We start from the raw sequence: 55,831 nt of genomic DNA, 5'->3' as shown, positions 1-55,831 counted from the left end.
ACCGGCGCGGCGGCCAGCTTGAACGTCCCGAGCGCCGGCATCGTCGCCCCCGCCGGCGAGGGACGCAGGTCCTTGGCCGTCACCATGGTCGGCGACGGGTAGGCGTCGAGGATCCGCTTCACCGCGTAGTCGGGGCTGGCGGGGTCCATACTCAGGTCGGTGAAGGTGGACACCTTGCTCTTGACAGGGTTGTTCACCTCCAGGGTGAACCTGCCGTCCGAGGTGCCCGCCCGTACGGTCGCCACCGCGTCGTTGACGTTGACGAGCGCGCTGCGCACCTCCAGGAGCGGCTGCCCCGACGCGTCGAGCAGGCTCACGCCGCCCGCGCTGTAGACGAGGCTGCGCCAGGCGGGCAACGACAGGCCGCGGTAGTCGGTGACGCCGCGCTCGGAGTCGCGGTTGCCCAGCACGAGGTCGGCGTTGTGGATGAGCCGGTCCAGGTAGGTGGTGTCGTGGTAGGCCTCGTACATCCTGATGTAGGCGGCCATCACGTAGGAGGCGCCCCAGCCGAGACCGCCCGCCTCGTTGGTGTCGGTGGGCTGGCCGGCGTTGCCGCTCTCGTGGAACACCTTGTCGAACAGGTCGAACGTCTCACGCGTGGTGTAGTCGTAGCCTGCCGCGGCGCGGGCCGTGCCGGGCAGTGCTGCCAGGGCGCCGAGGGAGAGCGCGCCCACGCCGAATTGGCGGCGAGTAAGCATGGATGACCCTTTCACAACGGGCGGCGTCAGCTCTTGACCGCGCCGCGCATGCCTTCGAGGACGTGTCGTTGCATGATCATGAAGAAGACGACCACGGGCAGGATCGAGATGATCGTGCCCGCCGCCAGGCTGCGGATGTCGGTGCCGGTGATTCCGGCCAGGTAGGCGATCCCCAGGGAGATGGGATACAGGGAGGAGTCCTTCAGCACGACCATCGGCCAGATGAAGCTGTTCCAGACCGAGATGAAGCCGAAGACGCCGAGGATCGCCAGGGTGGGGCGGGCGGCCGGCAGCATGACGTGCCAGAAGATGCGCAGTTCGTGGCAGCCGTCGGTCCTGGCGGCGTCCACCACCTCGCGTGGCACCCCGGCGAAGGTCTGCCGGAGCAGGAAGATCCCGAACGCCGACAGCAGGCCGGGCAGGATCACGCCCAGGTAGCCGTCGGCCATCCCGATCTGGGAGACCACCAGGAACCTCGGCAGCAGCATCACCTCGCCGGGCAGGAACATGGTGGCGAGGATCGCGAAGAAGATCAGGCTCCGGCCGCGGAAGACCATCTGCGCCAGCGGGTACGCGCACAGAGCCGACACCAGGATGTAGAGCGGCACCATCACGGCCACCAGGAACGCGGAGTTGAGCAGGTAGCGCGGGAACGGGATGGCCGTCCACGCCTCCTTGGCCCAGGTGAGCACCGGGGGCCGGGGGATGATGTCCGGCGGGAAGGAGAAGACGGCCTGGCCGGCCGGTTTCAACGCCGCCGACAGCAGGATGAGAAAGGGGCCGACGAACGCCAGGGCGATCGCGGTGAGCAGCACGTACATGCCCGCGCGGCGCACCCACCAGCCGAGCCTCCGAGTCACCGCTCGTCCTTCCTTCCGCTGGTGAGCCGATAGTTGAGCAGGGCCATCACGATCAGCAGGACCCACAGGACGAGGCCGACGGCGCTGGCGTAGCCCATGTCGTACTTCTCGAACGCCTCGGCCCAGATGTAGTAGCCGAGCATCAGGGTGGCGTCCTGCGGGCCGCCCTTGGTCATCACGAAGACGGTCGTGAACGCCTGCATCGCGTCGAGCATGGCCATCGTGACGGTGACCGCGATGTAGGGGACCATCAGCGGGACGGTGATGCGCCGCATCCGGTGCCAGCCGTTGGCGCCGTCTATCTTGGCGGCCTCGTAGAGCTCCGACGGGATCGTCTGGAGGCCCGCGAGGTAGACCATCATGTAGACGCCCATGTTCTTCCAGCCCTCGACCAGGATCAGCGCGGGCAGCGCCCAGACGGGGTCGAGGAGGTACTGGATGGGCTCGTCCAGGATGCCCAGGCCGGTGAGCAGCCAGTTGACCACGCCCTGCTGGTGGAAGACGTAGTTCCAGGCCACCGCGACCGCGACCATCGAGGTCACGACCGGCAGGTAGTAGAGCATCCGGAACGTCCTGATGCCGGGCAGCTTCTGGTTCACCAGCACGGCCAGCGGCAGCGGGAGCACGACGAGCAGCGGGAACAGGCCCACAAGGAACACCAGCGAGTTGCGCAGGGCGGTCCAGAACCTGGCGTCCCCGAGGATCTTGACGAAGTTGTCCAACCCGGTGAAGACGGGCGGGCTGACGCCGTCGTAGTCGGTGAAGGAGAGCTGGACGGCGGTGACGGCCGGCCAGGCGAAGAACACCCCGAACAGCACCAGGGCCGGTAAGGGGAAGAGGTACGGCGTGTACCAGCGCTGCCCTGGGATCCGGCTGGCGGCCACCGGCCTCACATCCTTCGGTCTTTAATAGTGACGCCCAAAGCCTCGATAAGAGTTGGCCAGAATTTGGACGCAGACTATAGATGGCCGATCTCGACCGTCAAGGGCCGATCTGAGCAGGGACCCTTGACGACTCGGGCGCTGGAGTGTCATTGTGCCGAAAGAATTATTAAGGACGGCCATAATTCTCAGGAGGTCCCCCGATGTCGAGGAGAAGAGCGTTGGGGGCAGGCGCGCTCGCGCTGGCTCTCATGTCGTCCGGCTGCGTGGCCGGAACGTCGGGCAGCACGTCGGGGGGGCAGGCGGACGACCAGCCGTTCGAGGGGGAGGTCGAGTTCTGGACGATCAACCTGAAGAAGAACTTCGGCTCCTACATCGACGGGCTGATCGCCCAGTACCAGAAGGAGCACCCCAAGGTCACCGTCAAGTGGGTCGACGTGCCCGGACAGGACATCGCGACCAAGCTGCTCGCCGCGGTCGCCAGCGGCGACGTCCCCGACGCGGTCAACATCGCCTCGTCCGACCTCGGCCGGTTCACCCCGTCGCTGGCCCCTCTCGACGAGCTGCTCAAGCCCGCCGACCTCGCCGACTTCCAGCCGAACCTGGTCGACTCGCTGCGCGTGGCGGGCAAGCTGTACGCCGTGCCCTGGTACAACGGCGGCACTCCCGTGGGCATCTACCGCAAGTCCGTCGTCGGCAAGGCGGGCTTCGACGAGAAGGCCCCGCCCAAGTCCTACGCCGAGGCCCTCGCCCTGGCCGACAAGGTCTATGCCGAGACCAAGGTCTACGGCAGCAACGACATCCCCGGCGTCAACGCCGCCTCGGTGCTGCGCTACTACGGCATCGAGCTGCTGAGCGCCGACAAGAAGAAGGCGACGTTCAACACGCCCGAGGTCGCCAAGCTGCTGGACACGTTCAAGGCGAGCTACGACAAGCACGGCATCGCGCCGGGATCGATCTCCAAGGACGTCCGGAACTACCCGCAGACCCTGGAGAACGGCCAGATCGCGATGGCGGCGAGCGCGTCCGCGGCGACGCTGGTCAACGTCGAGAAGAACGCCCCCGACGTCTACAAGGACCTGCTCGTCACCGAGCCCGTCCAGACCGGGACCGGCGGATACCTGCTGCTCGCCCAGCAGACCGTGGCCATCCCCAAGGCGTCCAAGCACCAGCGGGCGGCGGCCGAGTTCGTCAAGTTCTTCACCAACGGCGCCAACCAGCTCGCGTTCTGCAAGCTGGTGCCGATCTACCCCTCGACGATCTCCTCCACCAAGGACGCCTTCTTCTCGGACATCACCGGCGACTCCCCGATGGACGTCGCCCGCCGGGTGATCGTCAAGGGCCTGCCGAAGCTGGAGTACGTCCCGCTGGGCACGGCCAAGGACGCCGAGCTCGGAGAGTCGCTGTCCGAGGAGATCAGGGCCTTCCTCCAGGGATCCAAGAGCGCCAAGGAGGCGCTCGACGCCGCAGAGAAGCAATGGAATGACGCACTTGCCTAAGCTCAGAGTCGGGATCGTCGGCGCCGGGATCATGGGCCGCGGCCACGCCGAGGTCCTGTCCGCCCACCCGGACGCCGAGGTCACCGCCATGGCGCGCCGTCCTCTCGACGCCGCCCCGCAGGCGGCCGTCTACCCGGGCTACCGGGAGCTGATCGACTCCGGCACCGTCGACGCCGTGTCGATCACCACCCCCGACCACCTGCACGCGGACGTGATGGTGGCGGCCGCGGAGGCAGGGCTGCACATCCTGGTCGAGAAGCCGTTCACGACCACGGTCGAGGACGCCGACCGCTCCGTGGCCGCGATCCGGCAGGCGGGCGTCACCGCGATGTGCCTGTTCAACCACCGCTGGGTGCCCGCGTACGCGCAGGCCAAGCAGCAGATGGAGCTGATCGGCGAGCCGGTCGTGGGCTACGCCCGCAAGGACGACACGATCCACGTGCCCACCGAGATGATCGGCTGGGCCGATCGGACGACCTGCGCCTGGTTCCTGTCGAGCCACGACATCGACCTGGTCACCTGGCTCTACGACGACCACGTCGTGGAGGTCTTCGCCACCGCCCGCCACGGCAAGCTGCGCGGGATGGGCATCGACACCCCTGACGCGATGCAGATCCAGGCCCGTTTCAGCCGGGGCGCCGTGGCCACGTTCGAGTCGGCCTGGATCTACCCGAACACCTTCCCGACCATGGTCGACAGCTACATCACCGTGGCCGGCGAGTCGGGCGTCATCCAGCTCGACCGGCAGAAGGAGAACATCCAGCTCGCCACCGAGAAGTCCTACTCCTACCCGCGCAACATGCTCCAGCGGGTCGTGCACGGCATCCCTGCGGGCGCCTACCGCGACGCGATCCACCACTTCGTGGACTGCGCCCGTACCGGCGCCGAGCCGCTGGTCAGCGTGGAGAGCTCGCGGCACGTCACCGCCGTGCTCGCCGCCGCGCACGAGTCCGCCCGCACCGGCCGGCCGGTGAAGCTGTGATGTTCGTCGAGAAGGCGCCGCACGTGCATCCCACGCGCATGCGGCACATCGCCGACGAGGCGCTGCTGGAAACGCTCGGGGCGGGCGGCGTCGCCGAGGCCAGGGCCTGGCGCCGGCGGCGGCCGGTCCCGGCGGCCCTCGGCGCGGAGGGCGCGGACGCCCTGCTCGGGATCGAGGTCGACTTCCTGGACAAGGGCCACGGCCGCTCGCTGCTGTACGGCTTCCACTACCTGCGCTGGATGTCCCCGCTGATCACGGCCTACGCCGGGACCGGGGACCCCCGCTACGCGGCCGAGTGGGACCGCCTGTTCCGCCAGTGGTACGACGACCGCGACCGGGTGGAGGGCGACTGGCCGGGGCTCGACGTGGTCTGGTACTCGCTCGGCGTCCGCGCCCGCGCCATGTACGTCACCGAGGCGCTGGCCGTCTTCGCGGACGAGCCCGCGCTGAGCGACGGGTGCTGGCTGCGGATGATGAAGACGGTCATCGGCGGCGCCAGGTGGTCGGCCGAGGAGCACGACGAGTTCCGCCACGGCAACTGGCAGTTCGTCAACGCGTGCGAGCTGCTGCACACGGCCAGGGTGTTCGCGGACCTCCCCGAGGCGGAGCAGTGGGCCGAGGTCGCCATGGCCCGCATCCTGGAGCACCTCGAACAGGACGTGCGCGCCGACGGCGGCCACCACGAGCGCTCGCCCAGCTACCACCTCATGTGCCTGGACAACCTCGAACGGGCCGTGGCCGTCGAGCCCGCGCTCGCGCGGCACCCGCGCCGCCAGGCCATGTACCACTGGCTGAGCGTCCTGACGACGTCCGGCGGCTGGGTGCCCCATCTGCAGGACAGCGGCCTGATCTGGCCGCAGAACGTCGGGCCGGCCGAGGGCTCGCACAACCTGGAGGCCAGCGGCTACGCCACCTTCCGCCACGGCGACTTCCACACCGTCGTCAACTACGGCCCCTATGTCGGGCACGAGCTCGAACCGCACAGCCACCACGCGGCGCTCGACTTCGTGCTGTCGGGCTGGGGCGTGCCGCTGGCCTGGGAAGGGGGCGGCCCGCCGTCCTACGACGATCCCGGCTACTACGACTGGTACCAGGCGACCAGGGCGCACAACACGCTGCTCGTCCCGGGCGAGGGCTACACCGAGGACCGCCGCGCCGCCTGTGATCTGTTCTCCGTCTCCGCGCGGGCCGACGTCTTCGCGGGGCACCACCACGGCTACAGCGCGCGGCACGACCGGGAGATCGTCTTCGTCAAGGGCGACAACCCGTACTGGATCGTCACGGACCGGATCGACGCGGAGGCGATCTGGCAGATCCACGGCCTGTCACCGTGGGTCGAGCGCGACGGCGGGTTCGCGGGCACCCGTGGCCCGGGGATCCTGGTGGTGCCGCTGGAACCGCCCGACGAGGTGGTGTACGGGACGGGCCCGGCCAGGATCCCGGACCCCGCCACCAGGACCGCCGAGTACGGCGAGATCCACTCGCTCGGCCTGCGCCGCGCCGACGGCAGGTTCACCGTCGGCATCTTCCCCTACCGCGACCAACCCCCCTGTGTCCCCGAAGATTGGACGGTTCATGCTGATCGACGCTGACGCGATGCTCGGCCGCTATCCCCGCAGGGACGTGGGCACGGGCTCGATCACGGAGGCGCTGGACAGGATGGACCGCTTCGGCATCGCGGAGGCCGTGGTCAGCCACACCCTGTCGTGGCTGCACGACCCCGCGACGGGCAACAGGGAGCTGCTCGGCCTGGTCGCCGACCATTCCAGGCTGCGCCCCTGCTGGGTGATGCTGCCCGGCACCTGCGGCGAGACCGGCACGCCGGACGAGTTCGTGACCGGGGCGCTGGAAGGCGGGGTGTGCGCCGTCCGCGCCTACCCCGCCGACCACGGCTACGACCTCGCCGGCCGCGACTGCGCGGCCATGCTCGCCGCCGTCGCGGAGGCCGGGCTGCCGCTGCTCGTGGACGCGGCCCAGACCGGCTGGGCCGCAGTCGAGTCCGTCGCCGCCGCGCACCCGAAGCTGCGGGTCGTGGTCGGCGCGATCGGCTACCGCCAGCTCAGGCAGGCGGCCGGGGTGCTCTCCCGCACCGGCAACGTCTACCTGGGGCTGGCCAACCTGTCCTCGCACTGCGGCCTCGAATGGCTCGTCGAGCGGTACGGCGAGCGCCGCCTCGTCTTCGGCACGGGGGCGCCGCTCAGGGACCCCGCCGAGGCGGTCACCCGGCTGCTGTGGGCGGAGCTCGACGACGCGGCCGTGGCCGCCATCGGCGCCGGCACCCTGCTGGAACTGCTGCCCGTGGGGGCGATGTGAACGCGATCACCTCGGCGCTGTGGCAGCGCCGCCCGCAGACCAGCGTCCGGATCGTCGACGCGCACGCGCACGCCGGCCCCTATAGCCTGTTCTTCATCCCCGAGGCGTCTCCTGACGCGATGGCCCGGGTGATGGACAGGTGCGGCGTGGCGCACGCCGTCATCTCCAGCCACCTGGCGATCCAGCTCGACGCGGCGGCCGGGAACGCCGCGACCGCCGAGGCGGTGGAGCGCGCGCCGGACCGCTTCACCGGATACCTGACGATCAACCCCTGGCAGGACCCCGACGGCGAGCTGGCCAGGTGGAGCGCGGATCCGCGCTTCGGCGGCATCAAGCTCCACCCCGACCTGCACGACTACCCGCTCACCGGCAGGCGCTACGCCGGCGTGTGGGAGTTCGCGCAGCGTACCGGCTGCCCGGTGCTCACCCACACCTACGACGGCTCCCCCTACAACGACCTGGCCGCGGTGGACGCCGTCGCGTCGGAGCACCCCGACGTGGTGATCATCGCGGGACACGCGGGCGCGACCCCGCTGGGCATCGAACGGGCCATCGAGGTGGCGCACCGGCGCCCAGGGGTCATCCTGGAGGTGTGCGGGTCCTTCAACACCGGGCCCGACATCGCCAGGATGGTGCGGGAACTCGGTGCCGGCCGGGTCGTCTACGGGTCCGACTTCCCCTTCATCGATCTTCGGATCTCGCTGGGGAGGGTAATCTTCAGTGGCCTCGCAGAGGGGGACCAGGCCGCGGTGCTCGGTGCGACGATGACCCGCTTGCTGCAGTGGAGATCCGGACTGGGGTGATCAAGATCATGGACCGGCTGCGTTCGGAGTCGCGGCCCAGGGTGACGATCGGAGTCGTGGGACCGCACGATCTCGTCGAACAGATCATGATGATCGGCGCCGGCCTGCCGGCCGCGGCCGACTGGCGACTGCTCGGCGCGCCTCATGCCGAGGAGCAGGAGACCTACGACAAGTTCTCGCGGATCGCCGACAGCATCGACGTGGTGCTGTTCACCGGGCCACTCCAGCACGACCTGGCCAGGCAGGCGGGCGAGCTGACCGTCCCCGCCACGTTCGTGCCGATGAGCGGGGCCAGCCTGTACGCCAGCCTGCTGCGCGGGGTGCTCACCCACGGGATCGACCCGGCCAGGGTGAGCATCGACTCGCTGCCCGCCGCCGACGTGGACGAGGCGTACGGTGAGATCGGCGTGAGCACGGCCGGCGTGCACCTTTCCGAGTACGACCGGCCGGAGTCGGCGCGCGGCTTCGGCGCCTTCCACGAGGAGCTCTACCGCCAGGGCGAGACCACCGCGGCGCTCACCACGATAAGGAGCGTCGCCAACAAGCTGAGCGCCGCCGGCGTGCCCGTGCTGCGCCTGCTGCCGACCTCCCACACGTTGCGCCTCGCGCTCAACACCGCCGCCCTGCTCGGCACCGGCAGCAGGCTGGAGGACGCGCAGATCGCCATCGTGGTCGTCGAGCTCGCCGCCTCCGCCAAGCCCAGCTACTCCGGGCCGGGCAACTACTGGCAGCAGGAGCTGAAGCTGTCGCTGCACCGCTCGCTGCTCGCCGACGCGCGGCTGATGGGCGCCACCGTGGCGCCCCGCGACGAGAACGGCTACGTCGTCACCGCCACCGTGGGCGCGCTCGGCCAGGCCACCGAGGGGTTCAGGATGGCGCCGTTCATGGACCGGATCCGCTCCGACGTGGGGGTCGACGTCGAGGTCGGCGTCGGGCTCGGCAGCACGGCCCGCGACGCCGACGCCAACGCGATGGCGGCCGTCGAGAAGGCCCGCAACGCGGGGGCGACCGCCGCGTACCTGGTCGGGGGCGACGGCACCGTGCTGTCCCTGCCGGTACGCCGGCGCAAGCGGCAGGACAGCGAGCCGATCGTCGCCACCAAGGCGGCCAAGCTGCTCGAACGCCTGGTGGAGGGCCTGCACGACGGCGACTCGATGGTGGTCGACGCCGAGATCGTCGCGGAGGTGCTGTCGATCTCCCCGCGCAGCGCCCGCCGGGTGCTGCAGAGCCTCGCGGAGGAGGGCCTGGCCTGGCCCATGCCTCCGGTCAAGGGCACCCAGGCGGGCCGGCCACGGCAGCCGTACCGGCTCGTGCGGAGTTAGGCGTCGCCGAGGCGCACGCGCGGGCCGTACCTGTCCAGCAGCAGGGCGTTGTGCGCGTCGCCGCCCGGGGTGTTGGCCGACTTGAAGACGGGCGGCGGCTCGCCGGCCGCGAGGAAGCGGCCGACGACCTCGGCGACCAGGAGCTGCGCGATCAGCACGCCGGTGAGGGTCGAGACGCCGCAGGCGCTGCCGCCGCCCGGCAGCGGCAGCGTGGCGTCGCCGTACGGCGCCCCGTTGTCGATGACCACCTGGGCCAGGTCGGCCAGCCGCTCCTCGACGGCCACCGCGGCGGTGTGCGCGCGAGAGGTGATGGCGATCACGGGGTGCCCGTGCCGGACGGCGAGCTGGGCCATCTCGACGATCGCCGCGTTGCCGCCGGAGTTCGAGATGATCACGAAGACGTCGTCGGGCCGGATGTCGGCCAGCTCCCAGACGCGTGCGGCGAGGCCGGGCGCACGCTCGATCTTCGGGTCGAGGAGGTCGCGCGGCGAGGCGTCGCCGTAGTAGGCGAGGTCGCGGATGCCGAGCTGGTTGACCGGCACCAGGCCGCCCGCCCGGCCAGTGAGCTCCAGCGCGACGGACCTCGAATGGCCGGTGCCGAACGCCTGGAGCACCCCGCCCGCGCGCAACGAGGCGTAGACCAGCGCGCCTGCTTGTCGGATCGCGTCGCGTTCGGCGGTGAGCAGCCGGTCCACGGCCGATCCGGCGATCAGCGCGTACGAGCTCTGGTCCATCACAGATCCTCCAGCAGGTTTCGTGCGGTCTCGGCGATGAGTTCGGCGCTGCCTGGGGCCACCTGGCTGGCCAGGACCTCGTACTCGGCACGCCGGTAGGCGGCGGCCGTCGGCAGGTATCCGGGATAGCCGTTGACGTAGCCCAGGACCACGGTCGGCTCACCTGGCCGGTCGGCGACGCGCTCGGCGACGGCCAGGAACGGCTCGCCGGGCAGCCCGGCGAGGGAGAGCCCGCCGAGGCGGGCGACGTTCACGTCCACGCCGGTCCGGACGGGGGGTGCGGTGCGCGCCCGCAGCCCTTCGAGCCTGCTGCGGGCCAGGCGGGTGGCGACCGGGTCACCCGACGCCGCGGCCTGCTCGTACCCGGCGAGGAGGGCCGCCTCGTCGGCCGTCGTGGCGGCGGGTTCGAGCGTCAGCCGTCGCGTGGCCCAGGAGATGCCGGTGGGTCCGGCCCGCCAGAGCGGGGTGCCCGGACCCGCCAGCAGCTCGGCGCAGCGGTCCGCGACGAGCTCGCCCAGGCGTCGCAGCTCCGCCGCGTCCTGGCCGCGCCGGGTGTGGCGGGTGCTGATGTCGCCGGCCGCGCCGGTGGCGACCGCCACCCAGACGTCCTCGCCGAGCCGCCGCCGCAGGCTCGCGCGTACGGCTCCGACCAGGTCGGCGCTGACCAGGCGGTTGGCCGCGGGCAGCACGGTGGGGTGCACGGGAAGCACCGCCAGCACCCCGGCGAGCCCGCCGTCGCGCACGGCGATCAGGTCGAGCGGCACCACCGCCGGCGCCCCCGGCCTGCTCCGGTCGGCGCCGACCCCGTGCAACTCGCCGCGGTACGCCATGCCCTCGCACGGCCGCTCCGCCTCGATCGCCCGCCGCACGGCCGTGCGGACCGCCTCGGTGAGCCGGCCGAGCCACGGCTCGGGCGTCGGCCCGCCGCCCGGTACGCAGCCGGTCTCGGGCCCCGCGTGGGTGTGGCTCGCCGCCAGCCACAGCTCGCACCCGGCCGCCTGCCTGACCCGCGCGGCGAGGTCCTCGTTGACGCAGATGACGTCGGCGATCGCCAGCGCGAACCGTCTCCCGCCGTCCGACCAGGTCACCGCGCTGACCGACAGCGGGTCCGCCAGGCCCGTGGACGGCCCCGGCCGGTCGATGTAACCGCCCATCGGCGTGCCGTCCGGCACGGGCAGCTCGGCGGTGCCGTGTCCCACTCTCATCGTTCCGCCGTTCTGATCATCGTCTCGTAGCGGCTCGGCCCCGTGGAGGCGGCCAGCAGGGCGGCGCCCGCGAGGCTGTCGCCCGTGGGAGGCCGGAGGGTCGCTTGAGGGAGCAGCCGGGCCAGCTCCGCCTCGAACCCGGCGCGGAGTCCGGGGTCGCGCAGCAGGCGGCCGGTCCACGCGACGGGCACCGCCGCCTCCTTCGCGAGGCAGCGGGCCGCCGCCGCCACCGTGCCCGCCAGCTCGCGGGCCGCCTCCTCGGCGATGGCGCGGGCCGTGGGATCTGGGCGGCTGCGGTCTTCCGCCGGCTCCAGGACGCGGCCCGAGTCTCCTGCCGGCTCCAGGACGTGGCCCGAGTCTCCTGCCAGCTCCAGGACGTGGACGGCGAAGCGCGCGATCCGCGCCACCGCGTCGGGGGCCAGGTAGAGGCGCTCGGGCAGGCCGGCCAGATCGCCGAACACGGCCTGGGCGCGCTCGGTGAGCGGGCCGGGCTCCGCGCGCCCGTCGAAGCCCCGGAAGGCGGCGTCGAGGCCGCGGCGGCCGATCCAGAAGCCGCTGCCCGCGTCGCCGTAGAGGTAGCCCCAGCCGTCCACCTGCCGGATGCCGTCACCCACGCCCAGGGCGATCGCTCCGGTGCCCGCGGCCAGCACCACGCCGTCGCCGCCCGCGAACGCCCCCGCGTGCGAGGTGACCACGTCGGTCGTGATCAGCACGCGGCGGGCCATGGAGAGCAGCCGGGCGGCCAGCTTGCCGGGGTCGTCCAGGATGGTGGTCAGGCCGAGGCAGACGGTGCCGAGTGGCCCCCATCCCGTCCCGATCCGCTCCAGCACGGCCTCGGCCGGGGAGCCCTCCGCGTACGACAGGCCGGGCAGCTCGAGGATCTCCCGGATCCGCCCCGACTCGGCCAGGCCGATCCGCAGGCCCGTCTGCCCGCCGTCGATCGCCAGGTCCATGCGCGTCCTCCTGGTCACGATTCGGGCCGGAGCCCGGCCCTGCGGTATTCCGTGGGGGAGCAGCCGACGTACCGCCGGAACGCGCTGCGCAGGGCCTTCGCGGTCGGGTAGCCGGTGTGCGCGGCGACCACGTCCACCGGCAGCGCCGAGGTGGACAGCAACCGGCGGGCGTGCCGCAGCCGCAGCCCGGTCAGGTGCCGCAGGAACGTCGTCCGCCGCTCCTCCGCGAACAGGTGCGAGATGTAGTACGGGCTCGCGCTCACGGCCTCCGCCACGGTCGCCAGGCGCAGCCCGGGATCGGTGTAGTGCTCCGCCAGGTAGGCCTCGGCCAGCGTGAGCACGTCACGGCGGGGCGCGGCCGGCATGAGCCGGCCCAGCGTCTCCCGCAGCCAGAAGTGCAGGTAGGAGCGTTCGTGGATGTCTCCGACCATGATGATGTCCTCGATCGGCAGCCGGGCGCAGGCCTCCACCCAGTCCGTCGACCCGTCGGCCAGCCTGCTCCGGTTGGCCACGTCCACCACGAACAGCAGCTGGCCGATGAGCCAGTTGCGCAGCGTGCGCGGGTCGACCCCGGGCTCCCGGGCGCACCTGTCCACCCACCCGGCCAGCAGCCCCGCCGCGCCGTTGCGGTCACCGGCGCGGACCCGCCTGGTCAGCTCCTGCTCGATGCGCACCGGAGGCGCCGACGCGGCGCTCTCGTGCGCGGGTGGCGCGATCACCCGGTCGCCGCCGAGCACGAGCTTGTAGTCGTTGACCCGCCTGGCGTCCCGCTCCGCCGCGAGGTGTCCGAGGCTGGGCGCGCCCAGGCTGACCGTGGCCGTCCACGCCGTCTCGCGGACGATCCTGGCCCGCAGCTCCTCGGCCAGCTCCTCCGCGTCGGACATCAGCGCGCCCGGGTCGGCGCCCGACAACACGATCAGCCACTCCTCCGGGGGCCGGGGGTGGCAGGTCGCGTCGCGGCGGGCGCTCGCGGCGGCGCGCACCGCGTGGTCGGCGCGCTGGAGCTGGCGCAGCGCCCACGGTCGGCCACGGGTCTTCTCGGAAACCATGAAGTCGTCGATGTCCACCAGGGCAGCCACGGCGTAGGTCATGCCTCTACTTTAGGCGGACCGAAATTTGACCGTATTCACCAGCGTCCCGATTCCCTCCACCGTGGCCCGCATGGTGTCGCCGTCCTTGAGCGGGGCGATCCCGGCGATGGTGCCGGTCGCGACGATGTCCCCGGGCATCAGCGTCATCCCGTCGGACAGGTCGGCGATGAGCCGGGGCAGCCCGAAGACCATCTGCCGGGTGTTGGCCCGCTGCCTGACCTCGCCGTCCACCTCCAAGGTCAGCTCCAGCTCCTGCGGATCGGGCACCTCGTCCACCGTCGCCAGGTACGGGCCCACGGGCGCGAAGGTGTCGAACCCCTTCGACTGGTCCCACGGCACGTTGCGGGCTATGTTGGCCAGCTGGAGGTCGCGGGCCGTCATGTCGTTGATCACGGTGTATCCGGCGACGGCCTCGCGCCACCGCTCGGCCGGCAGGTCCCTGGTCACCTTGCCGATGACCACGGCCAGCTCCACCTCGTGCTCCAGGTGGCGGGTGCGGGCGGGGGCGACGACGGGGTGGCCGTGGCCCACGAGCGCGGACGGCGGCTTGAAGAACAGCACCGGCTCCGGCGGCACCTCCAGACCGCTCTCGTCCGCGTGCTCCTGGTAGTTCAGCGCCAGGCAGCAGATCTTCGTGCAGGTGGCCACGGGCGGCTCGAAGATCACCGCGCTCTCGTCCAAGGTGGGGCCGTCGTGGCCGGCCACCAGCTCGGTCAGGCGGTCGAGCCCGTACGAGTCCAGGGCCGCCACCGGGTCGGACCCGAGGTCGGCCAGGCTCACGAGCTCGCCGGGCGCGCGCCGGGCCACCAGCTCGACGGGACCGGAAGGGGTGCGCCGAATGCGTCCAAGAAACATGTCCGTAAGCCCATCAAGGCCCTGTGACCTCCACAAGCACCGAAATTTGCGCTTAGACCCGCTTCTTGCTCTCTTTCTTGTGGCCGGGCGAGGTGCCCCCGTTTGATGGTCGGCATGACCCGCACTCTGGACGTCAGCCGCGACCTCTACACCAATGCCCAGCGCTACATCGCGGGCGGCGTCTCCAGCGACGCCCGCCGCACCGCGGGCGTGCCGCTCTACGTGGACAGGGCATCGGGAGCCAGGCTCTGGGACGTCGACGGCAACGTCTACACCGACTACGTGCTCGGCCAGGGCCCGGCGCTGCTCGGCCACTGCCCGCCCGCCGTGGTGGAGGCCGTGGCCGCGCAGGTGGCCCGCGGCATCGTCTACTCCGCCCAGCACGCGGCGGAGGCCCGCGTCGCCGAGCGGCTGTGCGCGATGGTGCCCTCGGCGGACCGCGTCCGCTTCAACACCGTCGGCTCCGAGGCCGCGCACGCCGCCTGGCGCCTGGCGCGCGGCTTCACCGGACGGCCCAAGATCCTCAAGTTCGAGGGCCACTACCACGGCTGGCTCGACCCGGTCCTCTACAGCGTGCACCCGTCCCTGGACGACGCGGGACCGCAGGACCACCCGCGCCCCGTCCCCGGCACCGCGGGCCAGCCGCCCGCCGCCGACCTGGTGATCTGCCCCTGGAACGACCTGGACGCGCTCAGCCGTCTCATGGACGAGCACGCGGGACAGATCGCCGCCGTCGTCACGGAGCCGGTGCTCTGCAACACCGGCGCCATCGAGCCGGACCCCGGCTATCTCCAGGGGGTGCGCGCGCTGTGCGACCGCCACGGCAGCCTGCTGATCTTCGACGAGATCATCACCGGTTTCCGGCTCGCCCCCGGCGGCGCCCAGGAGTACCTCGGCGTCAGCCCCGACCTGTCGGTCTTCGGCAAGGCGATGGCGGGCGGCATGCAGGTGTCCGCGCTGGCGGGGCGGGCGGCCGTGATGGACGCCATCTCCTCGGGCAAGGTCGCGCACGCCGGGACGTTCAACTCCCAGCCCGTCGGCATCGCCGCCGCCGAGGCCACCCTGCGCATCCTGGACGAGGAGCGCGAGGAGGTCTACGGCACCCTCTACGCGCGGGGGCGGCAGCTCATGGCCGGCCTGCGCGAGGCCGCGGCCAAGGTGGGCGTCCCGATGCTGGTGGACGGGCCGGGGCCGGTCTTCCAGACGTACTTCACCGACGCGCCCGCGGTACGCGACTACCGCGACTTCGCCGGGACCGACCGCGCCATGATGACCCGCCTACACGCCGCGCTGCTCGACCGCGGGGTCAACATGGTGCCGCGCGGGCTGTGGTTCCTGTCCACCGCCCACACCGAGGCCGACGTCGCCGCCACCGTCGACGTCTTCGAGGACGCGCTTCGGTCGCTTCCGCTCGGTTGAGATCACCAGCGCCACGCCGGCCAGGATGACCAGGCCGCCGACGACCACCTGGGTCGTGATCGGCTCGTCCAGCATGAGCGCGCCGAGCGCGACGGCCACCGCCGGGTTGACGTAGGCGTAGGTGGACACCAGCGAGATGGGGGCGTTGCCGAGCAGCCAGGAGAACGCGGTGAACCCGATCAGGGACCCCACCAAGACCAGGTAGGCCAGCGCCACCCACGATCTGGTGGTGACGGCCGACACGTCGAGCCGCTCGCCGACCCCGGTCCCGAGCACCAGCAGCCCGGCGCCGCCCACGACCATCTCGACCGCGCTGGTGGCCAGCGCGTTGGCGGGCATCTGGATCCTGCTCGACAGGAACGAGCCCACGGCCCAGGACACCGAGCCGAGCAGGACCACCACGATCCCGACGCCGCTGCCGCCGTCGGCGCCGGTCAGCGACAGCGCCGCGACCCCGCCGAGCCCGACCAGCACGCCCGCGAGCGTGAGCGTCTTGGGACGGTCGCGCACGGCGAACCTGAACACGACCAGCCACAGCGGCACCGAGGCCACCAGGAGCGCCGCCAGGCCCGTGGAGATGTACTGCTCGGCCACCGCCAGCAGCCCGTTGCCGGTGGTCAGCAGGAGCACGCCCACAACGGCCGCGCCCAGGAACTGCCGGCGCGACATCCTGAAGGCCGACGGCCCCGACCGGATCAACAGGAAACCGGCGAGCAGGGCGGCGGCGGTGATGAACCGCAGGGCCCCGCTGAGCATCGGCGGGATCGACTCGATGGCGACGCCGATCCCCAGGTACGTCGAACCCCAGACCACGTAGACGACCGCCAGGGCGCCCCAGACGAGGACGGTGGGCCGGCTGTCAGTGGTGTCCGTACGCATGGCTCATGACTGTACCGGGCGACCCCGACAGAACTCTCGCAGGTATCAGACATCGCACTCTGGCGGGATATTAGCGATCAGCGGCATTCACGCCACTGTCCTCCTACCTGCGGAAAGTGACACGATCCTTCGCAGTCACCCGCTACGAAGGGAACGATCTCCCGATGTCCGACAACGCCGCCGCGCTCGCCCACTTCGCCGCCCGCCTCGCCTTCGAGACCGACGTCTCGGACGTGGCCGCGGACCTGGCCGCCGGGGTCCCCGGCGTCGTGGTCGTCGACTCGCGCAGCCGGGAGAGCTGGGACCAGGGCCACATCGAGGGCGCCGTGCACCTCCCGACCGCCGAGATCGCCACGAGGGCGCCCGGCCTGGTCCCGGGTGAGGCCATGGTCGTGACGTACTGCTGGGGCCCGGGGTGCAACGGCGCCACCAGGGCGGCCCTGGAGTTCGCGAAGCTGGGCTACCGGGTCAAGGAGATGATCGGCGGCTTCGAGTACTGGGCGAGGGAGGGCTTCCCCGTGGAGACCGCCTCGGGCGTCACCCGGCGCCCCGTGGACCCCCTCACGGCGCCCGTGTCCGGCGCCGCCTGCGCCTGCTGACGGCGCACGGCCCGCAACACCGGACGAATCAGCCCGAAACCGGCCGCTTCCCTACCACGACTTCTGGCCTCCGACCTGCGGAAACGCGTCGAGCCACGTGGTGTTGGACGAAACCGCGACGCCTCGGCCAGAAACACACAGCCAGAACGCTCGCGAGGGCGGAAGATCGACGCCTGAAAGAATTGGCGCCCCCGTCCGAATCCCGTCGATCGGGGGCACTGGAGAACATACCCGGATCTACACGGGTCAACCAATGAGTTCACAAGAGTCAATGCGTGAGTTCGCAAAGATGACATCGATTGTCAATGCCATCCTGTTCCCCAGGTCATACGAAAGCCCACAACAGTCACACACGACTCCGTAATGCACACAGAGGGGCGGCGGCTCCCCGTCGGGCATCAGACCAGCCCCGGGAGCGTTTCCAGCCTCAAAAGACGCCTCAGGCCCGTACGGCGGGCAGCAAGAAGTGCCCGCGGGCGCGGACCCCGCCCGTGACGCTCGGTGCCGAGAGGCGGCCCGGCACCGAAACGCTCAGTCCCGGACCCTCATCGGGGCCCGAGCTTCTCCACGATCAGCCGGTACAGCTGGCGCGGACGGCCAGGCTGCGGTGTGCGGTTCGGCGGTAGCGGCCACGCGAGTCCCTCGTCAACCAACGTGCGCAGCAACCGCCGAGCCGTACGCGGCGTCACTCCCAGCATCTTGCCCGCGCCCTCGGCGTCCACCACGGTGTCTCCGCCTTCGAGCTTGGCCGCGAGCCGGGCCAGTACTTCCACCCCCTTCGGTTTGAGTGCGTTGGACCCGGTCGGTGGCATCCGGGGGGCCGGGATGAGTGCCCGCCCCTCGCGATCCACCGCGAATCCCTGTGCCTGTTTGCCCGCCTGTGTGCGGGCCAGTGCCGCCCGGGCGTGCGACTCCGCGTCATGCGTCGTGCGACCCATGCCCACGCCGACCTCGACCGCCAGTCCCAGCTCGTCCCTGATCCTGGCCGCGAACGGCAACACCCTGAACCCGTCTGTCGCCGCCGCGATCGAGCCTCTGGTAGCGGTAACCAGATAGCTGTGATCGTCGATGGGCCAGACGGTGGCGTTGATCCGGTTCGCCTCCTGGACCAGGAGCCGATGCAGTGACAGCCGCAGCTCGTCGCGCCAGTAGCGGGGGGCCGCGCGGCGCACGGGTTCGCGCAGCGTCGGCACCTCCACCAGCACCACGGTGAGCTGTGACTCCTCCAGCCGGTGGTGTGCCCCCAGCAGCGCCGCGGTGTGCAGTGCCGTGCGGACCGCCGCCGAGGTCGGCCTGATCCTGATGACCGGAACGCCCGCGGCGTGCAGGCGTTCGGCCACCGCGGGGAGGCACGTCAGTGCTCCCGAGGTGGCCCCCTGCCTGGCCAGACGTTCGTGGTAGGCCGCGATCGTGCCGGTGGCTCCCGGCTCGTCGCGGCTGTGCACGTCCGTCGCGGGGATGCCGAGGTCGGTGTACGCCTCCTCGACATCGGCCCTGCTCACCACGTCGATGCTGACCCGCTGGGGGTCGATGCGAGTGTCGAGCGCGGCCTTGGCCAACGCCGCCACCAGTGCTGCTCCGCCGAGTTGGACGTACGTCGCCGGCATCGTCAGCACACCGGAACGCCTGGCCAGGTCATAAGGGACCGGGCTGGCGAACAAGCATGCGTCGACTCCGGGTCCGAGCCGCGTCACCTTGTCGGGCGCCTCCTGTTCGTCGCGGTATGCGGCCGCGACCAGGCGACACGGCAGCGGAGCCGCGGCATGACCCATCAGCATGACTCGCTCGACCAGGTCGTGGGGTCCGACCACGCCGATGGTGAGGTCCGGTGTCATAGCGCCCGGGCGTGACACTCGGGGAGTTTCTTCGGCCCTCTCGACCAATGTTCGTCCCATCCTGCCGTCCGTTGCAGTGCTCTCTTTTGGAACGATCGCTCGCGGGGGCCGTAATGTCACGCCCGACTTTTCCGGAAAGTCGTTCAGGTTGACCGCCCGACAAGATGTCCTAGCAGCTCAACGAGGTTTTTCTGGCGTTTTTTAGCGCTCTGAAATCTCTCGTGTAATGTCCGCACCGAGAGCGCGCATTCGGGCGGCGAGATGCGCGTGGCCGCGATCGATGAGGTATCCGGAGTCGATGTGCGTCTCCCCCTCGGCGGCGAGGCCGGCGAGCACCAGGGCGATGCCGGAGCGGAGATCGTGGGCCGTCACCTGGGTGCCGATCAGCGGCGTCCGGCCGCGCACGATGGCCCGGCTGCCCTCGACCTCGACGTTCGCGCCCATCTTGTTCAGCTCTCCGGCCAGGGCGAACCTGCCGTCGAAGATGCGCTCGTGGATGTAGCTGGTGCCGTCGGCGAGCGCCGCGACGGTCATCATCGGCGACTGCAGGTCGGTGGCGAAGCCGGGGTAGGTGTCGGTGATGATGTTGATCGGGCGCAGCGGGCCCTCGCACCGCACGTGCAGGACGGCGCCCTGCCGGGCGAACTCGACGCCCATCTGCTCCAGCTTGTAGCGGACGACGCCGAGGTCGAGGCCCGTGCCCACCAGGCTCAGCTCGCCCCCGGTGATCGCCGCGGCCATCGCGAACACGCCCGCGTCGAGCCGGTCGGGCATCACCGTGTGCTCGACGGCGTGCAGCTCCTCCACGCCCTCCACGGTGATGAACCCCGTGCCGCCGCCGCTGATCCGCGCGCCCATCTTGGTCAGCATGTCGATGACGTCGAGCACCTCGGGCTCCAGGGCCGCGTTCTCGATCACGGTCGTGCCCTTGGCCAGGGCGGCGGCCATGATGAGGTTCTCGGTGCCGGTGTGCGACGGGGTGTCGAGGTAGAGGGTCGCGCCGGTCAGGCCGGACGCCTTGACGTGGATGACGGTCTCGCCCTCGTCCACGAGCGCGCCCAGCCGCTTGTAGCCGAGGTAGTGGAAGTCGAGGTTGCGGCTGCCGAGGTTGCAGCCGCCGATCCCCTCGATGATGGCCTCGCCCAGCCGGTGGAGCAGGGCGGGGGTGAACAGCACGGAACCGCGGAAGCGCCTGGCGATCTCTGCCGGCAGAACGGCGCTGGTCAGCCTGGAGGCGTCGATGACCAGCGTGCGCTCTGACTCGTGCAGCTCGACGTACGCGCCGACCGCCTCGGCCAGCTCGACCGCGCGGCGGACGTCCTCGATGATCGGCACGTTGCGTAGAACGGTGCGGCCCTTGGCGGCGAGCAGAGCCGCACCGATCATGGGGAGCACGGCGTTCTTCGCGCCCTGGATGAACGCGGTTCCACGCAGTGCGTTGCCACCGCGCACGCGGTAACGGACCATTCGTGCGGCTCCTTGAAATCAACGGTGAGGCTCGATCGGGCCAACAGTAGTCGGTAACACCAACTGGCCCAGCCGAATCATCCGCTAAAGGAAGCCCCCGTGATGCGCTCATATGCTTCTAGGTATCGCTGCCTCGTGCGCTCCACGATGTGGTCAGGAAGCGCAGGTGGGGGGTTTCCGGAGGATTTGTCCCATCCCGATTCGGGCGATAGCAGCCAATCGCGTACAAATTGCTTGTCGAAAGAGGGCTGTGAGCGGCCCGGCTTCCACTCGTCGGCCGGCCAGAACCGCGACGAGTCGGGGGTCAGCACCTCGTCGCCCAGGGTCAGCACCCCGTCGGCGTCCCAGCCGAGCTCGATCTTGGTGTCGGCCACGATGATGCCGCGCTCCGCGGCGATCTCCGCGCCGCGCGTGTAGACGGCCAGGGTGATCCGCCGCAGCTCCTCGGCGGTCTCCTTGCCGACCTCCTGGACGACCTGCTCGTACGAGATCGGCTCGTCGTGCTGCCCCATGGGCGCCTTGGTGGACGGCGTGAAGATCGGCTCGGGCAACCGGGAGCCGTCCTCCAGCCCTTCCGGCAGCCGGACCCCGGAGACCGTGCCGTCGGCGCGGTACTCGTTGAGCCCGCCACCGGTGAGGTAGCCCCGCGCCACGCACTCGACCTGCACCATCGTCAGCGGCTTGCACAGCACGCTGCGGGAGTCGTCGCCCTCGCCCAGGACGTGGTTGGGCACGACGTCCTTGAGCTGGTCGAACCACCACAACGACATCTGCGTGAGAATGGCCCCCTTGTCGGGGATATCGGGCTCCAGCACGTAGTCGAAGGCCGACAGGCGGTCGGAGGCGACCATCAGCAGCTTGCCGTCGTCGGTCTGGTAGAGGTCGCGTACCTTGCCGGAGTGCACGTGCTTCATCGGGCGATGTCCGTCCTGTGGTGGGAGCCGCGCAGTTCGATCCGGCCGACGAGGTCATAGGCCGCCCGGCGCGCGCTGTCCTGGTCGGGCCCGTGGCCGACCACGGCGAGCACCCGCCCGCCGGCGGAGACCACCTCGTCACCCTGCCGCGCGGTCCCGGCGTGCAGGACGTACGCGTCGCCGCTCTCCTGCGGCCCCCTGATCACGTCGCCCTTGACCGGCGCCTCGGGGTAGCCCTCGGAAGCGATCACCACGGTCACGGCCGAGCCGTCCTTGAACACCGGGTCGAGCCCCAGCTCGCCCGTCGCGCACGCCATCAGCAGCCCGCCCAGCGGCGTCTCCAGCCGGTCGAGCAGCACCTCCGTCTCCGGATCGCCGAAGCGCGCGTTGAACTCCACGACCTTCGGCCCCTTGGAGGTCAGCGCCAGCCCCACGAAGAGCACGCCCTGGAAGGGCAGCCCGCGCCGGGTCAGCTCGCCGATCGTCGGGTGCACGATCTCCCGCATGACCTGCTCGGTCAGCCCGTCGGGCGCCCACGGCAGCGGCGTGTAGGCGCCCATGCCGCCGGTGTTGGGGCCCTCGTCGCCGTCGTAGGCCCGCTTGAAGTCCTGGGCGACCTGCAGCGGCACCGCCGTGCTGCCGTCGCACAGCGCGAACAGCGACACCTCCGGCCCGTCGAGGAACTCCTCGATCACCACGCGCTCGCACGCGCGCGCGTGCGCGAGGGCCTTGTCCCTGTCGTCGGTGACGACCACGCCCTTGCCGGCCGCGAGCCCGTCGTCCTTGACCACATAAGGGGCCCCGAACTCGTCGAGCGCGGCGGCCGCCTCCTCCTCGGTGACGCACGTCCTGGCCCGCGCGGTCGGCACGTCGGCCGCCTTCATGACCTCCTTGGCGAAGGTCTTGGAGCCCTCGATCATGGCGGCGTCCTTCGACGGCCCGAAGCACGCGATGCCCGCGTCGCGCACGGCGTCGGACACCCCCGCGACGAGCGGCGCCTCGGGCCCCACGACCACGAGATCGACCCGCAGCCGCACGGCCAGCTCGGCCACCTGCCCGGGGTCGAGCGGATCGACGGGATGAAGGGCCGCCACCTGCTCGATGCCCGGGTTGCCCGGGGCGCAGTGGAGCTCGCTGACCTGGGGATCGAGGCTGAGGGAACGGCACAGGGCGTGCTCACGCCCTCCGGAACCAATGACTAGAACGCGCACGAGGTCCATTGTCGCAGGCCCGCAGCCTGGCACAGGCTAGGGCCTCGGCCACACCAATCGCCGGAATAGGGCCATAACTTTGTGGAGTTCTACCTGAGTCGAGACGGTCCTGGCGAGTATCGTCAAAGAAGTTCACCCGGCTGTGGTAAGTTAGGGCGGCTTCGCGGCGTCCCAATGTGATTGGAGGTGGTCCGGGATGAATCCTGGTGATCCCAGCAGTACGTGCTCGCTCACGTACACCTCGTATACCCCCGACCACTCCAATCCGGCAGCCTGATCGTGCCTCCACGCATTCTGTGAGGTGAAGTTTCATCGCGCGTGGAGCGTGCCAGGTCGGGCGGAAAGGGACTGCCATGCGCTCGTCCACGCTTTTCCGTCGCATCAACCGTCACCCTCTTCAGACGCGCACCGCGCTCCAGCTCGCAGAGCCGGTGCGTGACATGTGCGTGCCCCCCGTCGACTCCATCGTCGAGTACGGCGCCTACGTCCAGGGCAAGAAGGTCGCCGCCACCGGCATCGTCGAGGCGCTCAACCTCGTCCGCGAGCGCAACAAGGAGTCCGACGGCGCCAACGCGTTCGTCTGGGTGGGGCTCCACGAGCCCGACGCCCCCGAGGTCGAGTGGCTGTCCGAGGTGTTCGATCTGCACCCGCTCGCCGTCGAGGACGCCGTCAAGGCCCATCAGCGCCCCAAGGTCGAGCGGTACGGCGAGTCGCTGTTCATGGTGCTCAAGACCATCGCCTACCTCGATCACGACGAGCTGACCGCCACCAGCGAGATCATCGCCACCGGCGAGATCATGGTGTTCATCGGCCCCGACTTCGTGGTGACAGTGCGGCACGGCGACCACTGCCCGCTCAGCGCGGTCCGCGAGCGCCTCGAGGACAAGCCCAAGCTGATGAACCGCGGCCCCGCCGGCGTCCTGCACGCCATCTCCGACCACGTCGTCGACCAGTACCTCCAGGTCGCCGACCTCATGCAGCTGGAGCTGGAAGAGGTCGAGGCGACGGTGTTCGCCGACGTCAGCTCCCGCGACATCAACCGGATCTACCAGCTCAAGCGGGAGATGCTGGAGATGAAGCGGGCCATAATGCCGCTGCAGTCCCCCATGGCCGCGCTGCCGCAGCGTCGCGTCATCCCCTCGGAGATGCGCGAATACTTCCGCGACGTCGGCGACCACCTCTCCCGGGTCTGCGAGCAGGTGGAGTCCTCCAACGAGCTGTGCAGCTCGATCCTGCAGGCCGCCCTGGCCCGCTCGAACGCCCTGGCCAACGAGGACATGCGCAAGATCTCGTCCTGGGTGGCCATCCTGGCCGTGCCCACCATGATCGCCGGGATCTACGGCATGAACTTCGACTTCATGCCGGAGATCCACTCGGTCTGGGGCTACCCCGCGGTGCTGTCCGTCATGGTCACCGCCTGCGTGCTCCTGCATCGGGGCTTCCGCAGGAACGGCTGGCTCTAGACCCCCACCGGCTTCAGCGGGCCCACGGGCTCGGGCAGCTCCATCCCCCGCTCCCGCCAGAGGTCCCGCATCCGATCGGGGTAGTCGGTGACGATCCCGGCCACCCCCAGGTCCAGCATCCGCGCCGCCAGGCCGGCCTCGTTGACGGTCCAGACCGCCACGTCGAGGCCGGCGGCCCGGGCCTGGGCCATCAGCGCCTCGTCCACCATGGCGTGCTCGGGCGAGAGCGTGGTCGCCCCGGCGTCGCGGGCGGCGGCGGGGATGTCGTCGCCCAGATCGTCGTGCCAGTGGAGGGTGTCCAGCTCGATCAGCGCGAACCGCCGCGCGCCCGGGGCGAGCCTGGCCGCATGGGTGATGATCCGCCAGTCGAAGCTGAGCACGGCCACGTTGTCCAGCCTGCCGTGCCGGTCGAGCTCCTCGACGACCAGCTCGGTGAACAGCTCGGGGTCGGCCGTCAGGTGGGGCCTGGTGGGGTCGGACTTCAGCTCGACGTGCAGCCGTACGCCCTCCGCCTCGTAGGCGTTCACCAGCCCCAGCACCGCGCCGAGCGTCGGCATCCTGGTCTCGGGCATGGCGACCTGCGTCAGCGCGAACGGGTCGTCGGGGTGGCGCGGCAGCCGCACGCCCACGTCGAGCATGCGCAGCTGCGCCAGCGTGAGGGCGTTGATCGGCTTGCCGACGTAGGGGTAGAGCGGATCGTCGGCCCTGAGCGGCCGCCGGTCGGCACTGGTCACGGCGGAGACCGTGAGGTCGTGCGTGAGCACGAGCCGCCGATCGGCGGTGAGGGCGACGTCGAGCTCGAGCGCGTGGACGCCGAGCTCCATCGTGCGGCTCATCCCCGGCAGGGTGTTCTCCGGCCAGAGGCCACGAGCTCCCCTGTGACCATGTATCTCAACGCGCACACCGGGGACCCTACCTGGCCCGGGTCACGACTCGGCGGTGCCACGCCGTGTCCTTTTTATCCTGCTACGCCCCGGTCAGTGGTAGAGGCCAGACCATAAGCTGGACATCATGACGGAGGTTCTCAAAACTGCCCATACCGCAACAGTTCGGGCCTGGGTGGACGGCTGGGTGATCTCCCGCAACGCTCCCCGACCCGTACCGGTGCCGTGGGGCCTGCGGGTGGACGTGGGCCTGCCCGGCCACGTGTCCCGCCACATCGTCGCCGCCCCGACGCCGGAGGCCCTCCACCGCCTGAACGCCGCCCCCATGACGCCCGGGACCTGGCTGAAGCTGTGCGCCTCCGCCGCGGACGTCGGCCCCCTCCTGCCGGAGCGATGGGCGGTCCAGGAACCGGAGTTCATGATGACGGCGCCCCTGACCCGCGGGACCTTCCAGGCTCCCCCCGGCTACACGCTGGCCGTCACGACCCGCGCCGGGGTCACGGCGGCCCGCCTGCTGACGGCCGCGGGCGAGGTCGCCGCCAGGGGCCAGTTCGCCCTGGCGGGCCGCACGGCCGTGATGGACCAGGTGGAGACGGCGGGCAACCACCGCCGCCGCGGGCTCGGCAGCGTGATCATGCGTACGCTGGCGAGCACGGCGGCGTCGCGGGGGGCTCATACGGGCGTCCTGGTGGCCACGGCGGAAGGCCAGGCCCTCTACGAAACCCTCGGCTGGACCCTGCACACCCCCATGACCGCGGCAGTGCTGAGGAGCCCTACTCCTTGAGGCTGCGCAGCATCGGCGGGTGAAGGAGCTCGGCGGGGCCGCGGCGGTAGAGCTTGGCCGGGCGGCCCCCGTCCCTGGTCGTCGTGGCCCCCGTCTCCACCAGGAAGCCCTCGGCCTTGGTGACCTTCCGGTGGAAGTTGCGCGGGTCGAGGAGGCGGCCCCAGACGATCTCGTACACGCGGCGCAGGTCCGCCACCGTGAACTCCGGCGGGCAGAAGGCCGCCCCCAGCGGCGTGTACTCCAGCTTGGCCCGCGCCCGCTCGATCCCGTCCTGCATGATGCGGCGGTGGTCGAAGGCCATGGCCGTGAGCGAGTCGACCGGCTGCCAGCTCATGTGGGCCTTCTCCGAGGCCGGCAGGTCGGGGGCCAGGCCCAGGTAGGCGACGCTCAGGACGCGCTGGCGCGGGTCGCGGTCGGGGTAGCCGTACGTCTGGAGCTGCTCCAGGTGGACCGGCGCGCCCGGGAGACCGGCCCGTTCGGCGAGGATGCGGTGGGCGGCGGCCGGAAGGTCCTCGTCGAGCTGGATGAAGCCGCCGGACAGGGACCAGCGCCGGAGGAACGGGGGGTTGTCCCGGCGCCACACCAGGGCGCTCAGGGCGTGGTTTCGCACGGTGAGCACGACCAGGTCGACGCTGACCGGGATGCTCGGGACCATGCAGGCACGCTACACGTTGTCAGCAGTCGGCAGGTAACCGTGCCTACGTGACAATCCGAACGTGCAGGGGCTCCGTGGTGGCCTGGCCCGACGGACCCTTGACGGTGACCTGCACCCAGTCGCCGGCCGGGACCTGCGTCCAGTCGAACGGCACCCACGCCGTGACCATGCCCTCGGCCAGCCCTTCCTGCCGGGTCTCGTCCAGCCAGCCGACGGCCGGCACCGACAGGTCCTTCGTCCCGCCGGACCACGTGATCGTGACGGTGCTGTCCTTGAAGTTGTAGCCGCGTACCTCCACCCCGTCCTGGACGTCGCGGGCCTTCCTGATCGCGTCCACCGCGATCGGCCGCCGCCAGTCGGTGATGATCTCCTTCTCGAGCGACGGCGTGCCGCACGTCATGAAGTCGCTCCACATGTAGGAGACGACCTTCTGTACGTAACGCCCGGCCATGGTCACGGCCTGGTCCAGGCGCTTCTTGTCCGTCTTGCCGCGGGTGCCCTGCGGGGCGCACGGCTCCTTGCCCGAGGGCTCGAACGCCTCGACGTTCGCCCACAGGTCCACCTGGAAGCCGGCCGCGACCATCTCCGCGCGGGCCGCCGCCATCTCCCGGTAGTAGTCCCGCGTGGAGCCGTGGTAGGCCGTCCCGTACGTCGATTCCCCCACCACCGGGCGCAGCCGCTCGTCCACCTCGTCGTCGCGCTGGTCCGGCCAGAACAGCCCCACCTTGCCGGTCCCCCGGCTGTCCTGCGGCGCGATGATGCCGACCCCGGTCTTCGCCAGCGCCTTGAACGCCTCGGCCACCTGCTTGGGCGACTGCCCGAAGGGCACCCTCCTGCGCGCGTCCATGTAGGGGCTGATCAGGATGGGCTTGCCGAGCTCCTGCTCCACGATCGTGTGCTGGTCGGCGTACACCTCCAGCGTCGGGTTCGTGGCCAGGGTGTCCGCCATCTGGACCTCGAACGGCTGGTAGACGCCACCGAGCGAATCACGGTTGGCGAACCGCACGCCGTAGTCCTGCAGGATGCGCCGCGTCAGCGTGGTCAGCGTGCCGAGATGCTTCTTGTACGCCCTCGTGGGCGTCTTAGGGTCGCGCGGGGCCAGCGGCAGCGCCGGGAAGATCCGCATGCCGAACTGGTCGCCCAGGTCGAGGAGCTTGGCCAGGCTGTCCTCCTCCGACCCGGCCACCAGGATCATGTCGTACGAGGTGGCCTTGCCGGAGAAGTCGCACGTGGCGTCGTCCGAGCCGTCCGGCTGGGTGAGGAGCCGGTAGTAGATCCGCTTGCCCACCTTGACGGGGTGCTCCATCTGCGGGCAGCGGAACAGGTTGGTGCCGAACGACTCGTCCGTGCGGTAGACGTACGTGCGGCCGATCCGGTTACCGGGGTTGGCCTCGCGCAGGTCCCGCTCGGCCGCGTCGTGACAGGTGAGCCCGTCCTCCTCGCACGCCTTGTAGAGCGAGTCGAGCTCCCCGTCCCTCGTCAGGATCTCGCCCGAGTCGGAGACGGTGCGGAACTGCAGGCCGTACCCGATCCGGATGATCGTGTCGCCGCCCACGCTGTGGATCTCCTCCAGCTGGCTGCGCCAGGTGCAGGGGTTCGACCTGGGGGTGATCCAGTAGCCGGTGACGGCGTACGGGGCCCGCTCTCTGGTCTCGAACGTTCCACAGTTGTCGGTGAACTTGGGCACCTTCGGCGTGGGGTCGGACGGCGACGGCTTGGGCGTCGAGGACGAGGCCGTGGGCGCCGGCTCGTCGGACGGCGGCATGACGATGACCACGGCGGCGATCACTGCCAGGATCGCTGCGCCCACGACGAGTAAGAGCCAGCGCACGGTCAGGAACCTACCCCCGTTTGACCCCGGCCCAGGACTCAAGCTGGGTCACGAAGCGCTTGGCCGAGTTGGGCCAGTGGTGGTTGGCCCGGGCCGCCGCGTAGCCGCGCGCGCCCTGCGCCCGCCGCTCCCGTACGTCGTCCCGCAGCGTCAGGACGGCCTGCGCCACGGCCTTGGGGTCCTCCCAGGGCACCACGACGCCGCTGTCATAGCGCTCCACCAGCTCGACGGCGCGCGGCGACGGGGTCGTGATGACGGGGATGCCGTGCGCCATGTACTCCACGATCTTCGTGGGCATCGAGTGGCGGTAGTTCGGCTCGTCGTGCAGCAGCGACAGCCCCGCCAGCGCCCCGTCGAGCCGCTTGAGCGCCTCGTCGTTGGGCATGAAGTCGCGCCACTCCAGCAGGCCCTCGGTGACGGCCTGGTTGAGCATCGGACGGCTCTGCGGGTCGGCGTACCCGATCAGCTCCACGGCCACCCGGTACGGCTGCAGCAGCTTCGCCACCTCGACGGCCTCGAACACGCCCCTGGCCCTGGACAACCAGCCGAGGTAGACCACCCGGTCGTCGCCGGGAGGCGTCACGGAGTCGGGCACCCAGGTCTCGTTCGGGACGATCAGGTGGGCGTGCTTGAACCTGCCCGCGTACGCCGTCTCGGCCAGCAGCAGGTGCATGTGGCGCTCCGCGGTGCCCTCCAGCATGCGGGCGAAGAACCGCACGGGAGGCCGCAGCGGCGCCGGCAGCCACGGCTTGAGCGAGAGCGTGGCGGGGGTGTCCTCGTGCACGTCCCACACCACGGGCGGCCGGTTGCGCACGCCCCAGATGGCGAACAGCAGCTCGGGGTCGTGGATGAGGACGAGATCGACCTTGTCGCGCATGCGTTTGAACAGCCGCCGGGCGGCCCACACGGCCGACATCCGCTTGCGTTGGGCGGCACGGGGGAGGTCGACGCCGGTCACCCAGGGTCGCGGGACGACCCCGTGGGCGGTGAACGAGGCGGCGTACGTGACCTCATGACCGGCATCCACAAGGGCACGAATCTGCCTGTGCAGAATTCGAGCATCCTCGGGGTTATGCACCACCGTCATGACGAGCACGTGCACTGCGCGCAGCCCTCCGTCGCTACAGCCGCTCGACGCGTTCACCCTCGGTGAGCACACCGCGGGTGTCGAGCACGAGCCGGGCGTTCTCCTCGACCATGTCGAGGTCGAAAGCGGCGTGCTGCTGCAGCAGCAGCGTCACGTCCGCGTCGATCACGGCCTTGGCCAGATCCTCCTCACGCGGCACCGGGGTGCCGTCAACCGCCCACTCCTTGACATAGGGGTCCGCGAACGAGAGCTCGGCGCCCAGCTCCAGCAGCGCACGCGCCACCGGGAGGGCCGGAGTTTCGCGTTCGTCGGCGATGTCCGGTTTGTAGGTGACGCCGAGCATAACGACCCGGGCGCCGTTCACGGCCTTCTTATGCCGGTTCAGCAGTCGCTGGACGCGGGCCACCACGTACGACGGCATCCGCTCGTTGATCTCCTGCGCCAGCTCCACGAACCTGAACGGGTAGCCGAGCTTGCGCACGGTGTACGACAGGTACGACGGGTCGACGGGGATGCAGTGCCCACCGACGCCCGGACCGGGCAGGAACTTCTGGAAGCCGAACGGCTTGGTCGCCGCGGCCTCGATCGACTCCCACAGGTTGATGCCGAGCTCGTCGCAGAAGATCGCCATCTCGTTGACGAGGGCGATGTTGACGTGCCGGTAGGTGTTCTCCAGCAGCTTGGCCATCTCGGCCTCGCGAGTGCCGCTGACCGGCACCACCTGCTCGATGAACTGCCCGTAGAACGCCGTGGCGCGGTCGCGGCAGGGCGGCGTGTAGCCGCCCACGACCTTGGGGGTGTTCCGCAGGCCGAACTTGGGGTTGCCGGGGTCGATGCGCTCGGGCGAGAAGGCGAGGTGGAAATCCTTGCCCGCGACGAGCCCCGAGCTCTCCAGCAGCGGCCTGGCCACCTCGTCGGTGGTGCCCGGCCAGGTGGTGGACTCGAGCACGACGAGCGTGCCCTTGCTCAGGTTGCGGCCGACGGCCTTGGTGGCGCCCTCCACGGCGGACAGGTCCGGTCGGTGGTCCTCGTCCAGCGGGGTGGGCACGCAGATCACGATCGTGTTGCTTCTGGCGAGTACGGTCTCGTCGAGCGTGGCGCTGAACCCGTTGGCCAGCATGTGCTCGAGATCGGCGTCGGCCAGGTCATCGATGTACGACTGCCCGGCGTTGAGCGCGTCGACCTTGGCGGGGTCGACGTCGAGGCCGACGACCCGCAGGCCGGCGGCGACCGCCTCCTTGGCCAGCGGCATGCCGACATAGCCCAGGCCGATGACAGCCAAGTCGATTTCTGTCACAGCAGCGCCTTAGAGAGCCGGAAACAACACTTCATGGTCGCAAAGGTTATCTCAAGTCCACCTAGCTCACGCCTAATGCGACCGAACACGTCAGAAGTGACAGCCAACGCGAAGGTCAACATTAGGCAAGCGACCGGTATAGGGCTTGATAAGTCTCGGCAACGCGGCTCCAAGTCCGCTTCGCCGCCACCTCCGCCCGTCCCGCCTCACCCATCTCAGCGCGCCGGGCCGGGTCCTCCCGGAGCCCCGCGATGGCCTTGGCGAGCGCGGCCGGGTCACCCGGAGGGACGAGCATCCCGGCGCCGTCCGAGCCCACGAGCTCGGACAGAGCAGGCAGATCGCTGAGTACGACGGGCTTTCCGAGCGCCATCGCCTCGACGGGTTTCAATGGCGTAACAAGTCGGCATACCCGCAGGTCCTCTCGCGGGCAGGCGAAGATGTCGATGGCGTCCTGCGCCTGCAACGCCTCGTCGGGGCCGACCCGGCCCGGCAGGATGGCGTCGCCGAGGCCCAGCTCGTCGACCAGCGCCAGGAGGTTCTCGCGCTCGGTGCCGTCGCCCACGATGAGCACCTTTACGGGGGTGCCGTCGTCACGCAGCAGCGCGGCGGCCCGCAGCAGGGTGGCGAAGCCCTCGTAGGCCACGATGCTGGACACCGAGCCGACGACGATCTCGCCGGGGGCGATGCCGTACGCGTTCCTGAACGAGGCGCCGTCGTAGTGGGCGGTCAGCAGCGAGTCGTCCACGGCGTTGGGCGCCAGGTGGATCTTCTCCCGCGGCACGCCACGCTCGACGATCTCCGTGGCCATGGTCTCGGCCAGCGTGACCACGGCGTCGGCCGCGCGCATGAGGAACGCCTCGCGCTCGCGCTGGAGCACCTGCCGCTCGCTGCCCACCCGGATCGGGTCGCGCGAGGCCCAGGTCTCCTCCAGGAAGCCGCGCACCTCGTAGACGAACGGCGTGCCCGTCCTGTCGCGCACCGCGTGGGCCATGGAGCCGTTGCGGTGGTCGGTGGCGGCGTGCAGGACCTGCGGCTTGAGCTCGGTGACGAGCTTGGTGACCGCGTCGGCGCCCCTGATGATGCGCCCGCGCGTCTCGAACGGCATCTCGCCGCGGCCGTCGGGCAGCAGCCGGTAGTAGGGGATGCCGTCGATCTCCTCGAACGGCGCCGCGTCCGCGTGCCCCTGCAGCATCGGCCAGCCCCAGCTGGTGACCACGTGCGGGTCGAGCCCGGCGGCTTTCTGCGAGGTGACAATACGGTGCGTGCGCACCGTGTACCCGGCCTGCGTGTACGGCAGCGCGTTCGTGACCATGTGCAGCACCCGGCCCGCGACGCGGTCGGTGATGGCCACCTTCGGCCCGGGCGGGATCGGGTCAGGGCTGATCGCGGCCAGCTCGCCCCGGTAGTAGGCGGCCCTGCGCTTGACGAACGGGTATTTGGTGTGGGCTTCGAGCGCCTCGGCGGCCTCGGTCACCCTGCCGGCGTCCCACAGCTCTTTGGCCTCGTTCCACGGCCCCTTGACCACGCGCATGCCGAACTTGCGCACGATGCGCCTGGCGCGGCGGGCGACGGGCCAGGCGACGCTGCCCACGACGGGACGCAGCCGGGGCGGGAGCGCGTCGGCGGCGGCCTGGGCCACCCGGACGGGGTCGGATTTGACCTTCGTCACGACGACGCGGGAAACGATGATCGGGTGCTGAACGAAACCTTTGAGAAGTCCACCGACGCCGGCTCGGGCGGACTTCGCGGAAACCTTGGAGGAGTCTTGACGACTGGCGTCGGATGCCACGCGGTGACCGTACCATAGGCAACGTTTTTCCCCTTCCGCTATGAAAGGCGAGGTCAATGAGGGAGAACCCCCTGGTCCTGCACGTATTGGGCGCTCGCCCCAATTTCGTGAAAGCGGCCCCGGTGGTGCGGGCACTCGGTGAACTCGGCGTGCGGCAGGGCATCATCCACACTGGTCAGCACTATGACGCGCTGATGTCGGACGTCTTCTTCGCCGACCTCGGCCTCCCCGAGCCCGTCGCGAACCTGGGGGTCGGCTCGGGCAGCCACGCCAAGCAGACCGCGGCGCTCCTCGTCGGCCTGGAGGAGGTCGTCCAGGAGCAGGACCCCGACCTGGTCGTCGTCTACGGCGACGTGAACTCGACGCTGGCCGCGATCCTCGTCTGCTCCAAGCTGGGCGTCAGGACCGCGCACGTGGAGGCGGGGCTGCGCTCGTTCGACCGGGGCATGCCGGAGGAGGTCAACCGGGTCGTCACCGACGCGCTGGCCGACGTGCTCTTCGCCACCTCCCCCGAGGCCCTGGCCTACCTGGCGAACGAGGGCGTGCCCGCGTCCAAGGTGCACCTGGTGGGCAACCCCATGATCGACAGCCTGTACTCGGCGCTGCCGTCGCTGGACCCGGCGCCCGTCGTGGAGCGGCTGGCCATACCGGCTCGTTATGCCGTGGCGACCCTGCACCGGCCCGCGAACGTGGACACCCCCGAGGCCGCCAAGGAACTGGTGGACGCGGTGCTGCAGGTCTCGCGGCAGATCCCGATCGTGGTGCCGATCCACCCACGCGGCAAGGCGCGGCTGGCCGAGGCGGGCCTGGTGGACGGGGAGTCGGTCAAGGTCGTCGACCCGCTGGGCTATGTGGACTTTCTCTCACTCGTACGCGGCGCCGCGCTGGTGGTCACGGACTCCGGCGGCGTCCAGGAGGAGACGACCGTGCTGGGCGTCCCCTGCCTGACGGTGCGGCCCAACACCGAGCGGCCGATCACGATCACGCACGGCACGAACCGCCTGGTCACGCCGACCGTCCTGCCGGCCGCCGCGGAGAAGGCGCTGGCCGACGGCGCCGCCACGCCGGCGGGCGAGCTGCCGGTGCTCTGGGACGGCCAGGCCGGGATGCGGATCGCGCGGGTGATCTCCGCCTGGCTGAAGGGCGACAACCTCGCTCCCGCTTCTCAGGCCAAACGCCCCGTTTAGCTGCCATATCCGCCGTAACATGACGTACCTCCGCTAAGCGATAGGCGTATCACCATGGCCGAAACCCCTGAAGAGCCCACGTACCAGCGGCTCGGGCCCGTCAACTGGCTGCCCGAGGAGCGCAAGCTCGTCGAGCGATTCGAGGCCGAGGTCAGGGAGCTGCGGCGGCGGCTGGAGATCGCCGAGGCCAAGGCCGCGTACGCGAGCTGGAAGCTGGAGGCCACGCAGGCGAAGCGGACGTACAAGCTGGGCGAGGCCCTGGGCTCGAAGAGCCCGGGGAAGATCGTCGAGGCGGTCCGGTCGAAGGAGAAGGCGCCGAAGCCGCCCGTACCGGTCTCCGAGGCGACCGAGCTCGCCAACCACCGGCCGCCGCTCGTCGAGGTGCCGGCGGTGAAGTGGCCGAAGGGGCCGGTCAACCGGCCGGACCTGAAGGTCGCGGTGATCCTGGACGACTTCTCCCGGATGGCCTTCAAGTACGAGTGGGACCAGATCGAGTTCGGGCTCAAGGACTGGCCGGAGATCTTCGCCGAGAAGCGGCCCGACCTGCTGTTCTGCGAGTCGGCCTGGCACGGGAACCAGGGTCGCTGGCGCTACCAGATGACCGGCACCAACGCGCCCAAGGAGCCGCTGCGCGAGCTGGTGGCCTGGTGCAAGCGGGAGGGCATCCCGACGGTCTTCTGGAACAAGGAGGACCCGCCGAACTTCGACTTCTTCATCGACACGGCCAAGCTGTTCGACTACGTGTTCACCTGCGACGGTGACATGGTGCCGAAATATCGGGAAATTTTGGGACACGATCGGGTTGATGTGCTGCAGTTCGCGGCCCAGCCCCGCGTGCACAACCCGATCCAGCAGCGGCAGGGGCGCCTGCACGACGTGGTCTTCGCCGGGATGTACTTCCGCGACAAGCACCCCGAGCGCCGCGAGCAGATGGAGACCGTCATCGACCCGGTCAGGGAGCTGGGTCTGCACATCTTCGCGCGCAACGGCGAGGTGGACGAGAAGTACGCCTGGCCGGAGAAGTACCGGCCGCACATCGTGGGCGAGCTCCCCTACGACCAGATGCTGGCCGCGTACCGGATGTACAAGGTCTTCCTCAACGTCAACTCGGTGCTGGACTCGCCGACCATGTGCGCCCGCCGGGTCTTCGAGCTGTCCGCCTGCGCCACGCCCGTCGTGTCGGGGTGGTCACGGGCCGTCGAGGAGACCTTCGGCGACCTCGTCCCCATCGCGCGCGAGCCGGTCGAGTCGTACAACCAGGTCCTGCACCTGATCAACAGCCCCGAACTGCGGGCCAGGATGGGGCACCTGGCGATGCGCGAGGTCTTCGACAAGCACCTGTTCTCGCACCGCGTGGACCAGATCCTCCAGGACCTCGGGCACCAGGTGCAGCCCAGGTCGCGCTCGATCTCGGTCGTGCTGCCCACCAACCGCGCCTCCCAGATCGAACACGCCATCTCCTCCGTGGCCCGCCAGATCCACCGGCCGCTCCAGCTCGTCATGGTGCTGCACGGTCTGGACATCGACCCGGTCGTGGTCGCCGACAAGGCCCGCATGGCGGGCATCACGGACGTCGTCGTCCTGCCCGCCGACGCGTCCCTGTCGCTCGGCGCCTGCATGAACCTGGGCATCTCGGCCGCCGAGGGCGACCTGATCGCCAAGATGGACGACGACAACCTGTACGGGGAGCACTACCTGTCGGACCTGGTGCGCGCGTTCGACTACTCCGACGCCGAACTGGTCGGCAAGGGGGCGCACTACGCGTACTTCGAGGGCAGCAACACGACCATGCTCCGCCTGCCGGGGCTGGAGCACCGCTACTCCTTCCTGGTCCAGGGCGGTACGTTCCTCGGCAAGGCGGACATGTTCCGCTCGTACGGCTTCGCGGACATCACCCGTGGTGAGGACACCCACCTGGTGCGGCGGCTGAAGGAGGACTCCGTCAAGATCTACTCGGCGGACCGCTTCAACTTCGTCTACTGGCGCAGCGCGGACGCGTCGATGCACACCTGGCAGGCGGACCACATCAAGCTGACCCGCAACGCCCAGTTCTCCTTCGTCGGCCGCCCGGACGACCACGTCCTCATCTAGGCCGGCGTCCCTTTGAGGAGAGCAGCGGGCGGCGGTGCCGCCCTCCGTCCTCGAAGGACCCCGGCCGAAGTGCGGCGGGTCAGCGGGTGATCTGGGCCAGGTTCTGGTCGGCGAGGCGGGCGAGCTCGTAGAGCCCCTGCGGCTTCACCCGCTGCCCCACCACCAGCATGCTCATGATCAGCGTCCCCCGCCGGATCATGACCGACCCGATCTGCGCGTTCTTCTGGCCCCCCGCCGCCGTCGTGAGGTAGGCCCGCGACTCGTCGCCCTTGGCCGGCATCGCGAGCATGCGCGTCTTGTAGGTCACCTGCGTGCCGCTCACGTCCGCGGTGTACGAGTTGCACTCCTTGGGCAGCGGTGCCGGGAAGGCCTTCCCGGGCAGCGCCACCACGGCCTGCGTGATCGAGCCGCGGTCGGCGGCGAAGGCGATCACCGCCGCCGGCGCCTTGGCGACGTCGGGACTGTCGGCGTCGAGCTGGGCCGCGCCCGCGCACTCCGGCCGCTGCAGCTTGGCCGCGCGGACGGCCGCGAGGCCCTGCTGGGTGGACTTGAGCGAGCCGAACGCGCCCAGCTCGGGCCCGTACGCGACGTGCATGCCCTTGGGCACCGGCAGCAGGGCGGCGCGCAGCCGGGCCGTCTCGGCGGACGCCTGCGGCGCGGACGACGCGGCGGCCGCCGGCGCCGCCGACGGGGCCTTGTCGGCGGAACATCCGGCAATAGCCAGCAAACTCAGGAATATACCGGAAATGGGCTTCAGCATTCGTCCTCCAATTCGCTCCAGCGGTATTTGTCAAAACGCTAGAGGAATGGAAGGCCGGACAGCCGAGTAACGTCGCTATTCGCGGGATTCAGTGGTTTTACGAACGATTTCCGGTTCGTTGCCGTTTGGCGATCCGCTGTTGAGCAGGGCTCTGGCCAGGCCCAATCCGGCACCCCCGAGTGTGAGCGCCTTGGCGAGCATTTCCTCGACGCCCTGCGCGCCGTTCAGGACCACCATGTGTTCGACGTTTCCGAACGCCTTCGAGCCGGCCTCGACGATTTCCGGCCAGCGTTCGGCGAGTTGCTGCGCGACGACCGCCTCCTGGTTGCTCGCCAGCGCCTCCGCGCGGGCCTTGATGGCCTCCGCCTGCGCCAGGCCCTTGGCCCGCGCGGCCTCGGCCTCGGCGATGCCGCGCAGCCTGGTCGCCTCCGACTCCGCCTCGCCGCGCAGCCTGATGCCCTCGGCTTCTGCCTGCGCCTCGGCGACCGCCACGCGCCGCGCCGCCTCCGCGAGCGTGACCTGCTCGTACGCCCTGGCGTCCGCGGGCCTGCGCACCTCGCCCTCCAGCCGCTTCTCGGCGAGCAGGGCCTCGCGTTCGGCGGCGGTCGTCTGCTGGACCACGACCTCCTGGCGGGCGGTGGCCTCGGCCAGCGGGCCCGCCTGCTTGGCCGCGGCCGACGCCCGGTCGATCTCTGCCTGGTACCCGGCCTGCTGGATGCGGGCCTCGCGGACCGCGGCGGCCTTCTTGATGGCGGCCTCCTGCTCGGCGGCGTTGGCCTCCTGGTCGCGGTGTGCCTCGGCGATCCTGGCCAGCGAGGCCACGGCGGCCGCGTGCGGGCGGCCGAGGTTGGAGATGTAGCCGGTGGCGTCGTCGATCTCCTGGATCTGCAGGGAGTCCACGTTCAGGCCGAGCTTGCTCATCTCGTCGGCCGACGAGGTGCGGATCTCGTTGGTGAGCGCGTCGCGGTTGACGATCAGGTCCTCGACCGTGAGGTTGCCGATGATCGAGCGCAGGTGGCCAGAGAAGAGCTGGTGCGTCTTCTCGTCCACGGTCTTCTGCTGGTCGAGAAAGCGGCGGGCGGCGTTGGCGATGGAGACGAAGTCGTCGCCCACCTTGTAGATCACCACGCCGCGCACGTGCACCGGGATGCCCTGCTTGGTGACGCACTTGACCTCGAGCTGGGAGACGCGGCTGTCGAGCGACATGCGGCGCGCGGTCTGGAACCCCGGGACGACCAGCGCACCCTTCCCCGTGACGATCTTGAAGCCGAGCGTCTCCCGGCCGCGGGCGCCCAGGCCCGAGATGAGGATCGCCTCGTTCGGCTCCGCGACCCGCCAGACCAGCTTGAACGCCACGACGCAGATGAACGCGATGAGGGCGATGATGCCTGCGAGCATTAAGTCCATGACCTGCTCCCGGGAGGACGTCGTCGTATAAGTTGCCGACCAGACTTCCCGGCTCGCCCCAATGAGAAGGTACGCCCGATCAAGGCGCTTTACTAGATATCTCCGGTTCCGTCCCGTTGGGAGTGGCGCCGTTGAGCAGGGCCCTGGCCAGGCCGATCCCGGCGCCGCCGAGCGTGAGGGCCTTGGCCAGCAGTTCCTCGACGCCCTGGGCGCCGTTCAGCACCACCATGTGGTCCACGTTCCCGAACGCCTTCGCGCCCGCCTCCACGACCTCCGGCCAGCGCTCGGCGAGCTGCTGGGCGATGACCGCCTCCTGGTTCTCCTTCAGCGCCTCGGCACGGGCCTTGATCGCCTGCGCCTCCGCCAGGCCCTTGGCCTCCGACGCCTCGGCCTCGGCCAGACCCAGCGCCTTGGCGGCCTCGGCCTGGGCCAGACCGCGGGCCCGGGCGGCCTGGGCCTCGGCCTCACCGGCGATCTTCGTGGCGGCGCCGGAGGCCTCGCCGCGCAGCCGTACGGACTCGGCGTCCGCCGCGGCGGCCAGCTTGACCTGGGAGGCCTGCGCGGCGGCGCGCAGCTCGGTCTCCCTGGCCTCGGCCTCCGCCTGCGCGATGCGGGCGTCGCGCTCGGCCTGGGAGAGCGTGACGGTCTCGTACGCCTTGGCGTCGGCGGGCTTGCGCACCTGCGACTGCAGCCGCTGCTCGGCGAGCTTGGCCTCCAGCTCGGCGGCCCTCGTCTCCTGGACCACCACCTCCTGGCGGGCGGTCGCCTCCGACAGCGGGCCGGCCTGGCGGGCGGTGGCCTGGGCCTGGTCGATCTCGGCCTGGTAGGAGGCCTCCTTGATGCGGGAGTCGCGGCGGGCGGCGGCCATGTTGGCGGCGGCGATCTGCTCGGCCTCGGTGGCCTCCTGGTCGCGCTGGGCCTGGGCGATACGGGCGGTGGAGGCGACCTTGGCGGCGTGCGGCTTGCCGAGGTTGACGATGTAGCCGGTCTCGTCGTCGATCTCCTGGATCTGCAGGGAGTCGACGATCAGGCCCAGCTTGCTCATCTCGTCGGCGGCCGAGGCCCTGGTCTCGCTGGTCAGGCGCTCGCGGTTGAGTATGAGGTCCTCGATGGTGAGGTTGCCGATGATCGAGCGCAGGTGGCCGGTGAACAGCTCGTGGATGGCGCTCGTCATGAAGTCCTGCTGGTCGAGGAAGCGGCGGGCGGCGTTGGCGATGGAGGACAGGTCGTCGCCGACCTTGTAGATGACCACGCCGCGGATGTGCACGGGGATGCCCTGCTGGGTGACGCAGGAGACCTGGAGGTTGGCGGCCCTGGTGTCCAGCCGCAGCCGCCTGGCCGCCTGGAACCCGGGCAGCACCGCCGCACCCTTGCCTGTGATGATCTTGAAGCCCAGGCTGTCGACGCCCTCGCCGCGACGGCGAGCGCCCAGCCCGGAGATGATCAGGGCCTCGTTGGGTTCCGCGACCCGCCACACGGCCTTGAACAGCAGGATGATGATGACTGCGGCGGCGACGATGCCGCCGGCGGCGATGTAGAACTCGGGGGACATCGGAGCGGCCTCCCTTAGACGAGCGCCCTGACCACGTAGACGGTCCGCGGGGGGAAGTACTCGACCACGACCACGATGGATCCGGTCAGGAACTCCTCGTCGGGCACGCTGGGATGTGCGTAGAACGCCTCCACGCCGCCCCTGACCGGGATCATGACCTCGCCGACGAGCCCTGGGCCGATCTTTCCCGTGACCCTGCCCTGCTTGCCGACCACCTGACTCCCCCCGCTCGCGATATTCCGGACGCTACTCCAAACGAGCATTCGCGGTAATAGGCCGCACGAAAGATTCCGGCGGGCCCGGATACTCGGACATTCGGGACGATCGACCCCTGAGACGACGATTGACGCCTGAGGGACGGGGTATTCGCGGTTCGACGGTTTGGGCTCGGCCTGGCGGCGCCGTCACGGCAGCCCTCCGCGCTGTGGAGGTGAAGGCGCTGTGAAGCTGTGGCCGCGGGTCTTCCTGATCGGGTTCGTCTTGTGGCTGGCCAGCGTCGCGGTCACCGCCTGGACGGCCAACTCCAACCTCGTGCCGACGGTGGTGCTGTTCGGCAGCTTCCTGGTGCCCGTGACGTTCGTGGTCTGGGCGTACGGGCGCGACCGCTCGCCGCAGGTGACGGTCGAGCTGCTGTTCGTGGCGTTCGTGGTGGGCGGCGTGCTGGGCGTGCTCGGCGCCTCCCTCCTCGAGAGCCTGCTGATCCGCCCGTCGATCGTCATGTACGTCCTCGTCGGCCTCATCGAGGAGGGCGTGAAGCTCGGCGCGCTGATGTTCGTCACCAGGAGGATGGCCCGGCGTTCCGCCCGGGACGGCATCGTGCTCGGCGCCACCGTCGGCTTCGGCTTCGCCGCGTTCGAGAGCGCCGGGTACGCCTTCAACGCCCTCTTCACCGCCGACGGCCTGTCACTGTCCCAGCTTGTCGAGACCGAGGTACTGCGCGGCATCCTGTCGCCCGTCGGGCACGGCCTGTGGACGGCCATCGCGGGCGGCGTGCTGTTCGCGGCGCGCGGCCGGATCACCGGCTCCGTCGTCCTGGCCTACCTCGGCGTCTCGCTGCTGCACGCCCTCTGGGACTCCATGACCGCCATCGCGATCGCGATCACGCTCGTGCTGACCGGCCAGCCGTGGCAGTGGGAGCTCCTGCGTATCGGCCGGGTCCCGAACGTGACCGCGTGGCAGGTGCACGTGTACACCATGGTCAACTGGGCCGGGCTCATCGCGATCTCCCTGGTAGCGCTGCTGTGGCTGCGGACGATCGCCGCCAGGGCACGTCGCGATCGCGAGATCTTGTCCCAATAATCACGGTAATGAACGCGTTCCTCCCACTGCGCCGGAACCATAAACGGTGCTAGTCTCCTATGCGATCTTCCGGAGGTGTATTTACACAAGGTGTGGAAATGCCCCCGACTCGAGGTTGGGACATGGGCTCGCGAAACCGGTCAATTCGGTTCAAGATCTTCTTATTGTTGCTGCTACCCCTTCTGTCTCTGAGCGCGCTCTGGGGTTTCGTCCTCAACCTCACCATGGGCGACGCCCAGTCACTGCTCCGCGCGAACACGCTCTATCGGACTATCGGCGTCACCTCCACGGACCTGGGACTACAGCTGCAGGCCGAGCGGGTGCGCTCTGCCGAGACGCTCACTACGCGTAAGCTCACCTCGGTGCTCAGCGCCCAGCGCGCCCGCACCGACCGGTCGTTCACCGACTTCAAGCTGGCCGTCATGGAGGCCGGCGGCTCGGTCGGCGACGACCTGCGACTGCCGCTCGACACCCTCGAATCCGCCCTCGGCCGCCTCTCGGCGATCAGGGCCGACATCGACGGCGGCCTCGGCTCCCGGCTGGCCGGGCTGAACGAGTACAACCGCATCCTCGACGGGATCTTCACCCTCTACGACCACCTGGTCTCCGTCTCCGACCTGACGATCTTCCAGCAGGCGTCCTCGCTGCAGGCCATGGGCATGGCCAGGGAGTACATCGCCAGGGAGCACGCGCTCGTCATCGGGGCACTGGCCGACCGCCGGCTCACCGCGCCCGAGGTCTCCGCCTTCACCGAGTACGCGGCCTCCAGGAAGTTCCTCCACGCGCGCGGCCTGGCCGGGCTCGACGTGACGCTGCGCCGGCCGTACGAGCAGGTCTTCGCCACCGAGCCGTTCCAGACCTTCGCCACCATGGAAGCGCGGATCATCAAGACCGGCAGCCCGCCCCCCACCGCCGAGGGGTGGACCGAGGCCGTCGACAAGCTCACCTCGCGGCTCGACCAGCTCGGCTCCTCCTCCGCCGGTGTGCTGGCCACGCGCACGTCCGAGGCCGCGACCTCCACCATCGTCAAGATCTCCGTCGCCGGCGGCGTGGGCTTGATCGCCGTGCTCGCGTCGATCATCATCTCTGTACGCTTCGGTCGCCGCCTGGCCGGCGAGCTGGCCGGGCTGCGTACCGCCGCGATCGAGCTGTCGCAGAGCCGGCTGCCCGACGTCGTCGAGCGGCTGCGCAGGGGCGAGGACGTCGACGTGCGGAAGGAGGCCAAGGCGATCAAGGTGCACGGTTCCGCCGAGATCAGCGACGTCGCCAGGGCCTTCGGCTCCGTGCAGCGCACCGCCGTGACGGCGGCGGTCGGCCAGGCCGCGATGCGGCGCGGGGTCGGCCAGGTCTTCCTCAACCTCGCCCGGCGCAAGCAGGGCCTGCTGCACCGGCAGCTGTCGCTGCTGGACGCCATGCAGCGCCGTACGCACGACCCCGACCGGCTCGAGGAGCTCTTCCGCCTCGACCACCTGACCACCCGTATGCGCCGGCACGCGGAGAGCCTGATGATCCTCTCCGGGTCCGCGCCGGGACGGGCCTGGCGCAAGCCGGTGCCCGTGATCGACATCGTCCGCGCGGCCATCGCCGAGATCGAGGACTACACCAGGGTCACCGTCGAGGGCATGCCGGTCGCCGCGGTCGACGGCACCGCCGCCGCCGACCTCACCCACCTGGTGGCCGAGCTGGTCGAGAACGCCACCATCTACTCGCCGCCGGACACCACGGTCCAGGTGCGCGGCGACCTGGTGAGCAACGGATACGTCATCGAGGTGGAGGACCGCGGGCTCGGGCTGTCGGTCGCCGAGTACTCGGCGTTCAACACGCGGATGGCCGCGCCGCCGGAGTTCGACCTGGCCGACAGCGACAGGCTGGGCCTGTTCGTGGTGGCCAAGCTGGCGCAACAGTACGGGATCAAGGTGCTGCTGCGGCGGTCGCCCTTCGGCGGGACGACGGCCATCGTGCTCGTGCCGCGTTCGATGGTGACCGAGCAGGCGGCGCTGGAGGCGGGCGACATCGACGGCAAGGCCGATCTGCCGAGCCGTACGCGGAAGAAGGCGCTCGCCGTGGTGACCTCCGGCACGCACGCGGGACTGCCCAGGCGGGTGCGCCGGACCAACCTGGCGCCGCAGCTCAAGGAGAGCCCGCCGCTCGGGCAGGAGCGGGCTCCCGAACAGGAGCCGCGTGGCCAGGAGCCGCCGCCCGAACGCTCTCCTGACGAGGTAAGGGACTTGTTCTCCGCGTTCCAGCGGGGGACCCAACGCGCCCGAGAAGAAGCCTCTGAGGAGGGGCCATGAGTAAGGGGGATGCATGACTTTGCCGACCACCAACACCGGTGAGCTCAACTGGCTGCTGGACGATCTTGCCACCAGGGTCGCCGCGGTGCGCCAGGCCGTCATCTTGTCGACCGACGGTCTCGCGATTGGGTACTCGAAGGGCTTGATCCGGGAGGACGCCGAGCATCTGTCGGCGGTTGCGGCCGGGTTCCAGAGCCTGGCCCGTGGCACCGGACGCCATTTCGGCGGCGGCGACGTGCGTCAGACCATTGTGGAGATGGAGTCGGCCTTCCTGTTCGTGACAGCGGCGGGACAGGGCACCTGCCTGGCCGTGATCGCCGATGCGAACGTGGACGTCGGCCACATCGCGTACGAGATGGCGATGCTGGTCAAGCGGGTTGGCCAGCACATCACCACCAATCCGCGCGCTGGAGCGTCATGAGCGATAGCCCGCAGTGGTTCGATGAGGACGCGGGGCCCGTCGTTCGGCCCTATGCTCTCATCCGCGGCCGTACGCGTTCCTCAGGGGACACGTTCGACCTCGTGGCAACCGTGCGCGCCGTCGGCGACCCGCCTGGCGAGCTCGGCCCCGAACAGCAGCTCATCCTGCGGGCAGCACGCAATCCGATCTCGGTGGCCGACCTGGCCGTCGAGCTCGACCTGCCCGTCGGCGTCGTCCGGGTCCTGCTGGGCGACATGCGTGACCACGGGCTCATCTCGGTGTCGTCCCCCTCATCCGGAGGGTCGCGGTCGAATGAGCGCATTCTCAAGGAAGTGATCAATGGACTCCGTGCTCTCTGAGGACCCCGTCGCGCTGAAGATTCTCATCGCAGGGGGGTTCGGCGTCGGCAAGACCACACTGGTCGGGGCGGTCAGCGAGATCAAGCCGCTGCGCACGGAAGAGGTGCTCTCCGACCGTGGGATCGGGATCGACGACCTCGACGGCGTGGAGGCCAAGAACACCACGACCGTGGCGATGGACTTCGGCCGCATCACGATCCGCGACGGGCTGGTCGTGTACCTGTTCGGGACGCCCGGGCAGGAGCGGTTCTGGTTCATGTGGGACGAGCTGTCCTACGGCGCGCTGGGCGCCGTCGTCATCGCGGACACGCGCCGGCTGACCGACTGCTTCCCGTCCGTCGACTACTTCGAGCAGCGCGGCACGCCGTTCGTGGTGGCCGTCAACTGCTTCGAGGGGGCGGCGCGGCACAGCGTCGAGGACGTGCGCATCGCGCTCGACCTGGACGACGACGTGCCGGTCATGCTGTGCGACGTGCGGCGGCGCACCTCCGCCAAGGAAGTCATGATCGCCCTCGTGGAGCACTCCCTGCGGACGCTGACCTCAGCGAACTAGAGCGCCCTGAGGCCGTTGATCACCTCTCGGAGCAGGCTCTCCGTGGGCGTCGCGGCCTTGTCGCGCGGCGGGCGGACCGTGACCAGTCCGTGGTCGAGCAGGTCGCCCAGCAGCACTCTCACGACGCCGACGGGCAGGCCCAGATCCGAGGCGACCTCGGCGACGGGCCTGGTCTGACCTGCCACGAAGCCCAGCAACCGCCGGTGCTGAGCGCTGAGCTCCGCCTTGGCCGGGACGGGCAGCCCCGTCCCGGCGACGGTCGCCAGCAGGTCGAGCGCGTTGGAGGAAGTGGGCCTGGTGCGCCCACGCGCGACCGCGTACGGCCGCACGACGGGCCCCGCCTCCTCATCGACCCACTCGTGCTCGCCGCTCACGATTGAGATCCCCCATCCTGTTCACTGGCGTCCTGCCGCCCGCGCTGCCAGCCCGACTGGAGCGAGGAGAGCAGCGCCCTGGTCTCCTCTGGTGAGCGCTCCTCGGCCGGCGGCGCCGGTGGCGGTGTCTGCTTGAGCCGCTGCGGCAGGTCCGCCTGACGCTCGCGCTGCGGCAAGCCGGTCTCCCTCTGCCGCTCGCGCTGCGGGAGCCCCGTCTCCCTCTGGCGGTCACGCTGTGGCAGCCCGGTCTCCCGCTGCCGCTGGCGGCGCGGCAGGTCGGGCTCCTGCTGCTGCGGCAGGGCCACCGGGCCGCTGCCCGTCTGCTGCTGTGACGCCTGCTGGGGCACGGCCACGGGGCCGGTCCCGCCCGCCTGCTGGCCCCGCTTGCTGGTACGGACCCGGCGCGGCAGCTCGCCAGGCCCCGTGGGCTCCTGCCGGACCACCGAGACCGAGACGGACTCGAACTCCAGCGGCTGCACCGGGGTCGCCATGGGCTCCACCAGGGAGCCGGGCACGAGCACGATGGCGGTGGTGCCGCCGTACGGCGAGGGCTTGAGCGTCACCTTGACGCCGTGCCTGGCCGCGAGCATGCCGACCACCGCGAAGCCCAGCCGTTCGGTCTGGGAGGGGTCGAACTCCTGCGGGCTGGCCAGGCGCGCGTTGATGCCCCTGCGGGCGGCATCGTCCATGCCCAGGCCGCGGTCCTCGATCTCGACGGCGAAGCCCCGGCCGACCATCTCACCGCGTACGGAAACCTCGTTGCTGGGCGAGGAGAAGGAGGCGGCGTTCTCGATCAGCTCGGCGAACAGGTGCATGAGGTCGGCCACCGCCGCGCCCGAGACGCCGCACTCGTTCATCGGGTAGACGCGTACCCGGGTGTACTCCTCGACCTGGGCCGCCGCGCCGCTCAGCACGTCCTCGATCGGGATGACGCCGCGCCACCTGCGGCCCGCCGCGCCGCCCGAGAGCAGCACCAGGCCCTCGGCGTGGCGGCGCATGCGGGTGGTCAGGTGGTCGAGCCTGAACAGGCGCTCCAGCGCCTCCGGGTCCTCCGTCTGGCGCTGCATCTCGTCGAGCATCTTGAGCTGGCGCTGCAGCAGCGACTGGCTGCGCCTGGCGAGGTTGCGCAGCGCCTGCGACACGCCCTCGCGCAGCCTGGCCTGCTCGACGGCCGCGTCCACGGCCGTGCTCTGCACGCTGTCGAACGCCGTCGCCAGGTCGGTGACCTCGCTGGTCGAGCCGCGGCCCACCGTGATGGGCGGCGCCTCGGTGGCGATGTCCACGCTCTCGCCCTTGCGCAGCTTCGTCACGACGTCCGGGAGCCTGATCTCGGCCAGGTCCAGCGCGGTACGGCGCAGCGTCCTCATCTCGCGGGTGAGCCTGCGGCCGACCTTGATCGAGATGACGATGGAGAAGATGACGGCGATGAGGCCGAGCGCGCCCGCGATGGCGGCCCGCACCACGATGCCGATGCCCGCGGGCTCCATCCTGGCCAGGAGCTTGTCGCCGGTGCGCCAGACGGCGTCGCGGTATTCCTTCTGGACCTGCTCGGACACGCCCCGCCACAGCTCGACGTCCACCGGCTGGCCGGAGATGTAGCTCTCCAGCAGGTTCTCCATGGTGCCGTAGCGCGGGGAGTAGTACAGCTTCTCGAACGGGGCCCGCAGCTCGGTGTCGAGGTTGGCCAGGGCCTTGGGGAACAGGTACGTCCGGGTGTTGTCCAGGCCGGCCAGCAGGTGGAGGTCGGCGTGCATGGTCATCCGGCCGTTACCGGCGACGATCAGCGCGTGCTCCCGGCTCAGCAGCTCGCGTACCTCGTCGGCGGCGATCAGGCCCTGCGCCTGGAGCGCCATCTGGAGGTCGGTGCTGACCATCATCCTGGAGTACAGCAGGTGGATCTCGTCGGAGACCTTCGCGTACTCGGTGACGAGGGTGCCGGGGGTGAGCTTGCGGTCGTCCACCTTGCGGCGGATGTCCGGGATCCGGTTGATCGCCTCGAAGACGTTCTGGAGCTGGGTCTTCATGTCCTGCGTGAGCGCCGACTGCACGTCCTCGGACATGGCGCGCTCGCGCAGCGTCTTGCGGTTGTTGTCGACCTTGGCCCGCGCCTTGTTCAGCGCGTCGGGGTCCGTGACCGTGCCCGCGATCCGCTCGGCGGAGGCCAGGCGCTCGGTCTGGAGGTTGGAGATCAGGCCGTCGGCGTTGTTGATGACGCCCGTCCAGATCGTCTCGACCTTGAGCAGGTTGAGCGCGTCCCCCGACGTGGTGCTCGCGGCGAAGCCCCAGAGTGCGACCAGGGAGACCAAGGGGATGACGAGCAGCGTCGAGATCTTGAATCTGATGGATCTGCCCGATGCCATGACACCCGCTCCCGGATAGAAGATCGCGGGAGAGAATAGCATCGATACAGGTGGTTTTAAGATCGACTTGCGATAAATCTGTGATATGTCAGGAAATCCGCATGTTGCGCAGCAGCCCGCCGGCTGACCGGACGCCAGGTCAGCCATGCCAGCCACGCGGCCAGCACACCCAGCAACGTCACCTCGGCACCCAGCAGCAACCGCTCGACGAGACCGATCATCACCCGCTCGCCGGGCAGGGCCACGTACGTGATCGCCAGCAGCCCGAACCCCCCGGCCAGGGTCACCCACTCCACCACCCGCGCCACAGGCTTCCAGCGGGCGTCTGAGCCCAGTCTGGGCACCATCAACAGCCCGGCGGCGGGCAGGCTCACGAACGCCGCGACGGACACGTACCGGTGGATCTGGGCCGCGAGGTCGAGATCCGCCCCGAGGGGTGTGGTCGGGACCAGGGCCGCAACGACCAGAGCCCCGGACCACACCCCCAGCAACCACTGAGGCATCCCCCGCACCGGCGCACCGGCCGCCCGCAACCCCACGAGCAGCGCCAGGGACCCCAACCCGAGCACCGCCATGGCGACCTCCGTGACGCCCCCGCGGTCGGACACGGCGTATTCGCTGACGGTCACGTTCATGGGGTCGAGCTGGGGATCGGGCCCGAACTGCCCGACCAGCACGGCGACCACCGAGAACAGGATCGCGGCACAGGCGATCAGGGGGGAGAGCCTCTTCACTGCGGTCATGAGGCAACTCTCCCGCCGGGGGCAGCCCTCTCACATCGGGCTCCGTCCCCGAGCCGACCCTGACCCGACCCTGAGGTCACATGCCTGCGCGATGGGCCTCGCTGAGCTGGATGATCTGGACGTAGTTGCCGTCCGGGTCGATCGCGGTGGCGAACAGGCTGCCGTCGCGGTCCTCGACCTCCGCCAGCCACGTCACGCCCGCGCTGTCCATGCGCGCGGCCACCGCGCGGGCGTCGGCCACGTCGAAGTTCAGGATCACCCTGCCGGGCTCGGGGTTCTTGTCCGACACATCCGTCCGCGTGTCGATGAACAGGTAGAACTCGCCGAACTTGAGCACCCCGTACCCGCCGACGTCGGAGTTGTCCTCCGGGTCAAGGGCGTCGACGTACCAGGTGCGCAGACGCTCGGGGTTCGTGCTGGCGAGCAGCAGGCTGCCGAGAACGGGTCGCCTCATCGCGAGCTCCTCCGATGGTGTTGACGTGCTTTCCATCAGACAGACCGGACGGAGCGGGAGAACTCATCGCTGTGAACGCAAAAACCTCCGCGCGGCGCGCCCAGCCGGGCGTGCCGCGCGGAGTTCGGCGCCGTGGGTCAGCCTGTGCGGAGGGTGAGCCCGTAGACGCTCAGGATCTCGTTGACGGGCTGGTGGTACGTGGTCCCGCCGACGGAGCAGTTGCCGGAGCCACCCGAGGTGACACCCTGGGCCTGGCTGCCCGAGATGAACGAGCCGCCGGAGTCGCCGGGCTCGGCGCAGGCGCTGGTGCGGGTCAGGCCGGTGACGGTGCCCTGCGGGTACGTGACCGTGGCGTTGTGCTGCTGGATGGTGCCGCAGCGCCAGCCGGTGGTCGAACCGGAGCGGCAGATGGACGAGCCCACCGCGGCCTGGGTGGAGCCGCGGACGATCACGTTCGCGCCGCCGGAGCCGCGTACCCACGGCTGCGCGGTGTTGCCGGGAGCGGCGACCCATGCGTAGTCGTTACCCGGGAATGAGGCGCCCTGGAAGGTGCCCGTCGGGTTGGTGGTGTTGGTGGCCACGCGGCAGTGCCCGGCGGTGACGAAACCGGGGGTGCTGCCCCTGGTGACCGAGAAGCCGACGCTGCAGCGGCTGGAGCCGATGTAGAACGGCGCGCCGCCGATGATGTTGATGAGCGGAACGGGCCGCTCGGCGGTCGCCGACACGCTGACCGCGCTCCTGTCCACGCCCGCGGCCTTGGCCAGGGCCTCGGCGGCCTCCACCGTGGGCGCCTGGATGGCGACGCTGTTGGTCTTCACGTCCACGAACCAGAGCGCCGCCCCGGTCTGGGCCTTCTTCGGCGCCTGGTCGAGCTGCTGCACGACCGCGTCGAGCTGGGCGAGCGAGCGCGCGACCACGACCGGCTCGGCGCCCTGCGCCTTGATGGTGCCGGTGGCGTTGGGGTCGGTGGTGGCGACCAGGAACTTGGAGGCGTCGTCGTTCAGCCAGGCGCCGCCGTACGACGCGCCGAGCTGGGAGGTGAGCGTGGCCTGCGTGGACGCGGCGCGTTCCTCGTTGGCCAGGCGGGCGTTGACCTGCTGCTCGGAGAGTCCGAGGTCCCGTTCGAGCGCGTCCACGACGGACGGGGGAAGGGATGGGGAGGCGGATTGAGGCGCCGGGTCGGCTGCTGCGGGGCTGAGCGGGGTGGCCAGGCAGGCGGCGAGGATGACGCCGCCAACCAACGCACAGCGTTTACTCGACATGTGCACTCCTCGGGTGGGGGTGCTGTCAAGCTAACGGTTGCTAAGGCGCCTGCCAGCATGCCAAAGAGCCTCTATTTCGGTGTTATGGAGTCTTTTCGGACACGGGCTATGGACCGATTTATCGCCTAAAAGGTGAGTGGCCTGGTAGGTCGGTATGGTCCCGTTGCTGGAGGTGTTCTCTTTGCGAAACGGTGTTCGCCATCTGCTCGGCGCCGGCGCGGGACTGCTGGCCACCCCGCTCATTGCAACCGGTTTCATCGTGGGGATCGAGCGTTATCGCCACACGGCGGCCATGACCGTCGACTGGGTCGTGCTGGCCGTGTATGTCGGCACGGTGGTGCTCATCGGGGTCCTGGCCGGGTCGAGGATCTCGCCGCTCGCCTCGCTGCTGCCCGGCCTGGCCTTCCTCGGTTTCATCGGAGCGGCGCTGGTGCGCATGGCCCTGGGCGGCGACCACCGGATGGGGTTCGACGACGTGCCGAGCCAGTTTCTCGAGGGCTACACGGCCCTGCTCTACACCTGGTCGCTCCCCACCGGGTGCATCCTGCTGACCGCCTCGCTCTTCCCCTCACGCTGGCGCGCGGCCAGGACCGACCCGCCCCCGCCGCCTCCGCAGGAGGCCCCGGAGCCGCCGCCGCTGCCCAAGCGGATCCCGTCCTCCCACCGCTGAGGGCCGGGATCGTCAGGCGGACTTGGCCTCCGGCAGCGGGATCCACTTGTGCGCCCAGGTCACCAGCTCGTCCAGCACCGGCCGCAGCTCCTGCCCCATCTCGGTCAGGTGGTATTCGACGCGCACCGGCGACGTGGGCAGCACGCGGCGCTCGATGAGCCCGGCGCTCTCCAGCTCGCGCAGCCGCCGGGCCAGCATCGTGTCGTTGATGCCGGGGATGGCCGCCTTGAGGTCGGCGTACCGGTGGGCGCCCTTGAAGATCATGTGGATCACCGCGCCCGACCACCGGGCGCCGATCAGCTCTAAAGCGATGTGGAAGCGCGCGCACACCAAATCGAGACTCATGCCACAAATCCTATCAGCGCTTGCTCAGAAATATGTAGCAGCTCAATAATGTTGAGTAGCTACACCGCCTGAGTGAAGGAGCATGCCATGGGCAAGCCGGTCCTGCAGATCGTCGTCGCCAGCACCCGTCCCGGTCGTGCCGGACGTCCCATCGCCGAGTGGTTCCACGGCAAGGCCGTGGAGTCGGGACTGTTCGAGGTCGAGCTGGTCGACCTGGCGGAGGTCGCGCTGCCGTTCCTGGACGAGCCCAACCACCCCCGGCTCAAGCAGTATGTGAACGCGCACACCAAGGAGTGGAGCGCCACCGTCGAGCGGGGCGACGCGTACGTGTTCGTGACCCCCGAGTACAACCACAGCTTCAACGCCGTGCTGAAGAACGCCCTCGACTACCTGCACCACGAGTGGCAGCACAAGGCGGCCGGGTTCGTCAGCTACGGCGGCGTCTCCGGCGGCACCCGCGCCGCGAACAGCCTGCGCCAGGTCACCAGCACCCTGAGGATGATCCCGGTGCTGGAGGCGGTGAACATCCCGTTCTACTCCCAGTTCATCGGCGAGGACGGCAAGGTGCACGCCAACGACGTCATGGACTCCGCCGCCGACGCCATGCTCGCCGAGCTGGCCAAGCTGACCGGCGCGTTGCGTTCGATGCGCGTCGCCTGAGCTACGCTGCCGGGCGTGGCACTGGCCGTAGGTGTGGTGGTCCGTTACCGCAAGGCGGTGACGTACGGCGTGCACGCGCTGCTCGCCGCGCTGGAGAGCGCCGGGGTGGAGCACGAGCTGAGGCTCGGCACCACCCCTGAGGAGACCGCGGAGCACATCACGGCCAGCCAGGCCGACCGCGTGCTCGTGCTCTGGTCGTTCTACTCGCCCGACGCCGAGGCCATGGCCGCCGAGCTGGCCGCGGTCAGGTCGCTGAGCGGCGGCCGGGGGCTGCACATCGCGGGCGGCGTGCACGCCACGGCCGAGCCGCAGCAGGTCATCGACGCGGGCTGGGACCTGGCGGGGATCGGCGAGGGCGAGACCACGATCATCTCCCTCGTCCGGGCGCTCCAGCAGGACGAGCCGCTCACCTCGGTGCCGGGGCTGGCGATCAAGGACGCCGACGGCGTCGCCCTGCGCACGAGGCCGGCGCCGCAGCTGCCGCTCGACGCGTTCCCCTCCTTCGTGGGCAGGAACGGGCCGATCGAGATCACCCGCGGCTGCCGCTACACCTGCCGCTTCTGCCAGACGCCGTTCATGTTCGGCGGGCAGTTCCGCCACCGCTCGGTCGCCGGCGTGCGCGAGCACGTGCGCGGGATGGTCGACAGGGGCCTGCGCGACATCCGCTTCATCACGCCGACCTCTCTCTCGTACGGCTCCCCCGGGCCCGATCCCGACCTGGGCAAGGTGGAGGAGCTGCTGGCCGGGGTCAAGGAGGAGCTGCCGCCGCGCGGCCGGGTGTTCTTCGGGAGCTTCCCCTCAGAGGTACGGCCCGAGCACGTCAGCCCGGAGGCCATGCGGATGCTCAAGCGCTACGTGGCCAACGACAACCTGATCATCGGCGCCCAGTCCGGCTCCGACAAGGTGCTGGCCGCCTCGGGCCGCGGCCACGACACCTCACCGGTGCGCGACGCCGTCAGGATCGCGGTCGAGCACGGCTTCCGGCCGAACGTCGACTTCATCTTCGGCATGCCGGGCGAGACCGAGGAGGACCAGGAGCAGTCGCTGAAGCTCGCCTCCGACCTGGCCGAGCTGGGAGCCCGCATCCACACCCACACGTTCATGCCGCTGCCCGGCACGCCGTGGCGGGACGCCGAGCCCGCGTTCATCCCGCTGGCGACCATGAGCGAGCTGGACCGGCTGGCGCAGCGCGGCGACGCCTACGGGCACTGGCGCAAGCAGGCCGAACACGCCGTACGGCTGGCCGAGACGGCCAAGGCCTACCCGCGCCGGGCACGGCGCCGGCGCACCGGCTAGTGATCGTCGTCGTCGAAGGTGTGCATGACCCGCTCGAACGCGTCGCTGACGGGACGCAGCGCCTGCGCGAACGCGTTGACCAGCGGACCGAAGATCTCCGTCACCTCGGTCAGGAAGTCGGGACTCTTGGTTTCGGGAGGCGACCAGCGCATGGCGTCCGCGCTCAGCGTCTCCCACTCGTCGACGACACCGTCGATGGCGTCGAGCACGTGGTCAGGATCGCTTGGCATGACCGTTCCCCGTGAAAGAAGGGTCGTATCACACCTACGGTACTTCAGACGGGGATGGACACGCCTACTCCGCCTCGGGTCTGAGCGCCGTACCTCTCCTTGTCGGCGGCCAGGTCGAGCGGGCGGATGCTGGAGCGGGCGGCGAGGACCTCGTCGGTGATCAGCGCGGCCGGCACCAGCCACGACACCTCGAACTCCAGCCCGTCGGGGTCCTTCGCGTACAGCGCCTTGGTCGTGCCGTGGTCGGACGAGCCGACCAGCGCGCCGAGCTCGCTCAGCTTGACCGCGACCCGCTCCAGCTCGTCGAGGGTGTCGACCTCCCACGCCAGGTGGTAGAGGCCCACGGACGTGCTGCCGGCCGGAGACGGGTCCGCCTTGGGGCCGATCTGGAACAGGCCCAGGTCGTGGTCGTTCGTCGAGCCGGGGGCCTGCAGGAAGGCGGCGCCCGGCATGCCCATCACGACGTCGAAGCCGAGGGCCTCGCGGTAAAAGCCGACGCTGCGTTCCACGTCGCGAACGTAAAGGACCGCGTGGTTGAGTCGCTGAACAGGCATGATGTGCCCCTTTCCGGGCGGAGTCCCGTCTCAAGTATATGAGAGTTCAACTAAATTGGGACCGTGACGAGATGGCTGGATGCGGACGAACAGCACACCTGGCGGAACTTCCTGGCGGCGACCCAGCTCATCAACGAGGCGCTCGACCGCCAGCTCCAGCGGGACGCGAGCATGCCGCACACGTACTACATGATCCTCGTGGCGCTCTCCGAGGCGCCCGGACGGTCGATGCGGATGAGCGAGCTGGCCGCCAGGGCGCAGAGCTCGCAGAGCCGGCTGTCGCACGCCGTGGCGCGCCTGGAGGAGCGCGGGTGGGTCCGGCGCGAGCGCTGCCCCGACGACGGGCGCGGCAGCTTCGCGGTGCTCACGGACGCCGGGTTCGCCGCGCTGGCCGCCGCCGCGCCTGGACACGTCGAGGAGGTACGGCGGAGCCTGTTCGACGTGCTGACGCCCGAGCAGGTACGCCGGCTCGACGAGATTTGCGTCGCAGTGCGGAACACGCTGGAGGGGTAGCGAGCGAACTGTCGTGCCGAGGCCGTAGGTTTCTCCGGGTACCCGAACAAGGAGAGGCCGATGCACGACACCGATGAGGCGCTGTTCAGGGCTGTCCACGGCATCGCGGGACGGTTCGCCGGCCAGCCCGTGCCCGTGGTGATGGAGGCGTTGCTGCGCCACCTGCCCAAGGCTCCGGGCCTCGAGGTGGCGGAGATCCGCAAGATCGCCGAGGAGATCAGCGTGGGACGTGACCCCTCGGGCTTGTGAACAGCTGATCGCCAGGGGAGCATCGAGACATGTACGAGCCAACCCCTGAAGACCGATTCACCTTCGGTCTGTGGACGGTGGGCCGGCAGCCGCTCGATCCGGCGGAGAGCGTGCACCGACTGACCGAGCTCGGGGCCTACGGCGTCACCTTCCACGACGACGACCTGCCGGCCGTCCAGCCCGATCGCGACCGGGCGATCGCGGCCTTCAGGAAAGCGCTTGCCAAAACCGGGCCGGCCTACCGTGTCGAGGAGCTCGGCCTGCCCACGCTCGACCGCGGTGAGACGCCGGCCGATCTCGCCTCCGACGACTTCGATCCGGACGTCGCCGCCGCGCGCGGATACCATTTCACGCATCTCAACCAGCTTGCGCTGGAGCACTTGTTAGGAGTTCGTGGGTGACGCTGGTCGCTGGGGTCGATTCCTCGACGCAGAGTTGCAAGGTCGTCATTCGTGACGCTGAGACGGGCGCGCTGGTCCGGCAGGGCCGCGCGCCGCATCCCGACGGCACGGAGGTGCATCCGTCGCACTGGTGGGACGCGTTGTTGCGGGCCATCGAGGAGGCCGGCGGGCTGGACGACGTGCTCGCCGTCAGTGTGGGCGGGCAGCAGCATGGCATGGTCTGCCTGGACGAGTCCGGAAATGTCGTACGTGATGCCCTGTTGTGGAACGACACCCGCTCCGCGCAGGCCGCCGCGGACCTCGTGACGGAGCTGGGCGGGCCGGAGGCCTGGGCCACCGCCGTCGGGTCGGTGCCGGTCGCCTCGTTCACGGTGACCAAGCTGCGCTGGCTGGCCGAGCACGAGCCGGACAACGCGGCCCGTACGGCGGCCGTCTGCCTGCCGCACGACTGGCTCTCCTGGCGCCTGGCCGGCGCGTTCGCCTCGGGGACCTTCTCGGCCGACTCCCCGGCACCGCCGCTCGACCGGCTCGCCACGGACCGGGGCGACGCCTCGGGCACGGGCTACTGGTCGCCGTCGACGGGCGCGTACCGGACGGATCTGCTGAAGCTGGCGTTCGGCTCGATCCCCCTGCTGCCCAGGGTGCTGGGGCCGGACGAGGCGGCGTACGAGGGGGGCGCGGCGCTGATCGCCCCCGGCACGGGCGACAACATGGCGGCGGCGCTCGGCGTGGGCGCCCGTTCCGGCGACGTCGTGGTGTCGCTGGGCACCTCCGGCACCGTGTTCGCGGTCGCGGAGTCGCCCAGCGCCGACCCGACGGGCGCGGTGGCCGGCTTCGCCGACGCGACGGGACGGTTCCTGCCGCTGGTGTGCACGCTCAACGCCGCCCGCGTCATGGACGCCGCCGCCCGCATCGCCGGGGTGAGCCTGGACGCGCTGAGCGATCTGGCTCTCCAGGCCCCACCGGGGGCGGGCGGGCTGACGCTGGTGCCGTACCTGGAGGGCGAGCGCACCCCCAACCGCCCGACCGCGACGGGCTCCGTCCACGGGCTGACCCTGGCCACCTCGACCCCCGCCCACCTGGCGCGGGCGGCCATCGAGGGCATGCTGTGCGGCCTCGCCGACGCTCTCGACGCGCTGGGCACCAAGCCGGAGCGGGTGCTGCTGATCGGCGGCGCGGCCCGTTCGGAGGCGGTCCGCCGCATCGCCCCGACGATCTTCGGCGTCCCGATCACGGTGCCGCCGCCGGCCGAGTACGTCGCCAACGGCGCCGCGTACCAGGCCGCCACGCTGGTCACCACGCCGGACTGGCGGTCGGAGGAGACGGAGACGTACGAAGGGGACGCCGTCCCCTCGATCCGCGACCGCTACGCCCGCGCCACCACCCACATCCTCGACTGACAGTGATGATGGAGATGAGCGCTTCCCGCCAGGGTCTGACCCATCGACTGACTGACCTCGAGGTCCTCAACCGGATCTGTCGGCCCT

The 55,831-nt window shown here is 70.2% G+C and carries 53 protein-coding genes and 2 pseudogenes (1 of these 55 cut by a window edge); 24 read left to right on the top strand and 31 right to left on the bottom strand.

The genetic code is table 11. The features are described 5' to 3' along the window. The 3 genes in view from ACWDRB_RS38880 to ACWDRB_RS38870 are tightly spaced (at most 26 nt apart) and all read right to left on the bottom strand, a layout consistent with a single transcriptional unit that may run on beyond the window. Positions 1 to 698: the start of a hypothetical protein gene (locus ACWDRB_RS38880; protein WP_449902397.1), read on the bottom strand. 826 nt of this gene lie to the left of the window's left edge; only the first 698 of its 1,524 coding nucleotides appear in the window; it begins with the start codon at positions 696 to 698; its stop codon lies beyond the left edge, outside the window. A gap of 26 nt (positions 699 to 724) precedes the next feature. Beyond that, a complete protein-coding gene (locus ACWDRB_RS38875) occupies positions 725 to 1,558 on the bottom strand; it encodes a carbohydrate ABC transporter permease (protein WP_449902395.1) in 834 nt (277 codons plus the stop codon). Beyond that, positions 1,555 to 2,442, bottom strand: coding sequence for a carbohydrate ABC transporter permease (locus tag ACWDRB_RS38870; protein WP_350732609.1), 888 nt, complete (start codon positions 2,440 to 2,442; stop codon positions 1,555 to 1,557). Before ACWDRB_RS38870 ends, ACWDRB_RS38875 begins: the two co-directional genes overlap by 4 nt. 200 nt (positions 2,443 to 2,642) lie before the next feature. Here ACWDRB_RS38870 and ACWDRB_RS38865 point away from each other — a divergent pair, with 200 nt between their 5' ends. From ACWDRB_RS38865 to ACWDRB_RS38840, 6 genes are read left to right on the top strand one after another with little or no spacing between them, the layout of a single operon-like run. Continuing rightward, positions 2,643 to 3,938, top strand: a complete 1,296-nt coding sequence (locus ACWDRB_RS38865) for an ABC transporter substrate-binding protein (protein ID WP_364253960.1) — start codon at positions 2,643 to 2,645, stop codon at positions 3,936 to 3,938. Further along, complete coding sequence (locus ACWDRB_RS38860; protein ID WP_449902392.1) at positions 3,922 to 4,920, top strand: Gfo/Idh/MocA family protein; 999 nt, start codon at positions 3,922 to 3,924, stop codon at positions 4,918 to 4,920. Before ACWDRB_RS38865 ends, ACWDRB_RS38860 begins: the two co-directional genes overlap by 17 nt. Continuing rightward, the gene (locus ACWDRB_RS38855; protein WP_449902389.1) at positions 4,920 to 6,512 is read left to right on the top strand and encodes a heparinase II/III family protein; all 1,593 of its coding nucleotides are present in this window, start codon (positions 4,920 to 4,922) and stop codon (positions 6,510 to 6,512) included. Before ACWDRB_RS38860 ends, ACWDRB_RS38855 begins: the two co-directional genes overlap by 1 nt. Continuing rightward, positions 6,496 to 7,233, top strand: a complete 738-nt coding sequence (locus ACWDRB_RS38850; RefSeq protein ID WP_363977134.1) for an amidohydrolase family protein — start codon at positions 6,496 to 6,498, stop codon at positions 7,231 to 7,233. The genes ACWDRB_RS38855 and ACWDRB_RS38850 overlap by 17 nt, the downstream gene beginning before the upstream one ends. Continuing rightward, a complete protein-coding gene (locus ACWDRB_RS38845) occupies positions 7,230 to 8,036 on the top strand; it encodes an amidohydrolase family protein (RefSeq protein WP_355202866.1) in 807 nt (268 codons plus the stop codon). Before ACWDRB_RS38850 ends, ACWDRB_RS38845 begins: the two co-directional genes overlap by 4 nt. Beyond that, positions 8,015 to 9,358: a GTP cyclohydrolase IIa gene (locus tag ACWDRB_RS38840; protein ID WP_449902385.1), complete on the top strand. Its 1,344-nt coding sequence runs from the start codon at positions 8,015 to 8,017 to the stop codon at positions 9,356 to 9,358. Before ACWDRB_RS38845 ends, ACWDRB_RS38840 begins: the two co-directional genes overlap by 22 nt. On the opposite strand, the gene ACWDRB_RS38835 is transcribed toward ACWDRB_RS38840, so the two are convergent. Genes ACWDRB_RS38835 through ACWDRB_RS38815 form a run of 5 tightly spaced genes read right to left on the bottom strand, consistent with a single transcriptional unit; the run spans position 9,355 to position 14,196 of the window. Continuing rightward, positions 9,355 to 10,092 (bottom strand): sugar isomerase domain-containing protein, encoded by a 738-nt coding sequence (locus ACWDRB_RS38835; RefSeq protein WP_449902383.1) that lies wholly within the window; start codon positions 10,090 to 10,092, stop codon positions 9,355 to 9,357. The genes ACWDRB_RS38840 and ACWDRB_RS38835 overlap by 4 nt on opposite strands. Beyond that, positions 10,092 to 11,297, bottom strand: a complete 1,206-nt coding sequence (locus ACWDRB_RS38830; protein ID WP_449902381.1) for a hypothetical protein — start codon at positions 11,295 to 11,297, stop codon at positions 10,092 to 10,094. The genes ACWDRB_RS38835 and ACWDRB_RS38830 overlap by 1 nt, the downstream gene beginning before the upstream one ends. Continuing rightward, a complete protein-coding gene (locus ACWDRB_RS38825) occupies positions 11,294 to 12,250 on the bottom strand; it encodes an N-acetylglucosamine kinase (RefSeq protein WP_449902378.1) in 957 nt (318 codons plus the stop codon). The genes ACWDRB_RS38830 and ACWDRB_RS38825 overlap by 4 nt, the downstream gene beginning before the upstream one ends. 14 nt (positions 12,251 to 12,264) lie before the next feature. After that, positions 12,265 to 13,341 (bottom strand): helix-turn-helix domain-containing protein, encoded by a 1,077-nt coding sequence (locus ACWDRB_RS38820; protein ID WP_449902376.1) that lies wholly within the window; start codon positions 13,339 to 13,341, stop codon positions 12,265 to 12,267. Positions 13,342 to 13,350: 9 nt separating this feature from the next. Further along, positions 13,351 to 14,196, bottom strand: coding sequence for a fumarylacetoacetate hydrolase family protein (locus ACWDRB_RS38815; protein WP_449902373.1), 846 nt, complete (start codon positions 14,194 to 14,196; stop codon positions 13,351 to 13,353). Between the two features lie 105 nt (positions 14,197 to 14,301). Between ACWDRB_RS38815 and ACWDRB_RS38810 the strand changes: the two are divergent. After that, a pseudogene (locus ACWDRB_RS38810) lies at positions 14,302 to 15,462 on the top strand (aspartate aminotransferase family protein); the annotation flags it as partial. Positions 15,463 to 15,474: 12 nt separating this feature from the next. Here the strand turns inward: ACWDRB_RS38810 and ACWDRB_RS38805 are convergent. Next, positions 15,475 to 16,494 carry an EamA family transporter gene (locus ACWDRB_RS38805; protein WP_364253991.1) on the bottom strand — a complete coding sequence of 340 codons (1,020 nt, stop codon included), beginning with the start codon at positions 16,492 to 16,494 and terminating at the stop codon, positions 15,475 to 15,477. Between the two features lie 164 nt (positions 16,495 to 16,658). On the opposite strand from ACWDRB_RS38805, the gene ACWDRB_RS38800 reads away from it, so the two are divergent. Then, positions 16,659 to 17,093, top strand: a complete 435-nt coding sequence (locus ACWDRB_RS38800) for a rhodanese-like domain-containing protein (RefSeq protein WP_449902369.1) — start codon at positions 16,659 to 16,661, stop codon at positions 17,091 to 17,093. Between the two features lie 545 nt (positions 17,094 to 17,638). Here the strand turns inward: ACWDRB_RS38800 and ACWDRB_RS38795 are convergent. The 4 genes from ACWDRB_RS38795 to purD all read right to left on the bottom strand — a co-directional run bounded on the left by ACWDRB_RS38795 (position 17,639) and on the right by purD (position 22,520). Next, the gene (locus ACWDRB_RS38795) at positions 17,639 to 18,928 is read right to left on the bottom strand and encodes a GTP cyclohydrolase IIa (RefSeq protein WP_185069825.1); all 1,290 of its coding nucleotides are present in this window, start codon (positions 18,926 to 18,928) and stop codon (positions 17,639 to 17,641) included. A 201-nt stretch (positions 18,929 to 19,129) separates the two neighbouring features. Further along, entirely contained in the window at positions 19,130 to 20,395 is a 1,266-nt protein-coding gene (murA, locus tag ACWDRB_RS38790; RefSeq protein WP_350732587.1) for a UDP-N-acetylglucosamine 1-carboxyvinyltransferase, read from the bottom strand. A 77-nt stretch (positions 20,396 to 20,472) separates the two neighbouring features. Further along, positions 20,473 to 21,309, bottom strand: coding sequence for a phosphoribosylaminoimidazolesuccinocarboxamide synthase (locus ACWDRB_RS38785; protein WP_363977165.1), 837 nt, complete (start codon positions 21,307 to 21,309; stop codon positions 20,473 to 20,475). Continuing rightward, positions 21,306 to 22,520 (bottom strand): phosphoribosylamine--glycine ligase, encoded by a 1,215-nt coding sequence (purD, locus tag ACWDRB_RS38780; RefSeq protein ID WP_449902365.1) that lies wholly within the window; start codon positions 22,518 to 22,520, stop codon positions 21,306 to 21,308. Before purD ends, ACWDRB_RS38785 begins: the two co-directional genes overlap by 4 nt. Before the next feature lie 440 nt (positions 22,521 to 22,960). Here purD and corA point away from each other — a divergent pair, with 440 nt between their 5' ends. Then, positions 22,961 to 23,983, top strand: coding sequence for a magnesium/cobalt transporter CorA (corA, locus tag ACWDRB_RS38775; protein WP_449902363.1), 1,023 nt, complete (start codon positions 22,961 to 22,963; stop codon positions 23,981 to 23,983). Here corA and ACWDRB_RS38770 read toward each other — a convergent pair. Next, positions 23,980 to 24,885 carry a glycerophosphodiester phosphodiesterase family protein gene (locus ACWDRB_RS38770; RefSeq protein WP_397369005.1) on the bottom strand — a complete coding sequence of 302 codons (906 nt, stop codon included), beginning with the start codon at positions 24,883 to 24,885 and terminating at the stop codon, positions 23,980 to 23,982. The two genes, corA and ACWDRB_RS38770, sit on opposite strands and share 4 nt — an antisense overlap. A 109-nt stretch (positions 24,886 to 24,994) precedes the next feature. On the opposite strand from ACWDRB_RS38770, the gene ACWDRB_RS38765 reads away from it, so the two are divergent. Continuing rightward, positions 24,995 to 25,651, top strand: coding sequence for a GNAT family N-acetyltransferase (locus ACWDRB_RS38765; protein WP_449902359.1), 657 nt, complete (start codon positions 24,995 to 24,997; stop codon positions 25,649 to 25,651). Here the strand turns inward: ACWDRB_RS38765 and ACWDRB_RS38760 are convergent. From ACWDRB_RS38760 to ACWDRB_RS38740, 5 genes are all read right to left on the bottom strand, one after another. After that, entirely contained in the window at positions 25,641 to 26,306 is a 666-nt protein-coding gene (locus ACWDRB_RS38760) for an NUDIX hydrolase (protein ID WP_449902357.1), read from the bottom strand. The genes ACWDRB_RS38765 and ACWDRB_RS38760 overlap by 11 nt on opposite strands. Positions 26,307 to 26,349: 43 nt before the next feature. Beyond that, positions 26,350 to 28,137: a DUF4434 domain-containing protein gene (locus ACWDRB_RS38755; protein WP_449902356.1), complete on the bottom strand. Its 1,788-nt coding sequence runs from the start codon at positions 28,135 to 28,137 to the stop codon at positions 26,350 to 26,352. 10 nt (positions 28,138 to 28,147) lie between these two features. Beyond that, positions 28,148 to 29,239, bottom strand: coding sequence for a glycosyltransferase (locus ACWDRB_RS38750; protein ID WP_350732575.1), 1,092 nt, complete (start codon positions 29,237 to 29,239; stop codon positions 28,148 to 28,150). 19 nt (positions 29,240 to 29,258) lie between these two features. Then, on the bottom strand, positions 29,259 to 30,521 hold the full coding sequence (locus ACWDRB_RS38745; protein ID WP_355202904.1) for a nucleotide sugar dehydrogenase: 1,263 nt from the start codon (positions 30,519 to 30,521) through the stop codon (positions 29,259 to 29,261). Between the two features lie 121 nt (positions 30,522 to 30,642). Continuing rightward, entirely contained in the window at positions 30,643 to 32,190 is a 1,548-nt protein-coding gene (locus ACWDRB_RS38740) for a glycosyltransferase family 4 protein (protein WP_449902353.1), read from the bottom strand. Positions 32,191 to 32,366: 176 nt separating this feature from the next. On the opposite strand from ACWDRB_RS38740, the gene wecB reads away from it, so the two are divergent. Together wecB and ACWDRB_RS38730 are read left to right on the top strand one after the other, a co-directional pair. Further along, on the top strand, positions 32,367 to 33,497 hold the full coding sequence (gene wecB / locus ACWDRB_RS38735; protein ID WP_350732571.1) for a non-hydrolyzing UDP-N-acetylglucosamine 2-epimerase: 1,131 nt from the start codon (positions 32,367 to 32,369) through the stop codon (positions 33,495 to 33,497). Positions 33,498 to 33,551: 54 nt separating this feature from the next. After that, on the top strand, positions 33,552 to 35,588 hold the full coding sequence (locus tag ACWDRB_RS38730; RefSeq protein ID WP_363977191.1) for a glycosyltransferase family protein: 2,037 nt from the start codon (positions 33,552 to 33,554) through the stop codon (positions 35,586 to 35,588). Between the two features lie 79 nt (positions 35,589 to 35,667). Here ACWDRB_RS38730 and ACWDRB_RS38725 read toward each other — a convergent pair whose 3' ends face one another. The 4 genes from ACWDRB_RS38725 to ACWDRB_RS38710 form a co-directional block, all read right to left on the bottom strand. After that, entirely contained in the window at positions 35,668 to 36,315 is a 648-nt protein-coding gene (locus ACWDRB_RS38725) for a hypothetical protein (RefSeq protein WP_449902349.1), read from the bottom strand. Between the two features lie 108 nt (positions 36,316 to 36,423). Then, complete coding sequence (locus tag ACWDRB_RS38720; protein WP_449902346.1) at positions 36,424 to 37,755, bottom strand: flotillin family protein; 1,332 nt, start codon at positions 37,753 to 37,755, stop codon at positions 36,424 to 36,426. Between the two features lie 79 nt (positions 37,756 to 37,834). After that, a complete protein-coding gene (locus ACWDRB_RS38715; RefSeq protein ID WP_449902343.1) occupies positions 37,835 to 39,307 on the bottom strand; it encodes an SPFH domain-containing protein in 1,473 nt (490 codons plus the stop codon). Positions 39,308 to 39,321: 14 nt separating this feature from the next. Further along, positions 39,322 to 39,522, bottom strand: a complete 201-nt coding sequence (locus ACWDRB_RS38710; RefSeq protein ID WP_350732563.1) for a hypothetical protein — start codon at positions 39,520 to 39,522, stop codon at positions 39,322 to 39,324. A gap of 226 nt (positions 39,523 to 39,748) precedes the next feature. Here ACWDRB_RS38710 and ACWDRB_RS38705 point away from each other — a divergent pair, with 226 nt between their 5' ends. From ACWDRB_RS38705 to ACWDRB_RS38685, 5 genes are all read left to right on the top strand, one after another. After that, positions 39,749 to 40,606, top strand: a complete 858-nt coding sequence (locus ACWDRB_RS38705; protein WP_397368996.1) for a PrsW family intramembrane metalloprotease — start codon at positions 39,749 to 39,751, stop codon at positions 40,604 to 40,606. 167 nt (positions 40,607 to 40,773) lie between these two features. Next, positions 40,774 to 42,900, top strand: coding sequence for a sensor histidine kinase (locus tag ACWDRB_RS38700; RefSeq protein WP_449902339.1), 2,127 nt, complete (start codon positions 40,774 to 40,776; stop codon positions 42,898 to 42,900). A gap of 13 nt (positions 42,901 to 42,913) precedes the next feature. Then, positions 42,914 to 43,321 (top strand): roadblock/LC7 domain-containing protein, encoded by a 408-nt coding sequence (locus tag ACWDRB_RS38695; RefSeq protein ID WP_350732559.1) that lies wholly within the window; start codon positions 42,914 to 42,916, stop codon positions 43,319 to 43,321. Further along, entirely contained in the window at positions 43,318 to 43,680 is a 363-nt protein-coding gene (locus ACWDRB_RS38690; protein ID WP_350732557.1) for a DUF742 domain-containing protein, read from the top strand. The genes ACWDRB_RS38695 and ACWDRB_RS38690 overlap by 4 nt, the downstream gene beginning before the upstream one ends. Beyond that, positions 43,661 to 44,233: a GTP-binding protein gene (locus ACWDRB_RS38685; protein ID WP_350732556.1), complete on the top strand. Its 573-nt coding sequence runs from the start codon at positions 43,661 to 43,663 to the stop codon at positions 44,231 to 44,233. Before ACWDRB_RS38690 ends, ACWDRB_RS38685 begins: the two co-directional genes overlap by 20 nt. Here the strand turns inward: ACWDRB_RS38685 and ACWDRB_RS38680 are convergent. The 5 genes from ACWDRB_RS38680 to ACWDRB_RS38660 form a co-directional block, all read right to left on the bottom strand. Further along, positions 44,230 to 44,607: a DUF742 domain-containing protein gene (locus tag ACWDRB_RS38680; protein ID WP_350732555.1), complete on the bottom strand. Its 378-nt coding sequence runs from the start codon at positions 44,605 to 44,607 to the stop codon at positions 44,230 to 44,232. The two genes, ACWDRB_RS38685 and ACWDRB_RS38680, sit on opposite strands and share 4 nt — an antisense overlap. Beyond that, entirely contained in the window at positions 44,604 to 46,967 is a 2,364-nt protein-coding gene (locus ACWDRB_RS38675; protein WP_449902335.1) for a nitrate- and nitrite sensing domain-containing protein, read from the bottom strand. Before ACWDRB_RS38675 ends, ACWDRB_RS38680 begins: the two co-directional genes overlap by 4 nt. 56 nt (positions 46,968 to 47,023) lie before the next feature. Then, complete coding sequence (locus tag ACWDRB_RS38670) at positions 47,024 to 47,710, bottom strand: DUF998 domain-containing protein (RefSeq protein WP_397368992.1); 687 nt, start codon at positions 47,708 to 47,710, stop codon at positions 47,024 to 47,026. Between the two features lie 76 nt (positions 47,711 to 47,786). Beyond that, positions 47,787 to 48,164: a VOC family protein gene (locus ACWDRB_RS38665; protein ID WP_350732550.1), complete on the bottom strand. Its 378-nt coding sequence runs from the start codon at positions 48,162 to 48,164 to the stop codon at positions 47,787 to 47,789. A gap of 137 nt (positions 48,165 to 48,301) precedes the next feature. Next, positions 48,302 to 49,426, bottom strand: a complete 1,125-nt coding sequence (locus ACWDRB_RS38660) for a S1 family peptidase (protein ID WP_449902332.1) — start codon at positions 49,424 to 49,426, stop codon at positions 48,302 to 48,304. Between the two features lie 181 nt (positions 49,427 to 49,607). On the opposite strand from ACWDRB_RS38660, the gene ACWDRB_RS38655 reads away from it, so the two are divergent. Continuing rightward, the gene (locus ACWDRB_RS38655; RefSeq protein WP_449902330.1) at positions 49,608 to 50,096 is read left to right on the top strand and encodes a hypothetical protein; all 489 of its coding nucleotides are present in this window, start codon (positions 49,608 to 49,610) and stop codon (positions 50,094 to 50,096) included. Between the two features lie 12 nt (positions 50,097 to 50,108). Here the strand turns inward: ACWDRB_RS38655 and ACWDRB_RS38650 are convergent, their stop codons facing one another. After that, the gene (locus tag ACWDRB_RS38650; RefSeq protein ID WP_350732545.1) at positions 50,109 to 50,441 is read right to left on the bottom strand and encodes a winged helix-turn-helix transcriptional regulator; all 333 of its coding nucleotides are present in this window, start codon (positions 50,439 to 50,441) and stop codon (positions 50,109 to 50,111) included. 87 nt (positions 50,442 to 50,528) lie between these two features. On the opposite strand from ACWDRB_RS38650, the gene ACWDRB_RS38645 reads away from it, so the two are divergent. Together ACWDRB_RS38645 and ACWDRB_RS38640 are read left to right on the top strand one after the other, a co-directional pair. Then, the gene (locus ACWDRB_RS38645; RefSeq protein ID WP_449902327.1) at positions 50,529 to 51,101 is read left to right on the top strand and encodes an NADPH-dependent FMN reductase; all 573 of its coding nucleotides are present in this window, start codon (positions 50,529 to 50,531) and stop codon (positions 51,099 to 51,101) included. A 15-nt stretch (positions 51,102 to 51,116) separates the two neighbouring features. Then, on the top strand, positions 51,117 to 52,397 hold the full coding sequence (locus ACWDRB_RS38640; RefSeq protein WP_449902324.1) for a TIGR04013 family B12-binding domain/radical SAM domain-containing protein: 1,281 nt from the start codon (positions 51,117 to 51,119) through the stop codon (positions 52,395 to 52,397). Here ACWDRB_RS38640 and ACWDRB_RS38635 read toward each other — a convergent pair. Then, complete coding sequence (locus tag ACWDRB_RS38635; protein WP_185069775.1) at positions 52,394 to 52,627, bottom strand: hypothetical protein; 234 nt, start codon at positions 52,625 to 52,627, stop codon at positions 52,394 to 52,396. The two genes, ACWDRB_RS38640 and ACWDRB_RS38635, sit on opposite strands and share 4 nt — an antisense overlap. A gap of 44 nt (positions 52,628 to 52,671) precedes the next feature. Then, positions 52,672 to 53,181 carry a VOC family protein gene (locus tag ACWDRB_RS38630; protein ID WP_350732540.1) on the bottom strand — a complete coding sequence of 170 codons (510 nt, stop codon included), beginning with the start codon at positions 53,179 to 53,181 and terminating at the stop codon, positions 52,672 to 52,674. Between the two features lie 63 nt (positions 53,182 to 53,244). Here ACWDRB_RS38630 and ACWDRB_RS38625 point away from each other — a divergent pair, with 63 nt between their 5' ends. The 4 genes and pseudogenes from ACWDRB_RS38625 to xylB all read left to right on the top strand — a co-directional run bounded on the left by ACWDRB_RS38625 (position 53,245) and on the right by xylB (position 55,744). Next, complete coding sequence (locus ACWDRB_RS38625; RefSeq protein WP_350732538.1) at positions 53,245 to 53,694, top strand: MarR family winged helix-turn-helix transcriptional regulator; 450 nt, start codon at positions 53,245 to 53,247, stop codon at positions 53,692 to 53,694. A 60-nt stretch (positions 53,695 to 53,754) separates the two neighbouring features. Then, complete coding sequence (locus ACWDRB_RS38620; protein ID WP_350732537.1) at positions 53,755 to 53,943, top strand: hypothetical protein; 189 nt, start codon at positions 53,755 to 53,757, stop codon at positions 53,941 to 53,943. Positions 53,944 to 53,972: 29 nt separating this feature from the next. Continuing rightward, positions 53,973 to 54,176: pseudogene (locus tag ACWDRB_RS38615) on the top strand (xylose isomerase); the annotation flags it as partial. A gap of 164 nt (positions 54,177 to 54,340) precedes the next feature. Further along, positions 54,341 to 55,744, top strand: a complete 1,404-nt coding sequence (xylB, locus tag ACWDRB_RS38610) for a xylulokinase (protein WP_449902319.1) — start codon at positions 54,341 to 54,343, stop codon at positions 55,742 to 55,744. Positions 55,745 to 55,831 lie beyond the last annotated feature (87 nt).

Source organism: Nonomuraea sp. NPDC003707, from assembly GCF_053587055.1.
This window is presented reverse-complemented; position numbering and strand designations above follow the sequence as displayed.

What these genes read in the sequence shown, in the direction of transcription:
- ACWDRB_RS38715 (WP_449902343.1), bottom strand. Translation starts at nt 39,307, where the DNA reads ATGTCCCCCGAGTTCTACATCGCCGCCGGCGGCATCGTCGCCGCCGCA.
- ACWDRB_RS38855 (WP_449902389.1), top strand. Translation starts at nt 4,920, where the DNA reads ATGTTCGTCGAGAAGGCGCCGCACGTGCATCCCACGCGCATGCGGCAC.
- ACWDRB_RS38645 (WP_449902327.1), top strand. Translation starts at nt 50,529, where the DNA reads ATGGGCAAGCCGGTCCTGCAGATCGTCGTCGCCAGCACCCGTCCCGGT.
- ACWDRB_RS38650 (WP_350732545.1), bottom strand. Translation starts at nt 50,441, where the DNA reads ATGAGTCTCGATTTGGTGTGCGCGCGCTTCCACATCGCTTTAGAGCTG.
- ACWDRB_RS38795 (WP_185069825.1), bottom strand. Translation starts at nt 18,928, where the DNA reads ATGACACCGGACCTCACCATCGGCGTGGTCGGACCCCACGACCTGGTC.
- ACWDRB_RS38675 (WP_449902335.1), bottom strand. Translation starts at nt 46,967, where the DNA reads ATGGCATCGGGCAGATCCATCAGATTCAAGATCTCGACGCTGCTCGTC.
- murA (WP_350732587.1), bottom strand. Translation starts at nt 20,395, where the DNA reads ATGGTCCGTTACCGCGTGCGCGGTGGCAACGCACTGCGTGGAACCGCG.
- ACWDRB_RS38630 (WP_350732540.1), bottom strand. Translation starts at nt 53,181, where the DNA reads ATGCCTGTTCAGCGACTCAACCACGCGGTCCTTTACGTTCGCGACGTG.
- ACWDRB_RS38620 (WP_350732537.1), top strand. Translation starts at nt 53,755, where the DNA reads ATGCACGACACCGATGAGGCGCTGTTCAGGGCTGTCCACGGCATCGCG.
- ACWDRB_RS38690 (WP_350732557.1), top strand. Translation starts at nt 43,318, where the DNA reads ATGAGCGATAGCCCGCAGTGGTTCGATGAGGACGCGGGGCCCGTCGTT.
- ACWDRB_RS38805 (WP_364253991.1), bottom strand. Translation starts at nt 16,494, where the DNA reads ATGCGTACGGACACCACTGACAGCCGGCCCACCGTCCTCGTCTGGGGC.
- ACWDRB_RS38865 (WP_364253960.1), top strand. Translation starts at nt 2,643, where the DNA reads ATGTCGAGGAGAAGAGCGTTGGGGGCAGGCGCGCTCGCGCTGGCTCTC.
- ACWDRB_RS38800 (WP_449902369.1), top strand. Translation starts at nt 16,659, where the DNA reads ATGTCCGACAACGCCGCCGCGCTCGCCCACTTCGCCGCCCGCCTCGCC.
- ACWDRB_RS38785 (WP_363977165.1), bottom strand. Translation starts at nt 21,309, where the DNA reads ATGAAGCACGTGCACTCCGGCAAGGTACGCGACCTCTACCAGACCGAC.
- ACWDRB_RS38820 (WP_449902376.1), bottom strand. Translation starts at nt 13,341, where the DNA reads ATGACCTACGCCGTGGCTGCCCTGGTGGACATCGACGACTTCATGGTT.
- ACWDRB_RS38825 (WP_449902378.1), bottom strand. Translation starts at nt 12,250, where the DNA reads ATGGACCTGGCGATCGACGGCGGGCAGACGGGCCTGCGGATCGGCCTG.
- ACWDRB_RS38635 (WP_185069775.1), bottom strand. Translation starts at nt 52,627, where the DNA reads ATGCCAAGCGATCCTGACCACGTGCTCGACGCCATCGACGGTGTCGTC.
- ACWDRB_RS38665 (WP_350732550.1), bottom strand. Translation starts at nt 48,164, where the DNA reads ATGAGGCGACCCGTTCTCGGCAGCCTGCTGCTCGCCAGCACGAACCCC.
- ACWDRB_RS38720 (WP_449902346.1), bottom strand. Translation starts at nt 37,755, where the DNA reads ATGGACTTAATGCTCGCAGGCATCATCGCCCTCATCGCGTTCATCTGC.
- ACWDRB_RS38695 (WP_350732559.1), top strand. Translation starts at nt 42,914, where the DNA reads ATGACTTTGCCGACCACCAACACCGGTGAGCTCAACTGGCTGCTGGAC.
- ACWDRB_RS38850 (WP_363977134.1), top strand. Translation starts at nt 6,496, where the DNA reads ATGCTGATCGACGCTGACGCGATGCTCGGCCGCTATCCCCGCAGGGAC.
- ACWDRB_RS38765 (WP_449902359.1), top strand. Translation starts at nt 24,995, where the DNA reads ATGACGGAGGTTCTCAAAACTGCCCATACCGCAACAGTTCGGGCCTGG.
- ACWDRB_RS38835 (WP_449902383.1), bottom strand. Translation starts at nt 10,092, where the DNA reads ATGGACCAGAGCTCGTACGCGCTGATCGCCGGATCGGCCGTGGACCGG.
- ACWDRB_RS38670 (WP_397368992.1), bottom strand. Translation starts at nt 47,710, where the DNA reads ATGACCGCAGTGAAGAGGCTCTCCCCCCTGATCGCCTGTGCCGCGATC.
- ACWDRB_RS38830 (WP_449902381.1), bottom strand. Translation starts at nt 11,297, where the DNA reads ATGAGAGTGGGACACGGCACCGCCGAGCTGCCCGTGCCGGACGGCACG.
- ACWDRB_RS38815 (WP_449902373.1), bottom strand. Translation starts at nt 14,196, where the DNA reads ATGTTTCTTGGACGCATTCGGCGCACCCCTTCCGGTCCCGTCGAGCTG.
- ACWDRB_RS38860 (WP_449902392.1), top strand. Translation starts at nt 3,922, where the DNA reads ATGACGCACTTGCCTAAGCTCAGAGTCGGGATCGTCGGCGCCGGGATC.
- corA (WP_449902363.1), top strand. Translation starts at nt 22,961, where the DNA reads ATGTGCGTGCCCCCCGTCGACTCCATCGTCGAGTACGGCGCCTACGTC.
- ACWDRB_RS38660 (WP_449902332.1), bottom strand. Translation starts at nt 49,426, where the DNA reads ATGTCGAGTAAACGCTGTGCGTTGGTTGGCGGCGTCATCCTCGCCGCC.
- ACWDRB_RS38760 (WP_449902357.1), bottom strand. Translation starts at nt 26,306, where the DNA reads ATGGTCCCGAGCATCCCGGTCAGCGTCGACCTGGTCGTGCTCACCGTG.
- wecB (WP_350732571.1), top strand. Translation starts at nt 32,367, where the DNA reads ATGAGGGAGAACCCCCTGGTCCTGCACGTATTGGGCGCTCGCCCCAAT.
- ACWDRB_RS38730 (WP_363977191.1), top strand. Translation starts at nt 33,552, where the DNA reads ATGGCCGAAACCCCTGAAGAGCCCACGTACCAGCGGCTCGGGCCCGTC.
- ACWDRB_RS38685 (WP_350732556.1), top strand. Translation starts at nt 43,661, where the DNA reads ATGGACTCCGTGCTCTCTGAGGACCCCGTCGCGCTGAAGATTCTCATC.